General features: G+C 49.3%; 35 protein-coding genes, 2 tRNA genes and 5 pseudogenes. 19 read left to right on the top strand and 23 right to left on the bottom strand.

All coding sequences use genetic code 11. The features are described 5' to 3' along the window. The 4 genes from BSZ32_RS13120 to BSZ32_RS13105 all read left to right on the top strand — a co-directional run. Positions 1 to 1,230: DUF1553 domain-containing protein (locus tag BSZ32_RS13120; protein WP_165788839.1), on the top strand; the 1,230-nt coding region annotated here is incomplete at its 5' end. Beyond that, the gene (locus tag BSZ32_RS13115) at positions 1,224 to 1,625 is read left to right on the top strand and encodes a DUF1553 domain-containing protein (protein WP_105043829.1); all 402 of its coding nucleotides are present in this window, start codon (positions 1,224 to 1,226) and stop codon (positions 1,623 to 1,625) included. The genes BSZ32_RS13120 and BSZ32_RS13115, both read left to right, overlap by 7 nt. A gap of 23 nt (positions 1,626 to 1,648) precedes the next feature. Then, positions 1,649 to 3,025: a DUF1501 domain-containing protein gene (locus BSZ32_RS13110; RefSeq protein ID WP_105043828.1), complete on the top strand. Its 1,377-nt coding sequence runs from the start codon at positions 1,649 to 1,651 to the stop codon at positions 3,023 to 3,025. Positions 3,026 to 3,441: 416 nt separating this feature from the next. Beyond that, positions 3,442 to 3,933: a hypothetical protein gene (locus BSZ32_RS13105; RefSeq protein ID WP_105043827.1), complete on the top strand. Its 492-nt coding sequence runs from the start codon at positions 3,442 to 3,444 to the stop codon at positions 3,931 to 3,933. 214 nt (positions 3,934 to 4,147) lie between these two features. Here BSZ32_RS13105 and rpoC read toward each other — a convergent pair whose 3' ends face one another. The 12 genes and pseudogenes from rpoC to BSZ32_RS13045 all read right to left on the bottom strand — a co-directional run bounded on the left by rpoC (position 4,148) and on the right by BSZ32_RS13045 (position 18,073). Then, complete coding sequence (gene rpoC, locus BSZ32_RS13100) at positions 4,148 to 8,308, bottom strand: DNA-directed RNA polymerase subunit beta' (RefSeq protein WP_105043826.1); 4,161 nt, start codon at positions 8,306 to 8,308, stop codon at positions 4,148 to 4,150. A gap of 79 nt (positions 8,309 to 8,387) precedes the next feature. Next, positions 8,388 to 12,347 carry a DNA-directed RNA polymerase subunit beta gene (rpoB, locus tag BSZ32_RS13095; RefSeq protein ID WP_105043825.1) on the bottom strand — a complete coding sequence of 1,320 codons (3,960 nt, stop codon included), beginning with the start codon at positions 12,345 to 12,347 and terminating at the stop codon, positions 8,388 to 8,390. A 233-nt stretch (positions 12,348 to 12,580) separates the two neighbouring features. After that, positions 12,581 to 12,952 carry a 50S ribosomal protein L7/L12 gene (gene rplL, locus BSZ32_RS13090; protein ID WP_105043824.1) on the bottom strand — a complete coding sequence of 124 codons (372 nt, stop codon included), beginning with the start codon at positions 12,950 to 12,952 and terminating at the stop codon, positions 12,581 to 12,583. A 138-nt stretch (positions 12,953 to 13,090) separates the two neighbouring features. Next, the gene (gene rplJ / locus BSZ32_RS13085) at positions 13,091 to 13,597 is read right to left on the bottom strand and encodes a 50S ribosomal protein L10 (RefSeq protein WP_105043823.1); all 507 of its coding nucleotides are present in this window, start codon (positions 13,595 to 13,597) and stop codon (positions 13,091 to 13,093) included. Positions 13,598 to 13,618: 21 nt separating this feature from the next. Continuing rightward, positions 13,619 to 14,320 (bottom strand): 50S ribosomal protein L1, encoded by a 702-nt coding sequence (gene rplA, locus BSZ32_RS13080; protein ID WP_105043822.1) that lies wholly within the window; start codon positions 14,318 to 14,320, stop codon positions 13,619 to 13,621. A 171-nt stretch (positions 14,321 to 14,491) separates the two neighbouring features. After that, positions 14,492 to 14,920: a 50S ribosomal protein L11 gene (gene rplK / locus BSZ32_RS13075; protein WP_105043821.1), complete on the bottom strand. Its 429-nt coding sequence runs from the start codon at positions 14,918 to 14,920 to the stop codon at positions 14,492 to 14,494. Positions 14,921 to 15,001: 81 nt separating this feature from the next. Then, entirely contained in the window at positions 15,002 to 15,574 is a 573-nt protein-coding gene (gene nusG, locus BSZ32_RS13070; protein WP_105043820.1) for a transcription termination/antitermination protein NusG, read from the bottom strand. Between the two features lie 73 nt (positions 15,575 to 15,647). Next, a complete protein-coding gene (locus BSZ32_RS13065; protein ID WP_105043819.1) occupies positions 15,648 to 15,875 on the bottom strand; it encodes a preprotein translocase subunit SecE in 228 nt (75 codons plus the stop codon). Between the two features lie 35 nt (positions 15,876 to 15,910). Further along, positions 15,911 to 15,987 (bottom strand) — tRNA-Trp (locus tag BSZ32_RS13060). A gap of 71 nt (positions 15,988 to 16,058) precedes the next feature. Continuing rightward, positions 16,059 to 17,242: pseudogene (gene tuf / locus BSZ32_RS13055) on the bottom strand (elongation factor Tu). A 64-nt stretch (positions 17,243 to 17,306) separates the two neighbouring features. Next, positions 17,307 to 17,381, bottom strand: a tRNA-Thr gene (locus tag BSZ32_RS13050). Positions 17,382 to 17,719: 338 nt separating this feature from the next. After that, complete coding sequence (locus tag BSZ32_RS13045; RefSeq protein WP_129589751.1) at positions 17,720 to 18,073, bottom strand: hypothetical protein; 354 nt, start codon at positions 18,071 to 18,073, stop codon at positions 17,720 to 17,722. 359 nt (positions 18,074 to 18,432) lie between these two features. On the opposite strand from BSZ32_RS13045, the pseudogene polA reads away from it, so the two are divergent. The 5 genes and pseudogenes from polA to BSZ32_RS13010 all read left to right on the top strand — a co-directional run bounded on the left by polA (position 18,433) and on the right by BSZ32_RS13010 (position 24,446). After that, a pseudogene (polA, locus tag BSZ32_RS13040) lies at positions 18,433 to 21,272 on the top strand (DNA polymerase I). 336 nt (positions 21,273 to 21,608) lie between these two features. Then, on the top strand, positions 21,609 to 21,815 hold the full coding sequence (locus BSZ32_RS13035; RefSeq protein WP_105043817.1) for a cold-shock protein: 207 nt from the start codon (positions 21,609 to 21,611) through the stop codon (positions 21,813 to 21,815). Positions 21,816 to 22,125: 310 nt separating this feature from the next. Continuing rightward, positions 22,126 to 22,698: a type 1 glutamine amidotransferase domain-containing protein gene (locus BSZ32_RS13030; protein ID WP_206018844.1), complete on the top strand. Its 573-nt coding sequence runs from the start codon at positions 22,126 to 22,128 to the stop codon at positions 22,696 to 22,698. 952 nt (positions 22,699 to 23,650) lie between these two features. Further along, positions 23,651 to 23,872 carry a hypothetical protein gene (locus tag BSZ32_RS13015; RefSeq protein WP_129589749.1) on the top strand — a complete coding sequence of 74 codons (222 nt, stop codon included), beginning with the start codon at positions 23,651 to 23,653 and terminating at the stop codon, positions 23,870 to 23,872. Next, entirely contained in the window at positions 23,796 to 24,446 is a 651-nt protein-coding gene (locus BSZ32_RS13010; RefSeq protein WP_105043813.1) for an HD domain-containing protein, read from the top strand. The genes BSZ32_RS13015 and BSZ32_RS13010 overlap by 77 nt, the downstream gene beginning before the upstream one ends. On the opposite strand, the gene BSZ32_RS13005 is transcribed toward BSZ32_RS13010, so the two are convergent. Continuing rightward, on the bottom strand, positions 24,432 to 24,872 hold the full coding sequence (locus BSZ32_RS13005) for an Rrf2 family transcriptional regulator (RefSeq protein WP_105043812.1): 441 nt from the start codon (positions 24,870 to 24,872) through the stop codon (positions 24,432 to 24,434). The two genes, BSZ32_RS13010 and BSZ32_RS13005, sit on opposite strands and share 15 nt — an antisense overlap. Before the next feature lie 87 nt (positions 24,873 to 24,959). Between BSZ32_RS13005 and BSZ32_RS13000 the strand changes: the two genes are divergently transcribed. Together BSZ32_RS13000 and BSZ32_RS12995 are read left to right on the top strand one after the other, a co-directional pair. Beyond that, on the top strand, positions 24,960 to 25,871 hold the full coding sequence (locus BSZ32_RS13000) for a globin domain-containing protein (RefSeq protein ID WP_105043811.1): 912 nt from the start codon (positions 24,960 to 24,962) through the stop codon (positions 25,869 to 25,871). 46 nt (positions 25,872 to 25,917) lie between these two features. Further along, a complete protein-coding gene (locus BSZ32_RS12995; RefSeq protein ID WP_240610637.1) occupies positions 25,918 to 26,205 on the top strand; it encodes an NO-inducible flavohemoprotein in 288 nt (95 codons plus the stop codon). Between the two features lie 60 nt (positions 26,206 to 26,265). Here the strand turns inward: BSZ32_RS12995 and BSZ32_RS12990 are convergent. The 4 genes and pseudogenes from BSZ32_RS12990 to BSZ32_RS12960 form a co-directional block, all read right to left on the bottom strand. Next, a pseudogene (locus tag BSZ32_RS12990) lies at positions 26,266 to 27,693 on the bottom strand (DUF1501 domain-containing protein). A gap of 6 nt (positions 27,694 to 27,699) precedes the next feature. Beyond that, positions 27,700 to 29,751 (bottom strand): annotated as a pseudogene (locus BSZ32_RS19850) (PSD1 and planctomycete cytochrome C domain-containing protein); the annotation flags it as partial. Next, positions 29,741 to 29,938, bottom strand: coding sequence for a c-type cytochrome domain-containing protein (locus BSZ32_RS20630; RefSeq protein ID WP_105043805.1), 198 nt, complete (start codon positions 29,936 to 29,938; stop codon positions 29,741 to 29,743). The pseudogene BSZ32_RS19850 and the gene BSZ32_RS20630, both read right to left, overlap by 11 nt. 104 nt (positions 29,939 to 30,042) lie before the next feature. Further along, entirely contained in the window at positions 30,043 to 30,318 is a 276-nt protein-coding gene (locus tag BSZ32_RS12960) for a putative quinol monooxygenase (protein WP_105043804.1), read from the bottom strand. A 509-nt stretch (positions 30,319 to 30,827) separates the two neighbouring features. Here BSZ32_RS12960 and BSZ32_RS12955 point away from each other — a divergent pair. The 8 genes from BSZ32_RS12955 to BSZ32_RS12925 all read left to right on the top strand — a co-directional run bounded on the left by BSZ32_RS12955 (position 30,828) and on the right by BSZ32_RS12925 (position 38,247). Further along, positions 30,828 to 31,745, top strand: coding sequence for a hypothetical protein (locus tag BSZ32_RS12955; protein ID WP_105043803.1), 918 nt, complete (start codon positions 30,828 to 30,830; stop codon positions 31,743 to 31,745). Positions 31,746 to 31,871: 126 nt separating this feature from the next. After that, a complete protein-coding gene (locus BSZ32_RS12950; RefSeq protein ID WP_105043802.1) occupies positions 31,872 to 32,144 on the top strand; it encodes a type B 50S ribosomal protein L31 in 273 nt (90 codons plus the stop codon). A gap of 175 nt (positions 32,145 to 32,319) precedes the next feature. After that, positions 32,320 to 33,534 carry a cation:proton antiporter gene (locus BSZ32_RS12945; protein WP_105043801.1) on the top strand — a complete coding sequence of 405 codons (1,215 nt, stop codon included), beginning with the start codon at positions 32,320 to 32,322 and terminating at the stop codon, positions 33,532 to 33,534. A gap of 102 nt (positions 33,535 to 33,636) precedes the next feature. Then, complete coding sequence (locus tag BSZ32_RS12940) at positions 33,637 to 34,299, top strand: HAD family hydrolase (protein WP_105043800.1); 663 nt, start codon at positions 33,637 to 33,639, stop codon at positions 34,297 to 34,299. Between the two features lie 50 nt (positions 34,300 to 34,349). After that, a complete protein-coding gene (gene tatC, locus BSZ32_RS12935; protein ID WP_105043799.1) occupies positions 34,350 to 35,885 on the top strand; it encodes a twin-arginine translocase subunit TatC in 1,536 nt (511 codons plus the stop codon). Between the two features lie 18 nt (positions 35,886 to 35,903). Further along, positions 35,904 to 36,347 carry a YicC/YloC family endoribonuclease gene (locus tag BSZ32_RS19845; RefSeq protein ID WP_240610635.1) on the top strand — a complete coding sequence of 148 codons (444 nt, stop codon included), beginning with the start codon at positions 35,904 to 35,906 and terminating at the stop codon, positions 36,345 to 36,347. Continuing rightward, the gene (locus tag BSZ32_RS19840) at positions 36,301 to 36,780 is read left to right on the top strand and encodes a YicC family protein (protein WP_240610634.1); all 480 of its coding nucleotides are present in this window, start codon (positions 36,301 to 36,303) and stop codon (positions 36,778 to 36,780) included. Before BSZ32_RS19845 ends, BSZ32_RS19840 begins: the two co-directional genes overlap by 47 nt. Before the next feature lie 192 nt (positions 36,781 to 36,972). Beyond that, a complete protein-coding gene (locus tag BSZ32_RS12925) occupies positions 36,973 to 38,247 on the top strand; it encodes a hypothetical protein (protein ID WP_105043798.1) in 1,275 nt (424 codons plus the stop codon). Positions 38,248 to 38,321: 74 nt separating this feature from the next. Here BSZ32_RS12925 and BSZ32_RS12920 read toward each other — a convergent pair whose 3' ends face one another. From BSZ32_RS12920 to BSZ32_RS12895, 6 genes and pseudogenes are all read right to left on the bottom strand, one after another. Next, complete coding sequence (locus tag BSZ32_RS12920; protein ID WP_165788836.1) at positions 38,322 to 38,780, bottom strand: hypothetical protein; 459 nt, start codon at positions 38,778 to 38,780, stop codon at positions 38,322 to 38,324. Between the two features lie 69 nt (positions 38,781 to 38,849). After that, the gene (locus tag BSZ32_RS12915; RefSeq protein WP_105043796.1) at positions 38,850 to 39,224 is read right to left on the bottom strand and encodes an alginate export family protein; all 375 of its coding nucleotides are present in this window, start codon (positions 39,222 to 39,224) and stop codon (positions 38,850 to 38,852) included. A gap of 60 nt (positions 39,225 to 39,284) precedes the next feature. After that, positions 39,285 to 39,560, bottom strand: a complete 276-nt coding sequence (locus tag BSZ32_RS12910; protein WP_105043795.1) for a hypothetical protein — start codon at positions 39,558 to 39,560, stop codon at positions 39,285 to 39,287. Between the two features lie 10 nt (positions 39,561 to 39,570). Next, complete coding sequence (locus BSZ32_RS12905) at positions 39,571 to 39,852, bottom strand: group III truncated hemoglobin (RefSeq protein ID WP_129589747.1); 282 nt, start codon at positions 39,850 to 39,852, stop codon at positions 39,571 to 39,573. 134 nt (positions 39,853 to 39,986) lie between these two features. Further along, a complete protein-coding gene (locus BSZ32_RS12900) occupies positions 39,987 to 40,568 on the bottom strand; it encodes a 4Fe-4S binding protein (protein WP_206018843.1) in 582 nt (193 codons plus the stop codon). A gap of 77 nt (positions 40,569 to 40,645) precedes the next feature. Beyond that, a pseudogene (locus tag BSZ32_RS12895) lies at positions 40,646 to 41,015 on the bottom strand (hypothetical protein); the annotation flags it as partial.

Below are 41,015 nucleotides of genomic sequence, written 5' to 3'. Positions count from 1 at the left end.
TCAAACAACGATAAACCGTATGACGAATTCACCATAGAACAACTAGCTGGAGACCTACTCCCCAACGCCACGCTAGAACAAAAAGTAGCGGCAGCTTACAATCGGATTGCTCAGATCTCTGCCGAAGGTGGCATTCAGGATAAAGAATACCTAAAGAAATACCAAGCGGAACGCGTCCGCACCACCAGTTCTGCCTGGCTTGGCTCCACCATGGCATGCTGCGAGTGCCACGACCACAAGTTCGATCCTTTCACCGCCAAAGACTTCTACTCCTTCGCCGCCTACTTCTCTGATATCCTTGAAAAAGGCGCCTACAACAGCCATGGCCACTACCAAGAAGATATTAAAAAATGGGCAGATCAAGGCATTGAATTCCCTAAATTAGGGCCACTTTATCGCCTCCCTAATGCTGAACAAAAAAAGAAACTCCAAGCGTTTGACCAGCAGATTTCTAACGCCAAAAAGTCCTTAGCTAAAGCCAACGACCCAGCCAAAACCAAAAAGCTAGAATCCCTACTAAGCGAGCGAGAGAAATTCAATAAATCCATCACCAACACTGTGCCAGCCACCATTTCAGCTAAGCCGCGCACCATCCGCGTACTCAACCGTGGAAACTGGCAAGACGAGACTGGTGAAATCGTGACGCCTAGCCCACCTCAGTTCTTAACTGGCGGAAAACGTATCGAGCACAAATCCCGGCTAGACCTCGCCAAATGGATCGTAAGCAAAGACAATCCACTCACAGCTCGCGTCTTTGTCAACCGCCTCTGGCAACGGTATTTCGGCATCGGACTTTCACGCAACACTGGTGATTTAGGACTCCAAGGAGAATTCCCTTCCCACCCAGAGCTGCTCGACCACCTAGCAATCAGCTTTATGGGTGACGGCTGGAAAATCAAACCACTAGTCCGAAAAATTGCTCTATCCGGCACCTACCAACAAGCCAGCACCCCCAATGCTAAGCTGCTGAAACTAGACCCGCACAACCGCCAACTAGCACGCCAGAGCCAACTCCGTCTCCCCGCCGAACTCATCCGCGACAACGCCCTAGCTGTTTCAGGACTACTCAACCCCAAAGTGGGAGGCCCAAGCGTGCGCCCGTATCAACCCGAGGCTACTACCGCCACCTCAACTTCCCTCGCAGAAAATACCAACCATCTGACAACAGTGACCAATACAGACGAGGCGTATACACCCACTGGCAACGCACATTCCTACACCCTATGTTGAAGAACTTCGGAGCTCCTTCTCGCCAAGAATGTACCACCGAAAGAACAGACTCTAACACTCCTCTGCAGTCTCTAAATCTCCTCAACGACCCCAGCTTTTTAGAAGCCGCCCGCGTCTTTGCTGAAAATCTCCTCAACAAAGGAGACACAAAAATCATCGAGCGAGCCTACCTCGCCTGCCTCAGCCGACCTCCCTCGGGTCGCGAAATGGAAGTGCTAGACACTTTTTACCAACAAGAGTTTGAGCGTTTCAGCAAAAACCCAAAAGCTGCCAAAGACTTCGTCAACGTTGGTGCTAGCCCAGTCGCAGCAGATCTAGATCCAGCAAAACTCGCAGCCACCACCTCAGTTGCCCGCGTGCTCTTCAACCTCCACGAGAGCATCACCCGCTATTAAGCCGCTCACTCACTTCATTTTCTATGTTCAATCAAACCACACGCCGTAGTTTTCTAGCCCAAGGACTCACAGGTCTGGGCTCAATAGCTCTCAACGACCTCTTCGGCAGCGAGTTCACCTTTGGCATTACCAGTTTCAAACCGAAAGTCAAACGCGTCATCTTCCTCAGTATGGCGGGCGGACCCTCTCACCTAGAAACCTTCGACTACAAACCGAAGCTGCGCGAAATGGATGGAAAAGCCATGCCAGAATCATTCACCAAAGGTGAACAACTAGCCCAACTCCAAGGCCGAGCTCTCAAGTGCATGGGGGCTCAGCACGACTTCTCCAAACACGGCGAAAGCCAAATGGAAATCTCCGATCTCTTCCCGAACATAGCAAAGCATGCTGACAACATCGCGCTGGTACGCTCTATGCACACAGAGCAAATCAACCACGACCCCGCGCACACTTTCATGAATACGGGATCAATCATCCCGGGCCGCCCCTCTATGGGATCATGGGTCCTCTACGGCCTCGGCAGCCAGAGCCAGAACCTACCCGGATTCGTAGTACTCACCAGTACTGGTGGTGGTCAGGGTCAACCGATTTCATCCAAACAATGGAGCAACGGCTTCCTCCCCGGCCACCTCCAAGGAGTCGAATTCCAATCGGCCGGAGACCCAGTCCATTACGTCAGCAACCCAAATGGCATCCAGTCAACTGACCAACGCAAACTGATCGACGCAGTAAACAAGCTCAATCAGATCAAGGCGCAACAGACAAACGACCGCGAAGTCGCTACCCGCATAGAACAATACGAGCTAGCTTTCAGAATGCAGGCCTCAGTCCCTGAACTCATGGACACCAAGGACGAATCACAGGAAACTCTCGACCTCTACGGCTGCAAGCCTGGTGACGGATCATTCGCGTCTAACTGTCTACTCGCCCGCCGCCTAGCCGAGCGCGGCACACGCTTCATCCAGCTCTACCACCGCGGTTGGGATCACCACGGCGGCATTAAAAAGAACATCGCAAAAACTGCAAAGATTGTCGATCAAGGCACCTCAGCATTACTCAGCGACCTCAAACGTCGCGGCATGCTCGATGAGACTCTCGTCATATGGGGTGGTGAATTTGGCCGTACGCCGATGGCTCAGGGAAGTGGTCGCGACCACCACATCAAAGCCTTCTCAGTATTTCTCGCTGGTGGTGGAATCAAAGGGGGAACCGTCCACGGTGAGACCGATGAACTAGGCTACGGAGTCGTCAAAGACCCAGTCTCAGTCCACGACTTGCATGCCACCATCCTCCACCTGCTTGGTCTCGAACACGAAAGCTTCACCTTCAAAGCCCAAGGGCTCGACCATAAACTCACGGGTGTAGAACCATCCAAAATCATCAGCCAAATCCTCTCTTAAGCTAGTTTATAGTCCTTGCCATTCTCTTAGCTAAAGACGTGCTGCTGAAAGGTGGGCTGCGTAAAACAACAGTAAGGGTCAACCTTCTAGCTGAATATCCTTTAAAAAGCACCGCGCCATCACTGGCCGGTGCTTTTTTGTGTAATCTACAATTTTCTACGTGAGTTCAGATACTCATCACTGGTTAGTCATTCAGTAAACCAAACAAATTTCGAATCTAAACGCCCTCATATAGGCTTGGATTAGCTCATATAGGTTACCCTGTTGCCTCCTTTGATTGCCATTGCAGCGCCAACACTGACAGTAGTATGACACTAGGAAAACTATCCCTAGAATCCATGAAAATTAGATACCTCACACTACTTCTGACAGTATGCCTCTCTCCTGTAATGGTAGCAGATTAAACCACGGAAGAAATGGATGCTGCTGTGAAAGCATATGAAAAAGGCGCCTATGGTGAAGCGACGTCATCACTCCAACAGGCTATTGTCTACGTAAACCAGAAGAAGTCCGAAACTCTAAAACCCTTCTTCCCCGATACTATTGGAAACTTAAAAGGAGAAAAATCAAAAGTCGATAACGCTCTCTACAATGCTGCTGGGACTATGTTACACCGCCAATACACCAATGGCAATGCACGCTGCCGAGTGCAGCTCGCTCTCGATAGCCCGCTCATGGCACAATTTGGCAGCTACATAAACAACCCACAAATGGCATCAGCCATGGGACTACAAACTCGACGAGTCAATGGTACCAAGCTCATGTTCAAAGAGAAAGACCAGTCCGTGATCATGATCTACAACAACAGGTTTTTCATCCAGATCAGCAACACGCGTAACCTCAATGAACAGCAAGTTCTTGAGGTACTCAAAGGACTTAATTTCGAAGTGCTCAAAAACTTCAAGTAAACCAATCTCCACGGAGCGCTCTATCCCCCCTAAAAAACTAGCATATTCGTGGTAGAAACTGTTTCTTCGTGCTGACTTGACTAATGCCACTGGTGGCACTCATCAAGTCGGGTCTGCAGCAATGCTGTGTCGAGCCCATGCAATCCTAGTACGAAAAAGCCCGTCATCGCTAGAAGCGATGACGGGCTGAATGATTTTCTAGAGGTTGTGCCAACTAGGCAGTCTCAGTAGTGACGATTGGCTCGCCAACTTCATCGACAGGCTCTTCAACAATTGGCTCAGGCTCTTCGACAGTGAACTCGAAACGTGAGCTCTTGTGTGTCTTGAATCCTGTACCAGCTGGGATGAGATGACCCATGATAACGTTTTCCTTGAAGCCTTGGAGCGTATCAATACGGCCAAGTGTTGCTGCTTCTGTAAGAACACGTGTGGTGTCCTGGAATGAAGCAGCTGAGATGAAGGAATCAGTCTCAAGGGATGCCTTAGTGATACCAAGAAGAACGGCTTCACCTTCAGCGGGCTTACCACCCTGAGCAACCACTGTGCGGTTTGCTCGATTGAAGGTTGTGCGGTCGATCTGGTCTCCCCAAAGGAAGTCAGTGTCACCGGTCTCGGTAATTTTCACCTTACGGAGCATTTGGCGAATGATGATTTCGATATGCTTATCGTTAATCTCAACACCTTGGACTCGGTAAACTTCCTGAACTTCGTTCACGAGGTGTTCCTGGAGTTCCTGTGCTCCACATGCTTCGAGTAGGTCTTCAGGAGCAACCGGGCCTTCAGTGATCTGATCACCAGCCTTGAGTAAATCTCCTTCAACAACGATCACGTGCTTACCCATAGGGACGAGGTGGTCAGCTGACTCACCAGACTCGATATTAGACACGATCACCTTCTTCTTACCCCGAACGTTAGGACCGAAGGAAACTTCACCGTCGATCTTAGAGATCGTACAAGCATCTTTCGGACGGCGAGCTTCGAAAAGCTCGGCGATACGAGGAAGACCACCAGTAATGTCCTTAGTCTTCTCAGCTTTACGCGGAGTACGAGCAAGCTGGACACCACCACTCACGATTGAACCTTCAGCCAATGATAGGTGAGCGCCGACTGGAATCGGGTAGGATGCAAGAACTTCGGAAGTTGCTTCGTCCACAATCACAACGGATGGGTGAAGATCTTCTTTGTGCTCAGTGACAACCATGCCTTTTTGGCCAGTTTCCTTATCAGTATCATTGACAACTGTAATGCCGATGATCATGTCGCGGAATTCAACCTTACCAGCTTTCTCTGTGAGAATCGGAACGTTGTATGGATCCCAAGTAACGAAGGCTTCACCCTTCTTCACTTTAGCTCCATCCTGTGTGGAGATAATAGAACCAATGATGAGCTTGTGCTCTTCAACTTCGAGGCCGCTCTTATCTTGGATAGAAACAGAACCTTTCTTGTTAAGTACAACCCAGTTACCATCTGCATCTTTTACTGTCTTTAGGTCTTTGTAGACAACAGTACCTGCAGCCTTTGACTTGATGATTGGTTGCTTGAATGAGGATGTAGCAACTCCACCAACGTGGAATGTACGCATTGTAAGCTGTGTACCCGGCTCACCAATTGACTGAGCAGCGATGATTCCGACTGCTTCGCCTTGATTTCCAATCACGCCTGAAGCGAGATTGAGACCGTAACAGTGAGCACAACATCCTTGCTCAGCTTCACAAGTGAGTACTGAACGAATCTTGAGATTCTGACGGCCGATATTCTCGACTGAAATTGACTGATCTTCATTAATGATGTCGTTGATCTTGACGACCACTTTACCTGAAATAGGATCTTTAACTTCTTCACATGATGTGCGTCCGTAGATACGCATTGGCAGCGTCGCTACTTCTTCATCACCGTCGAAGATTGGCCCTACAGTAATGCCATTGACAGTACCACAGTCGCTTTCGTTGATGATCACGTCCTGAGACACGTCGACGAGCTTACGAGTCATATAACCGGAGTCAGCAGTCTTAAGCGCTGTATCCGCAAGTCCCTTACGAGCTCCGTGAGTGGAGATGAAGTACTCAAGTACTGAAAGACCTTCACGGAAGTTCGAAGTAATTGGGCGTTCGATGATCTCACCAGATGGCTTAGCCATCAAACCACGCATACCTGCGAGCTGCTTAATCTGTGCTTTGTTACCACGAGCACCAGAGTCAACCATCATAAAGAGCGGATTCGGGAGTAGTTCTCCACGTTTGTGCTCCATCTGACGGTAAACCGCATTCGCGATGTTATCCGTAGCATGTGTCCAAATATCAACAACCTTCTGATAGCGCTCGTTATTCGTGATCACACCATTACGGTAAAGCTTCTCAACTTTATCAATCTCAGCGTAAGCATTCTTAAGTTCTGCACCCTTCATTTCAGGAATCACCATGTCGACAAGACCAATGGAAGTACCAGAGCGAGTCGCTTCTGCAAACCCGAGGGACTTGAGAGCATCAAGAGCTATAACTGTATCGTCCTTACCGACACACTGGTAACAACGCCAGATGACGTCACCGATCTGCTTCTTACCAACATTGAAGTTGATGAAGCCAACACCTGCAGGCCAGATCTCGTTGAAGCGCACACGACCAGGTGTGGTTACAATGATCTTGCTGTCCTTATCACCGTAAACTGTCTTCTTATCGAGGTCAGGGTTACGGAGGCGGATGAGAGTGTGGTAACTGAGCTTGCGTGATGCGATCGCGAACTCAACTTCAGTCGTGTTCTCGAAGAGTGGCATGTGCTTCTCCTTATCAGCTTCGATCTCTACTGCTGTACGAGTACGGCTGTAGGTGAGGTAGTAGTTACCAAGAATGATATCCTGAGAAGGAGTCGTAATCGGCTTACCGGATGAAGGAGAGAAGATGTTGTTAGTCGCTAGCAATAGCTGGCGACACTCAAGTTGCGCTTCAATTGAAAGCGGAACGTGAACAGCCATCTGGTCACCATCGAAGTCAGCGTTGTAGGCTGTACATACGAGTGGGTGCACACGGATCGCAGATCCCTCAATAAGCACAGGATCGAATGCCTGGATAGAGAGTCTGTGAAGAGTAGGCGCACGGTTCAACATCACAGGGTGACCCTTGGTCACTTCAGCTAGGATGTCCCAAACCTCTGTAGTCTTGCGGTCGATCATCTTCTTCGCTGAGCGCACGGTGTGACAGTAGCCAAGCTCTTTAAGACGGCGGATGATGAATGGCTCAAACAAGGTGAGTGCCATCTTCTTAGGAAGACCACACTGGTTAAGCTTGAGGTCAGGACCAACAACGATCACAGAACGACCGGAGTAATCTACTCGCTTACCGAGAAGGTTCTGACGGAAACGTCCACCCTTACCTTTAAGCATGTCTGAGAGCGACTTGAGCGCACGGTTACCCGCACCTGTCACTGCACGACCATGACGACCGTTGTCGAAGAGAGCATCCACAGCTTCTTGAAGCATGCGCTTCTCGTTGCGGATGATAACCTCTGGAGTCTTCAACTGGAGGAGGTTCATCAAGCGATTGTTACGGTTGATCACACGACGGTAGAGGTCGTTGAGGTCAGATGTAGCAAAACGACCACCTTCAAGTGGAACCAATGGACGAAGGTCCGGTGGTATCACTGGCAGCACACTCATGATCATCCACTCAGGACGAGTCTTAGATGTGAGGAAGCCTTGTGTAAGCTTGAGACGCTTAGAGAGCTTCTTCATTGTCTGCTTCGAACGCGTATTCTCCATGTCTTCCTGGAGCTTCTCAGTGAGCTCAGCAAGCTGAACCTGAGAAAGAAGGTCGCGGAGAGCTTCTGCACCCATGCCTGCGCGGAATGTTTCCTCGCCGTAGTCTTCTTCAGCATCGCGAAGCTCAAGCTCTGTGAGGAGCTGGCCACGCTCGAGAGGTGTATCACCAGGCTCGGTTACGATGAAGTCTTCGTAGTAGATAACACGCTCAAGGTGACGTGCTGACATATCGAGCATAAGGCCGATACGTGATGGCATACACTTGTAGAACCAGATGTGTGTTACTGGCACAGCAAGTTCGATGTGGCCCATACGCTCACGACGAACGCGAGAAAGAGTCACCTCAACACCACAGCGGTCACAGACAACGCCCTTGTGCTTGATTCGCTTGTACTTACCGCAAGCACACTCCCAGTCACGAGTAGGACCGAAGATGCGCTCACAGAAGAGACCGCCCTTTTCAGGTTTGAAAGTACGGTAGTTAATTGTTTCAGGATTTTTCACCTCACCTTTTGACCAACCGCGGATAGTTTCCGGGTTAGCAACAGTGATGGCTACGTGATCGAATGACTCTGGCTTTTTGTCGACTCCGAAAAGCTCGCGTAGATTTGTTTCAACACTCATATTATAAAGTAATTATAGGTATTCGTTAATTATTGTTAGGGATAAGCACCGCCCGAGAGCGGTGCATGTTTCGTGTTGATTACAGTGTGAGATCGTCGAGTGAGAAATCATCAGAACCGAAATCACCTGGAGAGCTGTCAGAGTCATCTTTCTTAAGTCCCCTACCAGGACGAACATCGAGACCGAGTGACATCATCTCCTTCATAAGAACATTGAACGATTCTGGGGTACCAGCTTCGAGGTTATTATCGCCTTTGACGATTGCCTCATAGATGCGTGTACGTCCTTGAACGTCGTCAGACTTCACTGTGAGCATTTCTTGGAGTGTGTAGGCAGCACCGTATGCTTCGAGTGCCCAAACTTCCATCTCACCGAATCGCTGACCACCGTACTGAGCTTTACCACCGAGTGGCTGCTGGGTAACGAGTGAGTATGGACCAACTGCACGTGCGTGAATCTTATCAGCCACAAGGTGACCTAGCTTCAGAATGTAGATTTGGCCCACCACGATTGGCTGGTGGAATGCTTCTCCAGTGCGTCCATCATAAAGAGTAGATTTACCACCGGTAGAACCGTCCTTGCCGTCACCAATCCATGTGGATCCTGGCTGCATTGGTTCTTCAGGGCGACGCAAACGCGCTTTACCTGATCCATCTCCGATCATTTTCATACCGTCGATCTTCTTGGCTTCACTCATGAAGTCCCAAATTGCGGCCTCAGGAATACCATCGAAAATAGGAGTAGCTACGTTGAACCCGAGCGCCTTGGCAGCGACACCGAGGTGAGTCTCAAGAACCTGTCCGACGTTCATACGAGATGGAACACCGAGCGGGTTGAGACAGATATCAACCGGAGTACCATCATGAAGGAATGGCATGTCTTCTTCAGGAACGACGATCGCGACAACACCTTTGTTACCGTGACGACCCGCCATCTTGTCACCTACAGAAAGCTTACGCTTTTTGGCAACATAGACTTTTACTTCCTTAATGACACCTGGATCGACTTCGTCACCAGATTCCATTTGGTCGAGACGACGCTCACGGTCGGTATCGAGTTCAGAGAATCGGCCTTCGAAGCTAGAAATGATTTCAAGGATCTTGTTACGGATCGGTGATGGATCGATTTCGATGTGATCATGGATCGCCGCGAGCTTACGGAGAAGCGTCTTAGTGATCTTGCGGTTTGCTGGGATGATGATTTCACCTGACTGTGCGTTGACAACGTCGAGTGGGATCTTTTCACCAAGAAGGATGTCAGAAAGCTTCTCAGTGAGCTGATCAGTGAGGCCATCTTTCTTCTTCTTGTAGTCGTCGTTGATCTTCTTCAGCTGCTTCTTCATTTCAGCAGAATCCATGTCACCACCCTTACGACGTGCGAGGCCGTGTGTGGAGATACGGATATCCTGAACGATACCGATAGTACCAGACGGTACACGGAGTGAAGTGTCTTTCACGTCAGCAGCCTTCTCACCGAAGATTGCGCGGAGAAGACGCTCTTCTGGAGCGAGTTCAGTTTCAGACTTAGGAGTGATCTTACCGACAAGAATGTCGCCAGGACCAACCTCAGCACCGATACGAACGATTCCGTCGTGGTCGAGGTTCTTAAGAGCCTCTTCACCTACGTTCGGGATGTCACGTGTGATCTCTTCAGGTCCGAGCTTAGTGTCGCGTGCTGCGCACTCGTACTCAGAAATGTGGATAGATGTGTAAACGTCTTCTTTAACAACACGCTCAGAGATGACGATAGCATCCTCAAAGTTGTATCCGTTCCAAGGCATGAATGCCACGAGAACGTTACGACCAAGAGCAAGCTCACCATTTTCAGTGTTCGGTCCGTCTGCGAGTACAGAACCAATCTTGACCTTATCACCACGGTGGACGATAGGCTTTTGGTTCATGCATGTTCCTGCGTTTGAGCGCATGAACTTACGAAGAGGGTAAACAAATACTCCTTTATCGAAGTCAGTAACAACGGATGCGTTATCAGAGAGGAATTGCTCGTCTGTCACAGGAAGTTCACCGTCTTTAGTAACAACGATAAGTTCACCTGTGGAAGCAGCAACAACACCTTCGGACTCGGAAGTTACCACAGCGCGGGAATCCTGCGCGGCTTTAGCTTCAAGACCAGTCCCTACGAATGGGGCTTCAGAGATAAGAAGTGGCACACCTTGACGTTGCATGTTTGAACCCATCAGAGCTCGGTTAGCATCGTCGTGCTCAAGGAATGGGATAAGACCTGCAGCAACTGAAACGAGCTGCTTAGGTGAAACGTCCATGTAGCTAACTTCAAGTGGGCTTACTTCGATGAACTCACCGCCGCTCTCACGAGCTGTGACTCGCTCATTGAGGAAATTGCCAGCCTTGTCGATTGGGTTGTTAGCCTGAGCAATCTTAGTTTCCTCCTCTTGGTCAGCGGTGAGGTACTCAATTTGCTTTGAAACCTTACCTTTAGTTACCTTGCGGTATGGTGTCTCAATGAAACCGAACTCGTTGATACGAGCATAGGTACACATTGAGTTAATAAGACCAATGTTTGGACCTTCCGGAGTCTCAATCGGACAAATACGACCATAGTGAGATGGATGCACGTCTCGAACTTCGAAACCTGCACGGTCACGGTTCAAACCACCAGGTCCAAGCGCGGAGAGACGACGCTTGTGCGTCAGCTCTGCAAGCGGATTAGTCTGGTCCATGAACTGGGAAAGCTGGGAACGACCAAAGAAGTCACGTACAACCGCTGAGAGAGCCTTAGGGTTGATGAGCTTCTGTGGTGTCATTCCTTCAATATTAACATCAAAGAGAGTCATACGCTCTTTCACGAGGCGCTCAGTACGAGCAAGACCTACACGGCACTGGTTCGCAAGAAGCTCACCTACTGCACGCACACGACGAGAACCAAGGTGATCGATATCATCGAGCACACCTTCACCTGTCTTCAGCTTAAGAATGTACTTAACTGCGTGAAGGAAGTCTTCACCAACCATGGTGCGCTCGTGGGAATCCACGTCGACACCAAGCTTCTGGTTGATCTTGTAGCGACCCACACGAGTGAGGTCATACTTCTTAGGATCAAAGAAAAGGCGCTTAAGGAGAGCCTTAGCGTTCGCAGCTGTTGGTGGATCACCTGGACGAAGCTTCTTGTAGATATCTTTAAGTGCGGACTCTTCATCGTGAGATGGGTCTTTCTTAAGAGACTTGAGAAGAATCTCGTCTTCGCGTGAATCAAGCACTTCAATCTTCTTGATACCGACAGCCATAAGCTGGCGAACAACACCGATTGAAAGTGGCTCGTAGCGCTTTGCCACAACAACTTCACCATCGAGGATGTCGTCAAATGGAACCATTGAGGATAGCTCCTCTTCGTCCATTTCTTCAGTAAGCTTGATTGACTTGATTGCGTAAAATTGCTCACAGAGTTCGCGGTTACTTGGGTAGCCAAGAGCACGAAGGAAAGTAGTAGCAAGGAACTTTCTTCTACGACGACGGCGATCGAGGTAAACGTAGAGAAGGTCGTTGGTGTCAAACTGAGTTTCAAGCCATGAACCGCGGTCAGGAATGATGCGGAAACTGAAAAGCTCTTTACCATTGAGGTGGAGAGATTTCTCGAAGCAGATACCTGGTGAACGATGCAGCTGGGAAACGATTACTCTCTCAGCTCCGTTTATCACAAATGTTCCACGGCGCGTCATCATTGGGAGTTCACCCATGTAGACACGCTCTTTCTTCGTTCCAGTTTCGTCCTTCAATTTGAAGGTAACATAGAGTGCAGCACTGAAGCTCTCTCCGGTTTGAAGCGCCTCGAGGGCGGTAGCCTTCGGGTCTTCGATATCATATGCATTGAAATCAAGCTCGATTGTTTCATCGTAACTTTTGATTGGGAAAACTTCCTGGAGTACGGCTTGCAAGCCGGTCTCTATGCGCTGCGTAGCAGGCACATCTTTTTGTAGGAAGTCCTCGTAGGACTTGGATTGAACTTCGATAAGGTTGGGTGGTTCGATAACCTCATCGATTGTTCCGAAGTAGCGTCTTTCGGCCATGGTAGAGTACTAGTGTTATTTAGGCGGTTAAAGCCCGATACCGTTTCCGATTCGAGCGAACTTGGTTTTAGGATGCTTTGTCTGTCATTGATTTGCAGCTGAAATTGCTTTCACCTACTCATCATTGACCAGAGCTCAAACTTTAAAATCCTTTAAAATCTGAGCCCCGATCAAGGAGGCGCAAAAAGGTGACTCCGTCAGAACGGAGCCACCTCGTAAGTAAATAGATCGAATTACTTGATTTCGACCTTTGCGCCAGCTTCTTCGAGAGTAGCTTTTGCAGCAGCGGCAGCGTCTTTGTCGACACCTTCGATGATTGCAACAGGGAAGCTTTCAACAAGCTTCTTAGCGTCTGCAAGACCGAGGCCAGATGCAATACCGCGAACGGCTTTGATCACTCCGATTTTGGATGCGCCCACTTCAACAAGCATAACTGAGAATTCAGTTTGCTCTTCAGCAGCTTCACCAGCACCTGCAGCAGGGCCAGCGGCAACAGCAGCAGCGGCGGAAACGCCCCATGCTACTTCGAGATTTTTAACGAGCTCTGCAGCTTCGATTACAGTAAGTTTGCCGAGTTCTTCAGCGATTTTTTCTAGGTCAGCCATATTTGTATATTTAGTTAGGTTTCGTCGCGCCCTGAGCATCAGGGGCATTTCAGTTCTCCAGACCGGAGGTCCGACGAGGAACCAAGGTTGGTTATCAAGTAGCGTAAGTTACCCTACGCCACTATCAGTTCAGATTGTTTATTCAGCAGACTCGTCAGCGGAGTCAGCGTCAGGATTGAATTTTGCGTTAAGCACACGAGCGATCTGTGTACCAGGCTCGTTGATGACTCCGAGGAGCATACTGAGAAGCGCATCGCGTGATGGAAGGCTGGAGAGCGTTGTAAGCTTAGCAGCATCGAGGGCGTCGCCGTCGAGGATACCTGCTTTGAATACGTCCTTCTTAGCCGCATCTTTAGCGAACTCTTTAACAGCACGAGCAGCAGCACACACGTCATTGTCACCAGTGATGAATGCGGTCTGGCCGATGAGATCAGAAGCAAGGTCAGGAAGACCCGCTTTTGTCAAAGCAGCACGCATGTAGGTGTTCTTAGCCACGTGACACTCAGCACCCGAATCACGAAGCTTGTCGCGAAGAAGTGAGAACTGAGGTACAGATGTACCAGTGTAGTCTACAACGATAACGAACGGAGATGCGTTCACTCGCTCGTAGAGTTCGTCGATGATGAAAGATTTATTAGGATTCATAATGATGGTTCCTTGGTTAAATTATACAGCTGGGGCGAACACGCTTGAGTCAAGCTTCACACCAGGATTCATTGAAGATGTAACAGTAACAGCTTTGATGAAGTTACCTTTAGCGGATGCTGGCTTACCCTTAACTAGGCTGTCTACGAGTGCCTGAGCATTCTCAACAAGTTTAGCATCATCGAATGAAGCTTTACCGATAGCAGCAGAAACGTTGGCGTTCTTATCGATCTTGTAATCGATACGACCAGCCTTCACTGCGTCGATTGCTTTTGCCGTGTCGTTTGTCACTGTGCCTGTCTTTGGGTTAGGCATAAGACCACGTGGTCCGAGAACTCGGGCAATCTTGCGGACTGAAGCCATTGCGTCTGGAGTTGCGATTGCTATGTCGAAGTCAGTGAAGCCATCTTGAACTTCTTTGATGAGATCATCCATACCGACCTTATCAGCACCTGCAGCTTCAGCTGCCTTTGCTGCATCGCCAGTAGCGAATACCACTACACGTACTTTCTTACCAGTACCGTGTGGGAGAGAAACTGAGCCACGCACCATCTGATCACTCTTACGCGGATCAACTCCGAGTGCGAATGAGAGTGTGACTGTGGAGTCGAACTTAGGAGCTGGAAACTTCTTGAGAAGAGTCACAGCTTCAACGAGGCTATAGGTCTTGGTGACATCCACCAATTCTGCAGCTTGATTGTAACGTTTACTACGCTTTGCCATTGTTTTAGTTATTTTTGCAGTACTTTCGAGGCGATTGCCTCTCCTGCGATTAATCCACCTAGACGTTAAACACACATAGGCGGGGAAAGGGGACTCGCAGATGGAGCCCCCTTTGTCAAGCACTTGCGTGCTTAAATTGTATATTTCAGTGAAAACTCACTCTATGAATGCCTAGTAGCCTTCAACAGTGATTCCCATCTGACGAGCAGTACCCGCGATGATATTTGCTGCTGCTTCAGGATCGTTGGCGTTGAGGTCAACCATCTTCTGTTCAACAACTGACATGAGCTGCGCCTTCGTGAGGTGAGCAACCTTGATCTTGTTTGGCTCACCAGAACCAGAAGCTATGCCTGCTGCCTTCTTAATAAGAACTGCTGCCGGTGGCTGCTTTGTGATGAATGTGAATGATGCATCCTTGTAAACTGTGATAACTACTGGAAGAAGATCACCCGCTTGCTTTTGTGTAGCAGCGTTGAAATCCTTACAGAAAGCCATGATATTTACGCCAGCCTGCCCGAGTGCTGGGCCTACTGGTGGAGATGGATTTGCTTGTCCAGCATTGATCTGGAGCTTGAGAACTTGTTTAATTTCCTTAGCCATAATTTGCTATAGGTTAGTAGTTAATGATTATTTGCGATGTGTTTGGCAGATGAGGACATCCCCCACTCTGCAATGCAGGACTTACTCGCCTTGTTCGACCTGCCAAAATTCAAGCTCAACCGGAGTAGAGCGACCAAAGATTGTGACTGCGACACGGATTTTCCCGCGCTCTACGTCAATCTCTTCAACAATACCATTCTGGCTCTGGAACGGGCCATCGTTAACCAAGACAGAGTCACCGACATCAAAGACAACTGCTGGACGAACGGACTCTTCGCACTCCTTGATCTGAGCCAACATAGCATCAACTTCACGTTGACGCATTGGAATTGGTCGGATTTTTGTGCCGGCGAAGCCGATCACACCGTCCATCTCCTTGATGAAGTACCATGTGTCTTCAACCAACTGATCGTCTTCAGTCAGGAGATACATGTTGATTAGGATATAGCCTGGGTAAAACTTCTTCTTGCGCTCAGTCTTTTTGCCTTTTTTAACCTCCGAGATAACCTCCGTAGGCATAAGAACCTCAAAGATTTTATCACCCATTTCTTCAGCCTCCACTTGACGCAAGATACGATTGCGCACGCGCATCTCCTGATTGGAGAGAACATGGACTACGTACCATTGGTTTTTAGCTGATGGAATTGTTGGCATCTGATTGTTTAGAATGAATATTTGGAAAATGATGGGAGCTAGCCAATTTGCTAGAACCCTAATGTGGAATAATCTAGCTTGCCACCTCAGTGATGAAAACTAGAGCTTCGGACAATAGGAGGTCAGAAACAGCAACAAAACCTGCGAGAAGAATAATCGCGATAATAACTACCACGGTGGAATCCACGAGCTCCTTATACTTCTTTAAGCCTTTTGCTTTTGGATCAGAATCCCACGGCCATGTAGCCTTGCGTAATTCTGACTTTACCTCTTCGAGGAAATTTCTGCTTTTATTGAACATATTGTCTTTTTTCTTTTAGAAAGAAAAATCAAAGGTGGCAGGGGCGCAGAGACTCGAACTCTGAACCCTCGGTTTTGGAAACCGATACTCTAACCAATTGAGCTACGCCCCTATAAACCTTCGATGTTATTTATATCTGATAAATAAAGGCGCCTCCTGAGAGGCACCTTTAAAAAATCTAGACTAGTCGTGGATTTCAGCTACGCGTCCTGCGCCAACTGTACGTCCACCTTCACGAATAGCGAAGCGCATGCGCAACTCCATCGCGATTTTTGTGATAAGCTCAACCTTGATTTGAACGTTATCACCAGGCATTACCATCTCAACACCTTCAGGAAGGGTCATAGCACCGGTAACGTCTGTGGTACGGAAGTAAAATTGTGGGCGGTAGTTGGAGAAGAATGGTGTGTGACGACCACCTTCATCCTTGGAGAGAACATAAATCTCACCAGTGAACTTAGCGTGTGGCGTTACTGAACCAGGCTTAACAACTACTTGACCGCGCTGTACGTCTTCTTTCTTAAGACCACGAACGAGGAGACCAACGTTTTCACCTGCACGACCTTCGTCGAGAAGCTTACGGAACATTTCGATGTCTGTGATTGTTGTTTCGATAGTATCACTGAGACCAACGATCTCAACTGTTTCCATCTTCTTAACGATACCACGCTCGATACGACCTGTGAGAACTGTACCACGACCAGAGATCGAGAATACGTCTTCAACAGGCATAAGGAATGGCTGATCAACTGGACGCTCAGGCTCAGGAATGTAGGAATCAACAGCATCCATAAGCTTGAAGATATTTTTCTTCTGTTCGGCGTCACCTTGAAGGGCGAGTAGCGCAGACCCCATAACAACAGGAATGTCGTCACCAGGGTATTCGTATGCGCTAAGCAGCTCACGAATCTCCATCTCAACGAGCTCAAGAAGCTCTTCGTCGTCAACTTGGTCAACTTTGTTGAGGAAAACTACGATTGCTGGGACACCAACCTGACGAGCAAGTAGGATGTGCTCACGTGTTTGTGGCATTGGGCCGTCTGCTGCGGAACAAACAAGGATCGCGCCGTCCATCTGGGCAGCACCTGTGATCATGTTCTTAACGTAGTCAGCGTGACCTGGACAGTCAACGTGAGCATAGTGACGTGTCTCAGTCTCATACTCAACGTGTGCTGTGGAAATTGTAATACCACGCTCGCGCTCTTCTGGAGCTCCGTCGATTTCGTCGTATGCTTTAGCAACTGCACCACCAACCTCTGCGAGGGTGTTTGTGATTGCTGCTGTGAGAGTAGTTTTGCCGTGGTCAACGTGCCGATTGTGCCGACGTTCACGTGCGGCTTATTTCTTTCGAATGCTTCTTTAGCCATAATATTAGATGTTTTTGCGCTTTGAATTTTGGACTTGCCGGATGCAAGAAATGATAATCAGCAATGGAGCTCTTGAGCAGATTTGAACTGCCGGCCTCGTCCTTACCAAGGACGCGCTCTACCGCTGAGCTACAAGAGCTTTATTACCGATGTATTTCCCCTCCGCAGTCAGTTGACCTAGGAAGGCGGGCGCAAACTAGCAATTTCCAGCCAACTGTCAAAAATAAATTGTCATTCTTTTCACTTTTTTTCAGAGGCTTCTTAGATCTCCACAAAACGCGCTACCGTAACTCACTGGTGAACCCCCTAGTTACTCTGAAACAACAACAACCACTAAAGACCTAACAAAATCACACCCTTAGACGAATAATGCAGAAACCCGCACGAGTCGCTGCACTTCAATTAGAATGATCGTCATTTACCGAGTGAAAAGCTTCACTCTAGTAGAGTAGACCATTTCGATCTCTAATAGACACTCTATTGAACCTCCACGCCTGAAACCGCCCAGAGCCACTTCGCTACTTTTCCATTACTACAGAGCGCTTTCACTTTTTGTTCCTTAAGTCCAAAAATTGTTGTCATATTCACAGTGGCGAGTCCAGTTTGATAGTGGACACCTTCAAATTCCTCTTCACCGGCCTGCACCAATGCTTGCACATCGTCATAGTTAAACCCTCTCAACTCACAAGCTTTGATACTTTTCTGCATTACTAGGATCACATGACTCTCACTCATCATCGTCGGAGTTGCTGTATCTACCGCAATCTCTTCTCTGACTTCTTCCACCACAGGCTCGGTTTCAGTAACCTCCTCAGTGATAGGAGAATTCACCTTCAACACAGTTTCCGCCACCACTACTGGAGCGGCTGGCTCCACTTGGGATGCTGGGGCACTCTCAACAACGACTGGTGGTGCTGTGACTTTCGGAGCAACCGCTGCGACATCTTCACCTTTTTTCCACCTCAGCCTTCGGCAATTTATCTTCCACGAAAGGCAATAAAATCGGGTGGCCGACGTAGCCTACTGCCACAAAAATCAAGATCATGAAGAAGGATGAAATGTTCATTGATGGATTCAATATCAGCTCCAGTGCTTTTTTCCAGATCATTCTTTGAGAAATTCCGCCCTAAAATTTCTTTCCTAACTTCTATAAATATTGACCTCCCCCCTACTCTGTCCATCCTCCGTCCATGGCTTCCTCTGAAAAGCGTCTCTTCTTACTCGATGGCATGGCATTGGTGTACCGCGCACACTTCGCTCTTATTCGTAACCCTATCTATAATAGTAAGGGGATGAACACCTCCGCAGTCTTCGGCTTCATGAATACGTTACTCGACATCCTCGACAAGCACCAGCCTACCCATCTCGGTGTCGCTTTCGACACCAAAGAGCCGACACCACGGCACAAGATTTTCCCGCAGTACAAGGCTCAGCGCGACGCAATGCCCGAAGACCTCGCCAAAGCGATCCCAGAAGTGAAGCGCCTCCTCCACGCATTCAACATCCCAGTGATCGAGCTCCCGGGCTTCGAGGCAGACGACATCATTGGCACGCTCGCCCACAAGGCTGACCAAGAAGGTTCATTCCATACTTACATGGTGACTCCGGACAAAGACTTCGCCCAGCTTGTATCCCCCACAACCACCATGTGGAAACCCGGCCGCAAAGGATCCGACACCGAACTCCTCGATGTCCCAGCCATTCTCGAAAAGTGGCAAATTGATGACCCAAAACAAGTCATCGACGTATTAGCCCTCTGGGGTGACGTCTCAGACAACATCCCCGGCGTCCCAGGCATTGGCGAAAAAACAGCTAAGAAGCTCGTCAAGCAATTCGGCTCCGTCGAAAAGCTCCTAGAGTCCACCGATCTACTCAAAGGCAAACAGAAGGAAAACGTGGAGAACAACAAACAACAAGCTCTGCTCTCTAAGATCCTCACCACCATCATCCTCGATGTCCCGGTCGAAACAACATTCGGGAATCTCGTCCTTGAAAATCGCGATGACGATGCAGTGAAGTCACTTTTCACTGAGCTCGAGTTCAGCGCACTAGGCAAACGGCTTTATGGAAATGACTTCCAGTCTGGCCGTGGCCACACCACAGCAGTAGCGGAACAACCTGAACTCTTGCAAGCAGCCCTCAAGAACTTCTCAGATTTCAAGACTCACTATACTATAGTCAATACCCCTGCAGCTCTCGAAAAAGTCACCAAACTCCTCAACGGACAAGACCTGTTCTGTTTCGACCTCGAGACCACGTCGCTCAATCCGCGCATTGCCAAAGTTCTCGGTGTCGCCCTCAGCTGGAAAGCGCGTGAAGCCTACTTTGTCGCACCTTCAACCGAACTCAGCATTGCTGAGATTATCGAAGCCCTGCGTCCAGCGCTCACATCCAAAGCCACCAAGATCGGCCACAACCTCAAGTACGACCTTTCAGTTCTTCTTGCTCAGGGACTCGATGCTGCCCCACCGTATTTCGACACCATGCTTGCTCACGCATTAGTCGAGCCAGATCAACGCCACAACATGGACTACCTAGCTGAATCCATGCTCGGCTACACGCCTATCAAACTCAGCGAAATCGCAGAAAAAGTTGAGCTACAGCAAGAAGCTGACAGCGCCGATGACGACCTCTTTAGCTTCGCGGAAAAGAAGGAAAAACCTAAAAAGAAAAAGAAGAACCACATCGACATGTCGATAATCCCCTCCGAGGCTCTCACCGACTACGCCTGCGAAGATGCCGACGTCACCTTCCAGCTCGCAGAAATCCTCGCGGAGCAACTCGAATCATCCGGCCAGTCCGATGTCTTTTACGAGATCGAGTCACCCCTTCTTCCCGTCCTTGTACGCATCGAGCATGAAGGCATTTCAGTCAACCTAGAGAGCCTCAAGGTGATTGGTAAAACCCTCGGCAAAAAGCTCGAGACTCTCACCGCTGACATCTATGGACAAGCTGGCAAAGAGTTTAACCTCAACTCACCAAAGCAACTCGGCGAAATTCTCTTCGGCGAAATGGAACTCGTTGAGAAGCCAAAGAAGACCAAGACTGGCCAATTCAAGACCGACGAGTCGACCCTCTCAGCGCTAGCGTCGAAGCACCCGATCATCGCCAACATCCTCGAATACCGAGAGGCAGCGAAGCTTAAGTCCACCTACGTCGATGCACTTCCCGAGCACATCTGCCCGAGCGATGGCCGCATCCACACCCACCTACATCAGTTGATGACAGCCACGGGCCGTCTCGCATCCTCAGACCCGAACTTGCAAAACATCCCCGTGCGCAGTGAAGCTGGCCGCGAGATTCGCAAAGCCTTCATCCCACGCAGTGCTGACTTCACTCTGCTCGCATGCGACTACTCCCAAGTGGAACTCCGAGTCATGGCAGCCATCGCTGGCGACCAAGCTATGATCGAAGCCTTCCAGCAAGACCTCGACATCCACACAGCCACCGCCGCCCGCGTCTACGGAGTCGGGCTCGATGAAGTCACCCGCGACATGCGCTCGTCCGCCAAGATGGTCAACTTCGGCATCATCTATGGCATTTCAGCCTTTGGCCTATCCCAGCGACTCGGCATCCCACGCGCAGAAGCAGCCAGCATCATCGATTCCTACTTCGAGCAATACCCCGCCATCAAAACCTTCATGGACAACACCATGGAGCAAGCTGAGAAAGATGGCTACGTCGAGACACTCGGTGGACGCCGCCGTATCCTCCGCGACATCAGCTCGCGCAATGGTATGATCCGCAAAAATGCCGAGCGCGCCGCCATCAACACCCCGATCCAGGCACCGGCGCCGACATGATCAAGCTCGCCATGGTCAAAGTCGACAAAATCCTGCGCGACGGCAACTACCGAAGCAAGATGATCCTCCAAGTCCACGACGAACTCATCTTCGACCTCGCACTCGACGAAAAAGACGCACTCATCCCATTGATCACCGAAGCCATGGAAACCGCACTAGCACTCCCCCACAACGTCCCCGCCAAAGCCGACTCCGGCACCGGCAACAACTGGCTCGAAGCTCACTAGACGTAAAAGAGGGCTTCCAGCCTCTTTGAAAGATAACAGTAGAAGAGTCAAGATGCCTCTTCTACGCTCCACACATCCATGACCTGTTCCTACAATGCAGCAACTTTTGAAGAGTACCCTGTGTTCACAGTTCTTAGAGAAATTAAGCAATAGTGCCTAAAAAAACAGCTGCGGACACTAAAAATGAACAAGTTGGTAAAATTCCTCTCGCTAAAATCGAAAATACGTTTAATGGTAATTCAGACGGCAATCTTCGATTACCGTCATCTCACTATCCAAGCGGTGAATTGGAACAGTGATTTTATAACTTCTCACCGAAATAATTAAAACAATAACATGAGTAAAGGTACAGTTAAATGGTTCAACGCAGACAAAGGCTTCGGCTTCATTTCACCTGAAGACGGAAGTAACGACTTGTTCGTTCACCATTCAGAAATTCAATCCGGAGACGGATACGCAACATTGAATGACGGCCAAGCCGTTGAGTTCGAAGTTGGACAAGGCCAAAAAGGCCCTTGCGCGAACAAAGTAACTCCAGTTTAGTTCGCAGCACATAACAAATTTGGTAATGGGCCAGTCACAAGCGTGGCTTTGCCACAAGCTGTCCCATTCCAAAGGCGTTATTTTCTAAATAATTCATTCATTTGAATAACTCGCCAGCGATCGAGACCAGGTTTCATTACCTGATATCGCTAGATACAGCGCATTTATGCGCTGTTCTTATGTCTAGTCAAATCCTGATCCGCCCCAGCAAAAATCAGGTATGTCGAGCCGGAACCCGTGCGTTCCCTGCATTTCTCGGATTGTTAAAGTCTGACTAAACCTGAGGACTACTACTTTTAGAGGACCGATTATGAAAAACTTCCTAAGCCATACTCTCCTCATTCTTTGCTGCTTACTTCTGAGCTCAAATTTAAGGGCCGACGACTCTAAAGAGAAGATTCTCATGGTTGTTACCAACCACGCCAAAATGCCGAACGGCCAGGCCACAGGATTCTGGCTTTCTGAGGTGTCACACCCATGGACTCGCTTCACCAAGGCCGGATTCTCCGTCGATTTCGCTAGTCCCACTGGCGGCAATGCTCCTATCGACCCTCGCAGCAAAGACCTGAGCGACCCGGACAATAAACGATTTCTGGAAAGCAAAGGATCGCTCGGAGCTTTAGCAAACACCCCAGCTATCAAGAACCTTAATGCCGACGACTACCGCGCAGTCTTCTTTGCCGGCGGTCACGGCACCATGTGGGACTTCCCTCAGGCTCCTGGACTCTCATCGCTAGCTGGCAAAATATACAGCAATATGGGTGTGGTTGCAGCAGTCTGTCACGGTCCGGCAGCGCTGATCAACATCAAGCTCCCTGATGGCTCTCTCCTTATCAAAGGGAAAAACTCACCGCTTTCACTAACTCCGAGGAAGAAGCTGTAGGTCTCACTAAGTCCGTTCCCTTCCTACTAGAAAATAAGCTCAAAACACTAGGAGCCATCTACCAATCTGGCCCCGATTTCCAAGCATTCATTGTCACCTCCGAACGCCTCGTCACCGGTCAAAATCCAGCCTCGGCAGCCCCCTCAGCTGAAGCTGTCATCAGGCTCCTAAAAAAATAGGGCTTACTCAAACAGTCCAATCATGGTCAGAAAACTTCTTCTTGATAGACGCCTTTGCCTAGCCCCTACTTTGGGTAGTGGAGTTTACTCCATCCTCACCTTTCCAGCTTCAAGCACGTACCAGGTCTGCTCCTTTATCTGACTTAGCCACCCTACTAAACGACGGTAACTACCGCAAAAGGAGTTGAACAATCAGGTTTTGACATCTCCTCACCTACGACATAGCGTCTAAGTATCAATGAACAAGATTGTTACAGGACTGATGCCAGCAGCTCCAAAAGTCAGCTGGTTGAAATCACTCGGCAGCTGGGACGCGTTTCACAAATCTGCCGAACGCTCAGTTGGCAGGAAGCTCGCGAAAACTACCGTGAAGCTCTCACCTCTCTCGCCGAGCACTTCCCCATCTCAAAAACACTCGAAGAGCGCCTAAACTCACCATTGCTGAGCTTCTTTGGTGGAGATGAGCATATCAATTTTTGTATAGAAGGAGAAGAGCACAGAATTTACAAGATCACACACAGCGACAATTTTGGCTGTGATGTTGTGTTTGATCCTATCGATTCAGAACTTACTGGGCGAAACTTCATAGCACGAGGCAATGACGACCCATTTTTCTACTTTATCGGTGGCAATTTCTCAATCAAATCAGTCATTACAAGACGCGCTTCGAAGGAATCATAGCGCCAGCTCGTGATGGTTGGTTGCCTCGTATTTGTATTAGTCAACCGTATGCTGGCGACGCCACACCCAATCAAAATCAAATCACTGAGTCCTTGGCTCATTACGGATACCACTTTGTCAGTTCTGGGGCCTACTACAATCGAAACCACGACATATTACTCACCGATGCATTCCCTCGAAATGTTCGCCTTGTTGATGGTAAACCAATCCCCTTTGACGCTATAGCCTCCATACCTACTGCAGAAGCAAAAGCATGGATCCTCAAAAAAATTAAACCAACTCCAGCAGCGTATCGACTTCATCAAGGCGATTGATGCGCTCAAAGATGTCCAGCGTAAGGCCTACTTACTCTCAGAGTCACGCTTTGAGAATTCAGCCGAACATTCTTGGGCGGTTGCGACATTTGCTCTGACATTAGCGGATTACGCTAAATCTGGAGTGGATATCAATAGAGTGATTCACATGCTTCTGCTCCACGACATCGTGGAAGTCGATGCCGGCGTCACTTTTTGCTACGATGATAAAGGACATGAAGACAAAGCCGAGCGCGAACAAGCGGCGGCGGATAGAATCTTCGGACTCCTCCCCGAGCCACAAGCTAAAGAATTTCGCGCCATCTGGGACGAATTTGAAGCTGAAGAGAGCGACACCGCACAGTTCGCCGCTGCGCTCGATCGAATGATCCCTCTGATCCACAACCTCAATACCAGTGGCCGAGCCTGGAAAGAAAACTCAGTGAGCTACGCACAAATTTTCTCCAAAAACAAAAAGATCGAACGCGCCTGCCCCTCCCTGTGGGATTACGTTCATAGCCGCATCCAACAAGCCGTCACCGATGGCTGGATACCGGAATCCTCAATTTGTGGCGCGCAATTAGGCACCGTCTAATAACTGGCGCATTTCGTCAGCATTTTTAGCTGTGAGATCCTCTATTTTATAGCCATTGAGATGATTATAGAACGCCATGGTCCCGCCGGCAAAAATCGAGCGGATATAGCATACTGGCGCTATTCTGCACGGCTCCACCGTGGAGTTTCCTGAACATTGCGCGATTTCACCAGTTGGCTCTAACTGCCGCACTAAGTCTCCAAGACGCCATTCACGCGCCACCTCTGAGAGTTTCACCCCTCCACCACGTCCACGTGTGGCATTGAGCAATCCCAGCTTCACTAGATGCTGGCTCACCTTGTTCATATGGTTCAGCGAGACGCCGTACACCTCAGCCACAGTCCGCGTACTCACAACATCGTCTGGATGCGTGAGCAAATAAATCAACAGCCTGAGAGCATAGTCAGTATGGTATGTCACCTTCACACTTCATGATATAACATATAGTACGCATTTTGAAAGTCTATTTAACTATTGACTAAATACGCTTGTTATAAACCTATTTAAATTCAAATGAGCACGACACTATCCACAACAATGATCGAGACGGTCAAAGCGACCATTCCCTTCCTCCAACAAAACGGCCAAGCGCTGACCGAACACTTCTACAAGCGCATGTTTGCTGGCAACCCAGAGGTGAAGGAATTTTTCAACCAAGCCAACCAGAAGACAGGCAACCAACAACAAGCACTCGGAGCCGCCATCTGCGCTTTCGCCCAAAATATTGAAACTCCAGAAAATCTGGCTGAAGCAGTGAGTCGTATTTCCAACAAGCACGCATCACTCGGCATCAAGCCTGAGCACTACCCAATCGTGGGTGAGCACCAGCTCGACTCTATCGATGACTTACTCAATCCTGCACCAAAAGAAATTCTCGATGCTTGGGCTGAAGCTTATGGCTTCCTAGCTGGAGTATTGACTGGCGCGGAAAAATCCATTTACGACAACCAACAAGATGCGGGTTGGGAGGGATTCACCGACATGACGGTCTTTAAGCGCGTGAAGGAAAGCGATACGATCACCTCGTTCTATCTCAAGCGTGCTGACGGCAAGCCACTTCCAAAGTTCAAGCCCGGGCAATACCTCACAGTACGCGTTCCCCTTCTTAAGGAAAATGCTAAGGCTAGCGCTTGCCCATTTACAGGAAATAGCCAGATGACCACGATGCGTAATTATTCACTCTCGGGCTCATCTGACTGGAACCACTACTGCATTAGCGTGAAGCGTGAAACTGCTGGTGGTGATGACACGCCAAACGGCTACGCATCCACATTCCTTCACGAGCAAATACAACAAGGTGGAACAATCGAGGTCGCTCCAGCCTGTGGCGAATTCTTCCTCGGCGAGCACCCTGCAGAAACTCCGGTTCTTTTCCTCTCTGGCGGAGTAGGTCTCACACCAGTGCTTTCGATGCTGCCACGCTAGTCCGAGCAAAGACATCACCTTCATCCACGGTGCTATCAATGGTAAAATGCACGCACTCGCTGATGAAGTCCGCGGACTCGCAAAGAGAAACCCAGCAATCAATGCGCTCTTCCGCTACAGCCATCCAGCGGAAGAAGACAAAGGGAACTACCACAGTGAAGGGTTTTTCGATGAGACATTTCTCTCGGAATACCTCACCTCAGAAACCGAAGTCTACTTCTGCGGTCCAAAGCCAATGATGGCTCAAGTCTACAAGGCGCTTAAGGCATTCAATCACCCAGTGGATAAAATCCATTTCGAATTTTTCGGCCCGCACGATGAACTCGAAGGCTAAACTTGCCGAGGCAGCCATCATTCCTATTGTTGGAGTGATGGTGGTTCCAGCTTGTTTTGTTTAGCTCAAGAGGTTTTTCATGACATGTCCTTCGACATCGGTGAGACGATAGCGGCGACCTTGGGAGGTGTAGGTGAGTCGTTCGTGGTCGAGCCCTAGTTGATGGAGGATCGTGGCGTGTAAGTCGTGGACAGTCACTTCATCACGGGTGACACGATACGATAGGTCATCGGTTTCGCCGTAATTGAGACCTTACTTGAAGCCACCGCCGGCCACAATTTTTGTGAAGCAATTGGCGTGGTGATCACGACCGTAGGATTCATTGACTCTACCACTCTTGCTAAACGAAGTACGGCCGAATTCGCCACCCCAGACGACAATTGTGTCGTCGAGTAATCCGCGTTGCTTAAGGTCGGTGATCAAGGCCACGCTGGCTTGATCGTTCTCGCGGCAACGTTTTGGAAGGTGATTAGGTAGGTTGAAATGGTGATCCCAGCCGGAATGGTATAGCTGAATGTAGCGGACATCTTGCTCAGCCAGCCGGCGCGCCATGAGGCAATTATAGGCATAGGTTCCCGGGCGGCGCGCATCCTCACCATACAGCTTGAAGCTGAACTCGGGTTCGTCGGAGAAGTCAGACAATTCAGGGATCGAGGTCTGCATACGAAAAGCCATTTCATACTGCATAATACGGGTCTCAATCGCTGGGTCGCAACTGCTTTGGAGCTCATGCTGATTGAGTTGGCTAATGGTGTCGAGCATGCGACGTTGGTCCTTCATGCTCTTGCCTGCAGGGTCCTCCAAGTAAAGTACAGGTTCGGAACCCGAGCGGAAACGCACTCCTTGATAGTGGCCAGGCAGAAAGCCATTGCCCCATAGTCGGGAGTTGAGTGGCTGCATGTTACCTAGGTCACCTTTTGAGACTAGCACGACGAAATCTGGCAGATTCTAGTTCATACTGCCGCGGCCGTAGCTCATCCATGATCCCAGACATGGCCGCCCCGGGAGGTTGTGACCAGTCTGCATGAAGGTCATTGCCGGGTCGTGGTTGATCGGTTTGGTGCAGACTGAACGAATGGTGCAGACATCATCAACGATTTTACTCATATGAGGAACCAATTCACTCGCCCACGATCCGCATTCACCATGTTGCTCAAACTTATAACGCGAGTTAATAATCGGGTGGATTTTGTGTTTGTCGGTAAATCCCGTGAGTCGTCCGGATTTTTCAACATGGGAAAAGGTGTCTGTCCCGTGAAACTTTTTGAGCGCCGGTTTGTAGTCGAATAGATCGACCTGTGAGGGACCACCGGCTTGAAAGAGGTAGATCACGCGCTTTGCTTTTGCTTTGTGATGAGCCGTCGGAGTGAAGTCTCCAGCGTCGGCCAGCATGTTGCCTAAAGCCATGGAGCCGAATCCACCGCCAATGGTCTTAAGCGTCTGGCGACGGTTCATGCTGAGGATAGCAGATTCGATGAGATCTTTCATAGGAGATTACTTGCGAGTGAGTGATTCACTGAGGTTGAAGATAGCGAGGCAGACATCAGCCAGAGCGGCCACTTCGGCTTTATTGGAATTTGGCTGAGTCGGGTGTTCCCCCACTTTGAGAAAACGACGCGCAGCCTCTGGGTCTTTCTGGTAGGATTCGAGCCTGTCTTGGTGGAGCTGGCTCAATGCGCTTAGCTCAATCGCGTCAGCTTTGCGCGACAGAATGCGGCGGAAGGCAAGTTGGATGGGGTCTTTTTTGCCGATAAGCGACTCCGCTAAGACTCGGGATGATTCTAAATAAATAGGGGCGCGCAAGGTGACTAGTGCCTGTAAGGGGGTGTTGGTAGCAATGCGCTCCACGCTACAGACATCACGGCTTGGTGCGTCAAAGGTGGCCATTTCTGGGTGCGGTATCGCCCGTCGCCAGTAGGTATAGAGGCTCTTGCGTTAGAGCTTGTCACCAAAGCTTTGAGTGTAGGTTTCGGCGTGAGACGGTGGAGCGTTGAGGTCGTCCCACAACTTAGCTGGCTGGTAAGGCATCACGCTAGGGCCCCCAACGGCATGAGAGATGAGGCCACTTGCAGCCAATGCTTGGTCGCAGATAACTTCCGCTGGCAGGCGAAAGCTCGGCCCTCTAGCCAGCAGGCGGTTATCCGGATCCTAGATGTCCTTGCGGAATTTTGAGGACTGACGGTAGGTGTCAGAGAGCACGATCATCCGAATGATATGCTGGAGGTCCCAGTCATTGTCCCGAAATTCAGTCGCCAACCAATCGAGCAATGCTGGGTGGCTAGGAAGCTCACCTTGTAAACCCAAGTTGTCAGACGACTTCACGATACCGACTCCAAAAAGTTGCTGCCAAAGTCGATTGACTGTGACTCGGGCAAACAGCGGGTTATCATCGGCGCACAACCACTGAGCCAGACCTAGGCGGTTGGCTGGATAGCCATCAAAGCTTGGTAATATGGTCGGAGTACGCGGTTTAACCTTAGCTCCGATTTGGTCGAAGAGCCCTTGGAGTAGAATGTGGCTGTCGCGTTTCTTCTCTTCCATCACCATAACTAAGACCGGTTTGTCAGATGTTTTGGAGGTTTTGTCAGAACCTGAGAGTGATTGGCCAGCAATTGGAAAATATTCAATAAAGGGAGCTGCAGTCTTTTTCCTGCGGCCTCTTTCCCCAGGAGCGCCGACTTCAGCACTGGTATTGAAAAATGACGAAAGTGAATAGTAATCCTCCATAGTTAAGGGATCATATTTGTGATCGTGACATCGGGTGCATTCCATTGTTAGCTCGAGAAGTAAGGTGCCAAATGTCGTGGTTTTATCGTTGGCATACATCACCCGGTATTCTTCATCGTTGATTCCCCCCTCGATGGAATAGCCATGATTGCGGTTGAAACCGGTGGCAATCAATTGGTCCTGGCTTGGATCTTCTAGTAAATCGCCAGCCAGTTACTGGGTCACGAATTGGTCATAGGGCATGTTCTCCCTGAAGGATTTGATCACCCAATCGCGCCACGGCCACATGGTTCGAGCATTATCGAACTGGAAGCCATTGCTATCGGCATAACGCGCATTATCGAGCCAAATTGTGGTCATGCGCTCCGCGTAGTCGACGCTGGAGAGCAGACGATCGACGACCTTTTCATAGGCCTTATCTGAGGAGTCTGCGAGAAAGGCATCGATTTGGGCCAGCGTGGGAGGCAAGCCCGTGAGGTCTTGAGTAACGCGGCGCAACCAAACCACTGGCTTTGCTGGAGCAGCCGGTTCCACCGCATTTTTTTTCAAATGAGCATGCACCAGCGCATCAATAGAATGTGCCTTGTGGCTGGTGAGAAATGGCCGAGAAATGGGCTGAAACGACCAATGACCTTGCCACTTAGCGCCCTCTTTAATCCACTGCCTGAGAAGCTCTTTCTCCTTATTTTTAAGGCTTAGGTGAGAACTGGGTGGAGGCATCACTAGGTCTTCATCGTCCGAGTTAATGCGTAGAATAAGAGCACTTTTATCAGGATTTCCCGGCACAATGGCTTGATGCCCATCTAGGTCAGCTTGACTGCCTTCTTCCGTGTCCTTCTTCCGTGTCTAGACGTAAATCAGCTTCTCTAGCCTCCTTATCAGGTCCGTGGCAGGCATAGCACTTATCCGATAAAATCGGCCGGATATCACGGTTGAATTCAACGGGCTCAGAGTCCGCATAGCCGCTGATTCCAAAGAGTAATAAAGTGAGTGCTATACAGTGCATGACTGAAATGGATACTCGGAATTCTTATCCGTCTTACAACAAAAAAAGCACTAATTGACATTGAGAACCACCATCCACCATCCAAGACCGAGAATCGCTTGGTTTTATAGTGGATTGAGAGCAATCGATCCCTTCTCCTCAATGAGTTCTGGACCTGCATCTTTGAATTTCAAAAAATGCGCCGTGAGCTTGTGAGCATTCAAGGTTTCAGCCGATTCCCATTCTTCGATCAGATAGATCGAGCCTGAATCATCCGAGTAAGCGTCATACTTGATGCAGCCCACTTCATTGCGGGATGGCTCGATTAACGACTGCACAAGACTATTGAGCTCTGCGCTCTTACCCGGTTTTGCTTTAAGCTGTATTAATTTAGTGATCATATTGGAGGCGTACACCTTTTCCTAACGCAATTCTATGAGAAAAAACGGCTCAAACAATTTGTTTCCGCTCGCCGTTACTGGATAATAAAGCTCTGGTCATGGTGTCCAAAGCCGGATTTTATGATTGATCACCGCGTTCAGTGTAGCCGTTGTTCTATGTTCAATCTGTGTAACGCTAACGATATCAGCCGACTGAGCATAGAAATCGATGCCGGACAGCAAGTTTTCGAGTCCCTGAAAGATCTAGAAGATGCGCTTGGAATTTAAGCCCCAAGCATTCAAGGGTTAAGAGCAAGTCCCGTCGGGCGTTTAAGAGAACCATCCCAGCTTAGTGATTCGTGTGAATCTCTGGTAGAAAAATAGTTTCTTCATACAGACCGCCTCAAAAATTTCGTCCCATTCTGTATTTTTCGCAATGGGTAGTTACTTCACTTCGCTGAATTGGACGCTTGAACTACATGGTTGCTTTTTCTAATTAATTAGGGAAACTTAAGCATCTTTATTTACTTATGTCTCGCCGCGCACGAAAACCTCCCCCTCGCCGCCGTTCACACAGCGCTACTCGTCGTGCCCAGCGCCCTAAGCTATGGGAATCCATCCAAGGGGCGAATAAGCGAGCCCACCAACGAGCGAACCAACGCAGCTGGCGACGCCAAGGCCTGACCTCAGTCCATGCGGCGATAGCCGATACGTATGAGGACGACTATTCACTGCCAACTGGCCAGCTGCTGCTGCGGTCCTTTTTGGCTCTCTTCCTTCTGCTCCCCAGTGCTATCAGCACTCTAGCTCTATTCACGATTGCTGAGCACACTGGTAAATCGCACTTCTGGATGGAGCTGCTGCGCTCCCGTCCCTTCATCTTCTTTTTCACTGGCTGCTTCCTGATGTGCGGTTGGTTCTACTCGAAGCTCCTAAGTAACTTCTTTCTCTACCTCTACGTGCTTGGGCACGAACTCACCCACGTCATCTTCATTTACATCTGTGGCGGCAAAGTTTCCGGCTTCAATGTCACTCTCGATGGAGGCTATGTGATGACCAATAAGTCGAATATCCTCATCGCGCTCTCCCCCTACTTCGTTCCCTTCTGGTCGTTCATCGTCCTATTTATCTCTGGCCTACTTCGCCTATTCTGGGACATCCCTTACCACGACTATGTGCTGTACTTTGCTATCGGAGGAACTTGGACATTCCACTTGGCATGGACGATCTGGATGATCCCGCGCGATCAACCCGACCTCAAAGAAAATGGCACGTTCTTCTCGGCAGTTCTCATTTACATGGCAAATGTACTCCTACTAGCGACGATGCTGTGCCTCGTTCCTGGTGGGCTTAATTTCAAAAGCTATGCAGTTCACTGGGTGAGCCTATTCAGCGGCGCAATGGACTTTTCTGAAACTATCCTGCGACAAGTAGTCACGCAGCTCTAAGCCTCTTAGCTCGATGAATTTCACCCTCGGCCAAGTCTTGTTCAGGTAAATGATTGACAAGCGAAGCAATCTTTGCAATCTCCTCATCACACCGCGTTGGAAACGTGGCACAACCTTATCAAGACTATGAAAGCTGATATCCATCCTGATTACCACCCGGTAATCTTTCAAGACATGACATCCGGCAAGCGTTACGTTACACGCTCGACCGCGAAATCCGGCAACAAAGAGACTATTGACGGTGTAGAGTACTACATTCTTTCAATGGGCGTAACTGCTGACACTCACCCGTTCTACACAGGTAAGTCCACGTTTGTGGATACCGAAGGTCGCATCGACAAGTTCCAAAAACGTTTTGGTTCCTCTGTCCGTCGCGCGAAGAAGCCATCACTCGGCTAATTCCCTTTCGAGACACTTTCAAAAAGCTTCACGAGTTCTGCTCGTGAAGCTTTTTTATGCCCTACAGCTCCGGTTAGAGCGACAAAGTGACGATTTTTCTGGAGTCCTTCGGCTATCAGAAGTATAAATCGCTTTATCTGCAGCGAGTAACCCCGGTCAGCAGAAAGATCAAGAGATGTTTGATGTAGCCCTAATCGTTCTATTTGCCCTTGTGGCTAATTTCTTGTTCAACAAGCTCGGCCTTCCCGGAATTCTCGGGATGATTGCCACTGGCTTGATACTAGGCCCCAGTGGATTCGATATCATCCACGACGGTACTCTTGAAGGGCTCAAGGAATTTAAAACCGTCGCCCTGATTATCATCCTTATTCGAGCGGGCTTAGGCATCAGTAAGAAAACACTCAATAGGATTGGTGGGCCCGCCATCAAGATGGGAATCATCCCCTGCCTCATCGAGGGTGGAGCGATTACTTTGCTGGCATGGCAAGTCTTCGGTTTTCAGCTCTACGAAGCAGGCATGTTAGGATTCATCATCGCGGCAGTTTCTCCGGCGGTCGTGGTACCGGCAATGCTGGAGCTGAAGAATGGTGGCTTCGGCAAGAAGAAGGAGGTTCCTACACTGGTGCTGGCAGGCGCATCACTGGATGACGTGATCGCGATCACCCTCTTTGGCGTCTTCGCGGGACTCGGCACTGGCCAAGAAACCAGCTGGCTCAGCGTGCTAGTTGGCGTCCCAGCTGGAATCGCGCTCGGTGCGCTCGTTGGAGCTCTGCTTGGTTACCTGTTTGTCTGGTTCTTCAAGAAGTTCCACATGCGTGACACGCTCAAAGTCATCCTCTTTGTCGCCATAGCGATCTTGTTCTACGATTTCTCTGAACTACCAGCGGTAAAGAACACCCTACCCATCGCGGCGCTGCTCGGAATCATGGCCATCGGATTTGTCATCCTGGAGCGTCACGATCAACTGGCTGGTAGGATGGCTGCAAAATTTGGCAAAATCTGGGTCTTCGCCGAGATCCTCTTATTTGTCTACATCGGCACCGAAGTCCGCATCGCCGAAATAGCCCTTTCTTCTGTCGGCACGGGACTTGCAGTTCTCTGTGTTGGCCTCATTGGCAGAAGCGCTGGCGTGTGGGTTTCCCTCATTGGCTCTCAGCTTAATTTCAAAGAGAAGATGTTCTGTATGATGGCGTATTGGCCGAAAGCCACTGTTCAGGCGGCCATTGGTGCCGTGCCTCTCACTTTGGTGCTTTCGGGGGAAATGACAGGCACCTCGGAGGAGACTGCTCAGCTGATCCTTGCAATCGCGGTGCTGAGCATCGCCATTACGGCTCCATTGGGTGCCATTTGCATCAAAATCTTCGGTAAAAAACTCTTGGTGAGCCACTGAGCGAGAGCCACATTTGGCATCACCTCCCAGACAAAGCAACTTGCTTAGAGCATGACGTGAGAATCGTCTTTTCAAATCCTTTTACACGATTACTCTCCGAGCATGCTCGCAAACGCAAAGGCAGTATTTTTTGACTTCGACGGAGTCATTTTAGACACCGAATGGCCAATCTACCAAACATGGCTCAAACTCTTCCGTTCCGAAGGGCAAGATTTGCCAATCGAAACCTATGTCCAATGTATTGGCTCAGATTTTAATACTTGGTCACCAGAGACGCACCTCGAAGATCTCACAGGCAAGAGCTACGACTGGGACAACATCAACCTCGACCGACAGATTGAAATCCGAGCAGCCCTGCAAGATCCAATCGCCCTACCTGGCGTGCGAGGCTTGTTTGAACACCTTTTCGCTGAAGACACACCTATTGCTGTCGTTTCGTCCTCATCACATGGCTGGGTCGACAGCTGGCTCGAAAAACTCCACTTGATGCCGATGGTTACGACTACCGTCTGCAAAGGCGACGCCCCACGTATCAAGCCAGCACCAGATCTCTACCTCGAAGCGGTCCGTCAGATCGGACTTCCTGCCATCGAATGTCTCGTGATCGAAGACTCACTAAATGGCACAAAATCTGCCATCGAAGCTGGTTGCCAGACCTGCGCCGTGCCGTCACGCCTCACCGACTGCCTCGATTTCTCGATAGCTGATAGAGTGCTTGCCTCGCTGAAAGAACTTCTCCCCGCTGAGCGTCTAGTTTCAGAGTAAATCACTCAGTAACCATCTGAGCTGAGGCTCCTTCTACTTCACACTTTCCTATGTTCCTTTTAAACAAAGCATTTGAGCTCCGCAACAAAGCCAATAAAAACATCGATGAAAAACCATTCCTCGAGCATTTGGAGGATCTGCGAACAACCATCACGCGAATCGTCGTCGTATTACTGATTGCTACCATTGCGTGCTATTCGCTGAAGGACATCCTCATGGATCTCTTGCGCAAGCCGCTGGAAGTTGTCTGGGAGCAATCCCAGCAGGAACGCCTGCCTGAGACTATTACCCCTGACCAATGGGAACAAGCGAAGGGCGCCTCCTATAATTCATCCGGCTTGAGCCCTGAGGAAAAAACTGTTTTCTACGCTCAATTCAAAGACGAAGACCTCGCCTTCTATGCCGAGTGTGCTGGTTACTACCGTGCCGCTCAGTCGCTCGAAACCCTGGAGGAAAAGCAGAAATTCATCGATGAGTTACCCAATATTGACCCCAAGCTCAGCACCACCGTCAGGGAACTCCTAGTGGGTGAACCTAGCGCTAAGGTCGGAGCAAAAAATAAGGTCATCAAGATGCAGTCGATGCACCCGACCGAGACCTTCATGCTCTCGCTCAAGTTGGCATTCTTTGCCGGCCTGATCGTATCCTTCCCTTTTATCTTAGTCTTTGTGCTACAGTTTGTTCTTCCTGGCTTGAAATCTACTGAGCGCAAAGCTCTGTGGCCCGCACTCATAGTTGGCTTTGGCCTGTTCCTCACCGGCGTCTTTTTCTGCTACTTCTTGGTTCTACCGAAGGCTCTAGAATTTTTCTATGTCTATTCTGGTAGCATGGGAGTTGAAAACGAATGGCGCATCGGTTGGTACATCACCTTTGCCACCCAGTTCACCCTCGTCTTTGGTCTCGCCTTTGAACTCCCAGTGGTCGTCATGACCTTGGTCAAACTAGGCCTACTCGACTACGACCTCATGAGCCGCACGCGCTCCTACGCAGTTGTGTCCATCTTTGTGATAGCGGCTATAATCACCCCTACTGGCGACATGCTCACGCTCAGCATGCTGGCTGTCCCTATGGCCCTGCTCTACGAAATATGTATTTGGTTCGCCTACTTTAGCCGAAAGAAAGAGCTAGAAAAGGAAGCTGAAGAAATGGCCAACTACCAGCCACGTTTAGTATCCGCCCCTGGCACCGTTGCGGCCCACGATGACTCGGCTCATGACCATGACCATGACCACGATCACGATCACGATCACGATCACGATCACGATCACGATCACGATCATGACCACCATGACCACCATGACTATCATGATCATTACCACGACCACGACCACGACCACGACTATTTCGAGCAAGCTCCAGAGCATCAAGAAGATGGTGAAGGAGAAGAGCATGATGACGGTGAAGTAGACACACTCACCAGTGAAGGTGAATCTCCTGAGCTATTAAATAACCTCCAGGCTCCACACGATCCTCATACCGAAGAAGATCCTAGCGACTCTGAAGATGAAAACGCCGACGAGCCAAGCTCAGATGAACCTGCAGATGGCGTCGATGACAAAGAGAACGATAATTCAGAAAAACCCTAAAACCCCAGCCCCATAAGTATGAAATCAATGACCGGATTTGGCCGCGCATCGCAAGCCTCAGAAACTCTCGTCGCGAATATCGAAGCGAGCTCAGTTAACCGTAAGCAAGGCGAAGTTGTAGTCCAACTTCCACGCAACTACGCAGAGCTTGAATCTGAAGTCCGCAAGTTCGTTCTCGGCAAGATCTCACGTGGCCGAGTCTCTATCAGCATTTCGCTAGAGCAAACTGACAAGGCTCCGAGCCCGATCAGCGTCGATCTGAAACGCGCTAAGTCTCTCTCTGATACTCTCAAATCACTCAGCCACGAGATAGGCCAACCACTCGACATCACTGCTGCCGACATCCTTCGCGCACCAGACATTATTAAATTCGAAGAAAAAAAAAGTCTGCATCGACTCTGTCAGAGAAGTGATTATGCCCGCACTAAACGCGGCAATTTCCAGCCTAGTAGAAATGCGTAGCCGTGAGGGTGACGACCTCAAACAAGACACGCTAGACCGACTCGACACTCTAAAAATTGAAGCGAGCGCCATCGAAGCGCACTCGCCATCAGTGATTGCACGCTACCGTGACAACCTCCACCGACGCCTCAAGGAATCAGGCCTAGAGCTCGACCTCAGCGACGACCGCGTGCTCAAGGAAGTCGGGATTTTTGCCGAGCGTTGTGACATCAGCGAGGAGATCACTCGTCTACGCTCGCACTTCGCCAAGTTCCGCGAGTACCTAGATTCCTCAGAACCAGTTGGCAGGTCACTTGATTTCCTCTGCCAAGAGCTCAACCGAGAGTTCAACACCATCGGCTCCAAGGCCAATGATGCGACACTTGCCCAGCACGTCGTCACCGCGAAAACGGAACTCGAGAAAATCCGCGAGCAGATTCAAAACGTAGAGTAATCCATAGGAAAAATGAGATAATTCTCAAATAAAGGCTCCTCAAGCGAAGTTCGACTTTAGCCACTAGGCATAAAATTTCTTTTTTACACCCTTTTGTAATTTTCGGAGTTCAATTCATAGTACCCGCTATAAATAATTCTAGACAAACCCACACGAGCCCTACGTTTTTATGGGTAAGCTTCCGTACCTACCATGAAAAATAAAATTCTACTACCCGCTGCTGGCGCATGGCTCACCACGCTCGCTGCCGCCTATTACGTGGGTACCTCGCAAAACTCTTCAGAAGTCAGCTCAAATGATTCTGCAGCTTCAGGTTCAACAAGTACTGAGCAAGTTCGATCTGACATGCACACTAGTGGTCACATCTCGACAAACAGCTCATCTAGAGGCTCCACTAGGAGCCGTTCTAGCGCATCAAGTACAGCTAAGGCATCAAGTGATTCCATCAAAAAAATCAGTCAGCTGAGTGACCCTCTCGCACGCGCACGCCAAATGCTCAACCTCATCGACTCGCTTAGGCCTGACCAATTTGAATCCGTAGTCGCTGATTTCCGAGCACTCGGTATGACTCGTGAGAGAATGACTGAATACAATATGCTACTCCACGCATGGGGAAAAGTAGATCCACTAGGAGCCCTCAGCTATTCCCAAGAAAACTCTAAATCGGACCACGCGGAAAAAGAAGTACTCGCATCGTGGGCTACCCACAACCCCAACGCGGCATTGGCCTGGGCGCGTGAAAATCACGATGGCGACAAAGCTAACCCCTACCTCGTAGGAATCATCCGCGGCCTAGCGGGCTCCAACCCCACTCTTGCTACTCAGATCCTACAGGAACTGCCATTTTCGAGAGAACGGGCTAAGGCCCTTGGTAGCATGGCTCCGCATATCGCAAGTTTAGGTCTCGATGGAGCCCTAAAGTGGCTCACCGGCCTCGAAGACCCAAAACTCATGGGTGGCGCATCAGCTTACCTAGCCAACCAATTTTCTAAACAAGATCCAGCCATGGGAGCCGACTGGGCCTCCCGCATTAAAGACGATACCGCACGCGAGCGGGCTTTAAACGAAGTAGTCGATAACTGGACCGACCAAGATCCATCAGCAGCCAAAGCTTGGATCGCCACACTCCCCGTCGAAGATCAACTCAAGGCGGGTCCAGAGTTTGTCGGTTCTTATGCTAGGCAGGATGCCAATGCCGCTGCCGACTGGTTAGACACAAATGCTAACGCCTCTAATTACCAAGATCTACTCCGTGAATTCGCCGAGGGAGCCACGCGCTCTGACCCTGTACTAGCACTCAACTATGGCAACGAACTGGATGATGAAAGCTCACGCTCGCGCACCGTTGGCCGCGCCCTCTGGACTCTTTACAAAAAAGACAAATCCCAAGCTCAAAACTGGATTAAGAACAATGATGTCCCAGAAAGAGTCAAACGCCACGTCGTAAGAATGATGGACAACAAATAAACGCACTTAAACACCTCAAAAAACGCTAGCAGATCTAGTCTGCTAGCGTTTTTTATTACTTAGTTTCAAATAATTCAGAAAGAGTAATCCAACTGGATAGAGGCGCGTTGGACATCTTTAATAGCCCGACTGCCTTCCAAGTGCGCTAACTTTATAAGAGCACTGGTATTTTCTGTGAGTACCTTTTTAGCCACATAATCAAATTCGTATCCAAGGAAGTCCCCACCTTTATCACTAGAAAAGTGGTGGAATATGATCTTATGATTTACTTCTAGTGGGCACTTTCCGCCAACCCACGCGTAGTAGTCGTGTAGACCACTCCCTGGAGTTGTTAGGAAAGCATCTGCGAAGCCACCAAACTTATGGTTCGTACCGAGTGGGAAGATAAATGCATTATCTCCATTACCAGTCATCCACTCCAGCCCAAATCCACCTTTGACAGGTTTGGCATTCATGCTCAAGTCGCCGCGGAAATAATACTCCTCATAGGATGCATTATCACCTGCTCCATTTTGCAGTGCACCAGTAATCAAATAATCAAGATCCGGCAATGACTCGCAGAGTTGCTGACTGCCTTTAAACTCAGCGCCGTATGTGTTTGTTTATGCAGCCACAGCATTCTTGAAGTCCATGAGGTAAGCAAATCCGCTTAGGGTTCCTGCGCTCAACCCGCTGTAGTCACCACGCATCAAATGCACATCACCATGCCAGCGACTCAAGGCTCCAGATGGAGCATTGGTTCCGAAAATCCGGTTCACTTGGTTGGCGTACGAATAGGTGAAATTTAAATCCTTCACCGTGGTATTCGTCACGCTGAAAGCATCAAATGTCTGATTATTCTGACGCCAAGCAACAGCTCCAATAAAGCGCTGATCGCCATGATTTATGTCCTGTCGACCGAGCGTAAAATCCGTGCTCTCGAGAGAGTAATCAAGCTGTAGACGATTCAGATCAAAGTTATCTGGGTCAGCTATCACACTGCGAGTCCCCGAAGGGAACGGACTATATGCGCTGGTGGGAGTAAGAATCCACGTGTGTTAGCCTTCAGCCAGCACGCTAAATCCAGCAACTTTCGCTGTCTTTAGTCCAAAGCGGTTGCGTAATGAAAGAACCGAAGCTCCTCCATTCTTGGCGTCCATGTCAGCTCCTTCTAACCTAAGTCGTCCATTCAGAAACACCTCCGTATTTTTTATGAAATCTGGACCAGAAACTCCAAAATCCCCCAAAGTATAGGGACCTTCCTTTGCTTGTCCGATGTTGACCCCAGCTATCAATAAGCCTCCATCTAACACTGTTGTTCTATTATTTTTCATTGTTATCTATCTAACTTAAATTTTGAAATTCTTTGATTCTTCTCGGTAACATGGTCGCCATATTAGCTGAGCGCATCTTCATAAGGTCTGCGTTGGGACCCGAGAAGAGTTCATCTATGGTGCTGTGAAATAAATCCAACCAATGCTGGAATTTTTGTTCGTCCATTCTCACCTCGGATGTCCACTTCATGTGCGCCATCAATGGGTTTCTCTGATAGCCGCCGTCACCGAACATGATGGTGCGCCAAAACTGCACCATCACAGGTAAATGGGACGGCCAGTCGATCTTCACTACATCATTAAAGATAGGACCTAATTTTTCATCAACTTGGACTCTTTCGTAAAAAGTATGGATTACTTGCGTAACCTCTTCTTCACCTAGAATGTCTTTTTTGTTGTCGTCTTGGTTTTGTATTTTATCCCTTTCTAGAAATCATGTTGAATACGCACGAGTCGCACCCCTTGATGTGTAGCCATCAGCGTGTCCCACCACTGTGAACCCTCGTGTTTATAACGCACTTGGACTCCTCTTAGATCTCCTCTAGTGAGCATTGATATAGCCGTTCTTAGATCGATCACTTCTCCCTCTTTCACATAACTGTCTGCTCCGAATTTTGGTATCACTTCTAGCAGTTCCGTGCAGGTCTCTATATCGACCACTAATTGATCGAGAGTTTCTGAGTCTAACACGCCTTGGGCCAACTCAGGAAGTTCAGTGCCATCGCTCAGGCTACTCATTAAATTATCAGTCATTTTTTTATTAGGTTTAGCCATCATCAGGACCGCATTTCTTGGAGCTGGGCAAACATCGTGGCAAATTCCACAGCCCGTACATTGGTCGGCAACTACTCGGGGCACGCCCATTTCTACAATGATAGCTCCTTGCTCAGGGCAACGCTCAGAGCATGTGGTACAGAAGCTCCGCTGGTAAGCTAAGCAAAATCGCCCTTGAATAATAGCCACTCGCTCTTCATCCTTAACTGTTTCAGCAACAGGATCCGGATTCATAAGTGAACCCGAGGCTTTATTGAGTGGTTTAAAAAACCTCTCAAACATCTTGCGACGGCTTATGTTTACAGGCTCGTTCACTTGTCTTTTTTAAAGTCGTTTAGATTGTATCTTTCGCGGTTATCAAAGGTAGCATTGGGAGCGTGGCATTGAAGACAATTTTTCCGCTGTGGGTGTGAAGTGCTCACAGCATTTGCCATGCCATTTCCATGACAAGCCATGCAATTTTGACGCATATTCAGCCGATGAGGGACAACTGGTGGTGCTCCATCGTACGCTTTATCACCTTTGCCAGGACTACTAGCCCCAACAAACAAGCTTTCCACATTCAATCCTGCAATCTCGTTCCCCTTGAGGAAGTTTTCCCCTTCACTTGGCACGTGACATTGAGTGCAGTTCGCTAACATTGGATGACTCATCTTAGGCGTTTCTTTGCCTGCTATAAGG

Origin of the sequence: Rubritalea profundi, assembly GCF_002954445.1 — a bacterium.
In the GTDB taxonomy this organism is placed as follows: domain Bacteria; phylum Verrucomicrobiota; class Verrucomicrobiia; order Verrucomicrobiales; family Akkermansiaceae; genus Rubritalea; species Rubritalea profundi.
Note: the sequence above shows the minus strand (reverse complement) of the source record. Positions and strands in the feature narration are given on the sequence as shown.

Bases quoted from the DNA above. Each gene is read 5' to 3' on its own strand.
- tatC (WP_105043799.1), top strand. From the start codon at position 34,350: ATGTTCCTTTTAAACAAAGCATTTGAGCTCCGCAACAAAGCCAATAAA.
- BSZ32_RS12900 (WP_206018843.1), bottom strand. From the start codon at position 40,568: ATGAATCCGGATCCTGTTGCTGAAACAGTTAAGGATGAAGAGCGAGTG.
- BSZ32_RS13105 (WP_105043827.1), top strand. From the start codon at position 3,442: ATGGATGCTGCTGTGAAAGCATATGAAAAAGGCGCCTATGGTGAAGCG.
- BSZ32_RS13030 (WP_206018844.1), top strand. From the start codon at position 22,126: ATGAAAAACTTCCTAAGCCATACTCTCCTCATTCTTTGCTGCTTACTT.
- rpoB (WP_105043825.1), bottom strand. From the start codon at position 12,347: ATGGCCGAAAGACGCTACTTCGGAACAATCGATGAGGTTATCGAACCA.
- BSZ32_RS12955 (WP_105043803.1), top strand. From the start codon at position 30,828: ATGTCTCGCCGCGCACGAAAACCTCCCCCTCGCCGCCGTTCACACAGC.
- BSZ32_RS19845 (WP_240610635.1), top strand. From the start codon at position 35,904: ATGAAATCAATGACCGGATTTGGCCGCGCATCGCAAGCCTCAGAAACT.
- BSZ32_RS12925 (WP_105043798.1), top strand. From the start codon at position 36,973: ATGAAAAATAAAATTCTACTACCCGCTGCTGGCGCATGGCTCACCACG.
- BSZ32_RS12995 (WP_240610637.1), top strand. From the start codon at position 25,918: ATGCACGCACTCGCTGATGAAGTCCGCGGACTCGCAAAGAGAAACCCA.
- BSZ32_RS13065 (WP_105043819.1), bottom strand. From the start codon at position 15,875: ATGTTCAATAAAAGCAGAAATTTCCTCGAAGAGGTAAAGTCAGAATTA.
- nusG (WP_105043820.1), bottom strand. From the start codon at position 15,574: ATGCCAACAATTCCATCAGCTAAAAACCAATGGTACGTAGTCCATGTT.
- BSZ32_RS12960 (WP_105043804.1), bottom strand. From the start codon at position 30,318: ATGATCACTAAATTAATACAGCTTAAAGCAAAACCGGGTAAGAGCGCA.
- BSZ32_RS13035 (WP_105043817.1), top strand. From the start codon at position 21,609: ATGAGTAAAGGTACAGTTAAATGGTTCAACGCAGACAAAGGCTTCGGC.
- BSZ32_RS19840 (WP_240610634.1), top strand. From the start codon at position 36,301: ATGCCCGCACTAAACGCGGCAATTTCCAGCCTAGTAGAAATGCGTAGC.
- rplL (WP_105043824.1), bottom strand. From the start codon at position 12,952: ATGGCTGACCTAGAAAAAATCGCTGAAGAACTCGGCAAACTTACTGTA.
- BSZ32_RS20630 (WP_105043805.1), bottom strand. From the start codon at position 29,938: ATGCACTGTATAGCACTCACTTTATTACTCTTTGGAATCAGCGGCTAT.
- BSZ32_RS13115 (WP_105043829.1), top strand. From the start codon at position 1,224: ATGTTGAAGAACTTCGGAGCTCCTTCTCGCCAAGAATGTACCACCGAA.
- rplK (WP_105043821.1), bottom strand. From the start codon at position 14,920: ATGGCTAAGGAAATTAAACAAGTTCTCAAGCTCCAGATCAATGCTGGA.
- BSZ32_RS12945 (WP_105043801.1), top strand. From the start codon at position 32,320: ATGTTTGATGTAGCCCTAATCGTTCTATTTGCCCTTGTGGCTAATTTC.
- BSZ32_RS12950 (WP_105043802.1), top strand. From the start codon at position 31,872: ATGAAAGCTGATATCCATCCTGATTACCACCCGGTAATCTTTCAAGAC.
- BSZ32_RS12910 (WP_105043795.1), bottom strand. From the start codon at position 39,560: ATGAAAAATAATAGAACAACAGTGTTAGATGGAGGCTTATTGATAGCT.
- rplA (WP_105043822.1), bottom strand. From the start codon at position 14,320: ATGGCAAAGCGTAGTAAACGTTACAATCAAGCTGCAGAATTGGTGGAT.
- rpoC (WP_105043826.1), bottom strand. From the start codon at position 8,308: ATGAGTGTTGAAACAAATCTACGCGAGCTTTTCGGAGTCGACAAAAAG.
- rplJ (WP_105043823.1), bottom strand. From the start codon at position 13,597: ATGAATCCTAATAAATCTTTCATCATCGACGAACTCTACGAGCGAGTG.
- BSZ32_RS13000 (WP_105043811.1), top strand. From the start codon at position 24,960: ATGAGCACGACACTATCCACAACAATGATCGAGACGGTCAAAGCGACC.
- BSZ32_RS13110 (WP_105043828.1), top strand. From the start codon at position 1,649: ATGTTCAATCAAACCACACGCCGTAGTTTTCTAGCCCAAGGACTCACA.
- BSZ32_RS12940 (WP_105043800.1), top strand. From the start codon at position 33,637: ATGCTCGCAAACGCAAAGGCAGTATTTTTTGACTTCGACGGAGTCATT.